The sequence below is a fragment of the Halomonas urumqiensis genome (assembly GCF_003028575.1).
Taxonomy (GTDB): Bacteria; Pseudomonadota; Gammaproteobacteria; order Pseudomonadales; family Halomonadaceae; genus Halomonas; species Halomonas urumqiensis.
In genome coordinates this window covers 1,438,468-1,496,138 of sequence record NZ_PYUD01000001.1, presented here as the reverse complement: position 1 = coordinate 1,496,138, position 57,671 = coordinate 1,438,468, and the positions used below count along the sequence as shown (strand labels likewise).

At 63.3% G+C, this 57,671-nt stretch carries 49 protein-coding genes, 1 tRNA gene and 1 pseudogene (2 of these 51 only partly in view); 28 read left to right on the top strand and 23 right to left on the bottom strand.

Features of this window, described 5'->3' with window-relative positions; all coding sequences use genetic code 11:
* The 4 genes from C6V82_RS06465 to C6V82_RS06450 form a co-directional block, all read right to left on the bottom strand.
* Positions 1-561: the 5' portion of a cytochrome c oxidase assembly protein gene (locus tag C6V82_RS06465; protein ID WP_102586580.1), read on the bottom strand. It extends 39 nt beyond the left edge of the window; 561 of the gene's 600 nt are visible here — the first part of the coding sequence; its start codon is at positions 559-561; its stop codon lies off the left edge, out of view.
* A gap of 29 nt (positions 562-590) precedes the next feature.
* Entirely contained in the window at positions 591-2,225 is a 1,635-nt protein-coding gene (gene ctaD, locus C6V82_RS06460; protein ID WP_102586581.1) for a cytochrome c oxidase subunit I, read from the bottom strand.
* 95 nt (positions 2,226-2,320) lie between these two features.
* Positions 2,321-3,439 (bottom strand): cytochrome c oxidase subunit II, encoded by a 1,119-nt coding sequence (gene coxB, locus C6V82_RS06455; protein ID WP_373297564.1) that lies wholly within the window; start codon positions 3,437-3,439, stop codon positions 2,321-2,323.
* A 191-nt stretch (positions 3,440-3,630) separates the two neighbouring features.
* On the bottom strand, positions 3,631-3,804 hold the full coding sequence (locus tag C6V82_RS06450; RefSeq protein ID WP_102586582.1) for a DUF2970 domain-containing protein: 174 nt from the start codon (positions 3,802-3,804) through the stop codon (positions 3,631-3,633).
* Positions 3,805-3,976: 172 nt separating this feature from the next.
* On the opposite strand from C6V82_RS06450, the gene C6V82_RS06445 reads away from it, so the two are divergent.
* On the top strand, positions 3,977-4,303 hold the full coding sequence (locus tag C6V82_RS06445; RefSeq protein WP_102586583.1) for a hypothetical protein: 327 nt from the start codon (positions 3,977-3,979) through the stop codon (positions 4,301-4,303).
* Positions 4,304-4,357: 54 nt separating this feature from the next.
* Here the strand turns inward: C6V82_RS06445 and C6V82_RS06440 are convergent, their stop codons facing one another.
* Both C6V82_RS06440 and C6V82_RS06435 read right to left on the bottom strand, forming a co-directional pair.
* Positions 4,358-5,089 (bottom strand): LrgB family protein, encoded by a 732-nt coding sequence (locus C6V82_RS06440; RefSeq protein WP_102586584.1) that lies wholly within the window; start codon positions 5,087-5,089, stop codon positions 4,358-4,360.
* Positions 5,086-5,442: a CidA/LrgA family protein gene (locus C6V82_RS06435; RefSeq protein WP_102586585.1), complete on the bottom strand. Its 357-nt coding sequence runs from the start codon at positions 5,440-5,442 to the stop codon at positions 5,086-5,088. Before C6V82_RS06435 ends, C6V82_RS06440 begins: the two co-directional genes overlap by 4 nt.
* Positions 5,443-5,659: 217 nt before the next feature.
* Here C6V82_RS06435 and C6V82_RS06430 point away from each other — a divergent pair.
* Positions 5,660-5,736: transfer RNA gene (locus tag C6V82_RS06430), tRNA-Pro, on the top strand.
* 122 nt (positions 5,737-5,858) lie between these two features.
* Here the strand turns inward: C6V82_RS06430 and C6V82_RS06425 are convergent.
* Positions 5,859-6,323: a hypothetical protein gene (locus C6V82_RS06425; RefSeq protein ID WP_102586586.1), complete on the bottom strand. Its 465-nt coding sequence runs from the start codon at positions 6,321-6,323 to the stop codon at positions 5,859-5,861.
* A 155-nt stretch (positions 6,324-6,478) separates the two neighbouring features.
* Here C6V82_RS06425 and C6V82_RS06420 point away from each other — a divergent pair, with 155 nt between their 5' ends.
* Both C6V82_RS06420 and C6V82_RS06415 read left to right on the top strand, forming a co-directional pair.
* Positions 6,479-6,967 carry a GNAT family N-acetyltransferase gene (locus C6V82_RS06420; RefSeq protein ID WP_102586587.1) on the top strand — a complete coding sequence of 163 codons (489 nt, stop codon included), beginning with the start codon at positions 6,479-6,481 and terminating at the stop codon, positions 6,965-6,967.
* Positions 6,968-7,054: 87 nt separating this feature from the next.
* Entirely contained in the window at positions 7,055-7,246 is a 192-nt protein-coding gene (locus C6V82_RS06415) for a hypothetical protein (protein ID WP_102586588.1), read from the top strand.
* Positions 7,247-7,266: 20 nt separating this feature from the next.
* Here the strand turns inward: C6V82_RS06415 and C6V82_RS06410 are convergent, their stop codons facing one another.
* Complete coding sequence (locus tag C6V82_RS06410) at positions 7,267-8,694, bottom strand: sigma-54 interaction domain-containing protein (RefSeq protein ID WP_102586589.1); 1,428 nt, start codon at positions 8,692-8,694, stop codon at positions 7,267-7,269.
* 206 nt (positions 8,695-8,900) lie between these two features.
* Here C6V82_RS06410 and speB point away from each other — a divergent pair, with 206 nt between their 5' ends.
* From speB to C6V82_RS06390, 4 genes are all read left to right on the top strand, one after another.
* Positions 8,901-9,851: an agmatinase gene (gene speB / locus C6V82_RS06405; protein WP_102586590.1), complete on the top strand. Its 951-nt coding sequence runs from the start codon at positions 8,901-8,903 to the stop codon at positions 9,849-9,851.
* 66 nt (positions 9,852-9,917) lie between these two features.
* On the top strand, positions 9,918-11,303 hold the full coding sequence (locus tag C6V82_RS06400; protein ID WP_102586591.1) for a YjiH family protein: 1,386 nt from the start codon (positions 9,918-9,920) through the stop codon (positions 11,301-11,303).
* Positions 11,304-11,364: 61 nt separating this feature from the next.
* Positions 11,365-12,999 carry a 5-guanidino-2-oxopentanoate decarboxylase gene (locus C6V82_RS06395; protein ID WP_229843001.1) on the top strand — a complete coding sequence of 545 codons (1,635 nt, stop codon included), beginning with the start codon at positions 11,365-11,367 and terminating at the stop codon, positions 12,997-12,999.
* Between the two features lie 80 nt (positions 13,000-13,079).
* On the top strand, positions 13,080-14,525 hold the full coding sequence (locus C6V82_RS06390) for an aldehyde dehydrogenase family protein (protein WP_102586592.1): 1,446 nt from the start codon (positions 13,080-13,082) through the stop codon (positions 14,523-14,525).
* A 130-nt stretch (positions 14,526-14,655) separates the two neighbouring features.
* Here C6V82_RS06390 and C6V82_RS06385 read toward each other — a convergent pair whose 3' ends face one another.
* Positions 14,656-15,297: a DUF938 domain-containing protein gene (locus C6V82_RS06385; RefSeq protein WP_229843004.1), complete on the bottom strand. Its 642-nt coding sequence runs from the start codon at positions 15,295-15,297 to the stop codon at positions 14,656-14,658.
* A gap of 57 nt (positions 15,298-15,354) precedes the next feature.
* Positions 15,355-16,416, bottom strand: coding sequence for a 23S rRNA pseudouridine(2604) synthase RluF (gene rluF / locus C6V82_RS06380; protein WP_102586594.1), 1,062 nt, complete (start codon positions 16,414-16,416; stop codon positions 15,355-15,357).
* Between the two features lie 118 nt (positions 16,417-16,534).
* On the opposite strand from rluF, the pseudogene C6V82_RS18275 reads away from it, so the two are divergent.
* Both C6V82_RS18275 and C6V82_RS06370 read left to right on the top strand, forming a co-directional pair.
* A pseudogene (locus C6V82_RS18275) lies at positions 16,535-16,645 on the top strand (Na+/H+ antiporter NhaC family protein); the annotation flags it as partial.
* 103 nt (positions 16,646-16,748) lie between these two features.
* Positions 16,749-19,520, top strand: coding sequence for an HAD-IC family P-type ATPase (locus C6V82_RS06370; RefSeq protein ID WP_102586595.1), 2,772 nt, complete (start codon positions 16,749-16,751; stop codon positions 19,518-19,520).
* Positions 19,521-19,532: 12 nt separating this feature from the next.
* On the opposite strand, the gene hrpB is transcribed toward C6V82_RS06370, so the two are convergent.
* Positions 19,533-21,995, bottom strand: coding sequence for an ATP-dependent helicase HrpB (gene hrpB, locus C6V82_RS06365; protein ID WP_229843006.1), 2,463 nt, complete (start codon positions 21,993-21,995; stop codon positions 19,533-19,535).
* Between the two features lie 129 nt (positions 21,996-22,124).
* Here hrpB and C6V82_RS06360 point away from each other — a divergent pair, with 129 nt between their 5' ends.
* Positions 22,125-23,153 carry an ArsJ-associated glyceraldehyde-3-phosphate dehydrogenase gene (locus C6V82_RS06360; protein WP_102586597.1) on the top strand — a complete coding sequence of 343 codons (1,029 nt, stop codon included), beginning with the start codon at positions 22,125-22,127 and terminating at the stop codon, positions 23,151-23,153.
* On the top strand, positions 23,146-24,375 hold the full coding sequence (gene arsJ, locus C6V82_RS06355) for an organoarsenical effux MFS transporter ArsJ (RefSeq protein ID WP_229843008.1): 1,230 nt from the start codon (positions 23,146-23,148) through the stop codon (positions 24,373-24,375). The genes C6V82_RS06360 and arsJ overlap by 8 nt, the downstream gene beginning before the upstream one ends.
* A gap of 14 nt (positions 24,376-24,389) precedes the next feature.
* Here arsJ and C6V82_RS06350 read toward each other — a convergent pair whose 3' ends face one another.
* Positions 24,390-25,094: a TetR/AcrR family transcriptional regulator gene (locus tag C6V82_RS06350; RefSeq protein WP_102586599.1), complete on the bottom strand. Its 705-nt coding sequence runs from the start codon at positions 25,092-25,094 to the stop codon at positions 24,390-24,392.
* A gap of 281 nt (positions 25,095-25,375) precedes the next feature.
* Here C6V82_RS06350 and xdhA point away from each other — a divergent pair, with 281 nt between their 5' ends.
* From xdhA to C6V82_RS06315, 7 genes are all read left to right on the top strand, one after another.
* Entirely contained in the window at positions 25,376-26,818 is a 1,443-nt protein-coding gene (gene xdhA, locus C6V82_RS06345; protein WP_102586600.1) for a xanthine dehydrogenase small subunit, read from the top strand.
* Complete coding sequence (xdhB, locus tag C6V82_RS06340) at positions 26,802-29,273, top strand: xanthine dehydrogenase molybdopterin binding subunit (protein ID WP_102586601.1); 2,472 nt, start codon at positions 26,802-26,804, stop codon at positions 29,271-29,273. Before xdhA ends, xdhB begins: the two co-directional genes overlap by 17 nt.
* Entirely contained in the window at positions 29,273-30,175 is a 903-nt protein-coding gene (gene xdhC, locus C6V82_RS06335; protein WP_102586602.1) for a xanthine dehydrogenase accessory protein XdhC, read from the top strand. The genes xdhB and xdhC overlap by 1 nt, the downstream gene beginning before the upstream one ends.
* A gap of 49 nt (positions 30,176-30,224) precedes the next feature.
* On the top strand, positions 30,225-31,553 hold the full coding sequence (gene guaD, locus C6V82_RS06330; RefSeq protein WP_102586603.1) for a guanine deaminase: 1,329 nt from the start codon (positions 30,225-30,227) through the stop codon (positions 31,551-31,553).
* Between the two features lie 305 nt (positions 31,554-31,858).
* Positions 31,859-33,229: an NCS2 family permease gene (locus C6V82_RS06325; RefSeq protein WP_102586673.1), complete on the top strand. Its 1,371-nt coding sequence runs from the start codon at positions 31,859-31,861 to the stop codon at positions 33,227-33,229.
* Positions 33,230-33,522: 293 nt separating this feature from the next.
* Positions 33,523-34,458, top strand: coding sequence for a pirin family protein (locus C6V82_RS06320; RefSeq protein ID WP_102586604.1), 936 nt, complete (start codon positions 33,523-33,525; stop codon positions 34,456-34,458).
* A gap of 99 nt (positions 34,459-34,557) precedes the next feature.
* Positions 34,558-35,805: a DUF5996 family protein gene (locus C6V82_RS06315; protein WP_102586605.1), complete on the top strand. Its 1,248-nt coding sequence runs from the start codon at positions 34,558-34,560 to the stop codon at positions 35,803-35,805.
* Between the two features lie 20 nt (positions 35,806-35,825).
* On the opposite strand, the gene C6V82_RS06310 is transcribed toward C6V82_RS06315, so the two are convergent.
* The 6 genes from C6V82_RS06310 to C6V82_RS06285 all read right to left on the bottom strand — a co-directional run bounded on the left by C6V82_RS06310 (position 35,826) and on the right by C6V82_RS06285 (position 43,974).
* Positions 35,826-36,824, bottom strand: a complete 999-nt coding sequence (locus C6V82_RS06310) for an adenosine deaminase (protein WP_102586606.1) — start codon at positions 36,822-36,824, stop codon at positions 35,826-35,828.
* A 58-nt stretch (positions 36,825-36,882) separates the two neighbouring features.
* The gene (cydC, locus tag C6V82_RS06305) at positions 36,883-38,643 is read right to left on the bottom strand and encodes a thiol reductant ABC exporter subunit CydC (protein ID WP_102586607.1); all 1,761 of its coding nucleotides are present in this window, start codon (positions 38,641-38,643) and stop codon (positions 36,883-36,885) included.
* Positions 38,636-40,351: a thiol reductant ABC exporter subunit CydD gene (gene cydD / locus C6V82_RS06300; protein ID WP_102586608.1), complete on the bottom strand. Its 1,716-nt coding sequence runs from the start codon at positions 40,349-40,351 to the stop codon at positions 38,636-38,638. Before cydD ends, cydC begins: the two co-directional genes overlap by 8 nt.
* 4 nt (positions 40,352-40,355) lie before the next feature.
* Positions 40,356-41,357, bottom strand: coding sequence for a cytochrome d ubiquinol oxidase subunit II (locus C6V82_RS06295; protein ID WP_102586609.1), 1,002 nt, complete (start codon positions 41,355-41,357; stop codon positions 40,356-40,358).
* Between the two features lie 3 nt (positions 41,358-41,360).
* Entirely contained in the window at positions 41,361-42,779 is a 1,419-nt protein-coding gene (locus tag C6V82_RS06290) for a cytochrome ubiquinol oxidase subunit I (RefSeq protein WP_102586610.1), read from the bottom strand.
* A 211-nt stretch (positions 42,780-42,990) separates the two neighbouring features.
* Positions 42,991-43,974, bottom strand: a complete 984-nt coding sequence (locus C6V82_RS06285; protein WP_102586611.1) for a calcium/sodium antiporter — start codon at positions 43,972-43,974, stop codon at positions 42,991-42,993.
* A 315-nt stretch (positions 43,975-44,289) separates the two neighbouring features.
* Here C6V82_RS06285 and C6V82_RS06280 point away from each other — a divergent pair, with 315 nt between their 5' ends.
* The 8 genes from C6V82_RS06280 (at position 44,290) to C6V82_RS06245 (ending at position 54,003) form a co-directional block, all read left to right on the top strand.
* On the top strand, positions 44,290-45,591 hold the full coding sequence (locus C6V82_RS06280) for a paraquat-inducible protein A (protein WP_102586612.1): 1,302 nt from the start codon (positions 44,290-44,292) through the stop codon (positions 45,589-45,591).
* Positions 45,588-47,270: an intermembrane transport protein PqiB gene (gene pqiB / locus C6V82_RS06275; RefSeq protein WP_102586613.1), complete on the top strand. Its 1,683-nt coding sequence runs from the start codon at positions 45,588-45,590 to the stop codon at positions 47,268-47,270. Before C6V82_RS06280 ends, pqiB begins: the two co-directional genes overlap by 4 nt.
* 73 nt (positions 47,271-47,343) lie before the next feature.
* Positions 47,344-47,919 carry a PqiC family protein gene (locus tag C6V82_RS06270; RefSeq protein WP_102586614.1) on the top strand — a complete coding sequence of 192 codons (576 nt, stop codon included), beginning with the start codon at positions 47,344-47,346 and terminating at the stop codon, positions 47,917-47,919.
* Between the two features lie 225 nt (positions 47,920-48,144).
* Positions 48,145-49,452 carry a DEAD/DEAH box helicase gene (locus C6V82_RS06265; protein WP_102586615.1) on the top strand — a complete coding sequence of 436 codons (1,308 nt, stop codon included), beginning with the start codon at positions 48,145-48,147 and terminating at the stop codon, positions 49,450-49,452.
* Positions 49,453-49,655: 203 nt separating this feature from the next.
* A complete protein-coding gene (locus C6V82_RS06260) occupies positions 49,656-50,873 on the top strand; it encodes an MFS transporter (RefSeq protein ID WP_229843010.1) in 1,218 nt (405 codons plus the stop codon).
* A gap of 20 nt (positions 50,874-50,893) precedes the next feature.
* Entirely contained in the window at positions 50,894-51,946 is a 1,053-nt protein-coding gene (locus C6V82_RS06255) for an asparaginase (RefSeq protein ID WP_102586616.1), read from the top strand.
* A gap of 115 nt (positions 51,947-52,061) precedes the next feature.
* Positions 52,062-52,298: a DUF2789 domain-containing protein gene (locus tag C6V82_RS06250; RefSeq protein WP_102586617.1), complete on the top strand. Its 237-nt coding sequence runs from the start codon at positions 52,062-52,064 to the stop codon at positions 52,296-52,298.
* Between the two features lie 145 nt (positions 52,299-52,443).
* Positions 52,444-54,003 (top strand): sensor domain-containing diguanylate cyclase, encoded by a 1,560-nt coding sequence (locus tag C6V82_RS06245; protein ID WP_102586618.1) that lies wholly within the window; start codon positions 52,444-52,446, stop codon positions 54,001-54,003.
* Between the two features lie 50 nt (positions 54,004-54,053).
* Here C6V82_RS06245 and C6V82_RS18005 read toward each other — a convergent pair whose 3' ends face one another.
* The 4 genes from C6V82_RS18005 to trhP all read right to left on the bottom strand — a co-directional run bounded on the left by C6V82_RS18005 (position 54,054) and on the right by trhP (position 56,820).
* Positions 54,054-54,239 carry a hypothetical protein gene (locus C6V82_RS18005; RefSeq protein WP_146009654.1) on the bottom strand — a complete coding sequence of 62 codons (186 nt, stop codon included), beginning with the start codon at positions 54,237-54,239 and terminating at the stop codon, positions 54,054-54,056.
* A 110-nt stretch (positions 54,240-54,349) separates the two neighbouring features.
* A complete protein-coding gene (locus C6V82_RS06240; protein ID WP_102586619.1) occupies positions 54,350-54,760 on the bottom strand; it encodes an SRPBCC family protein in 411 nt (136 codons plus the stop codon).
* A 123-nt stretch (positions 54,761-54,883) separates the two neighbouring features.
* On the bottom strand, positions 54,884-55,375 hold the full coding sequence (locus C6V82_RS06235) for a hypothetical protein (RefSeq protein ID WP_102586620.1): 492 nt from the start codon (positions 55,373-55,375) through the stop codon (positions 54,884-54,886).
* Between the two features lie 8 nt (positions 55,376-55,383).
* Positions 55,384-56,820, bottom strand: a complete 1,437-nt coding sequence (gene trhP / locus C6V82_RS06230; RefSeq protein WP_102586621.1) for a prephenate-dependent tRNA uridine(34) hydroxylase TrhP — start codon at positions 56,818-56,820, stop codon at positions 55,384-55,386.
* A 313-nt stretch (positions 56,821-57,133) separates the two neighbouring features.
* Between trhP and C6V82_RS06225 the strand changes: the two genes are divergently transcribed.
* A complete protein-coding gene (locus tag C6V82_RS06225; RefSeq protein ID WP_102586622.1) occupies positions 57,134-57,409 on the top strand; it encodes a YkgJ family cysteine cluster protein in 276 nt (91 codons plus the stop codon).
* Positions 57,410-57,489: 80 nt separating this feature from the next.
* Here C6V82_RS06225 and C6V82_RS06220 read toward each other — a convergent pair whose 3' ends face one another.
* Positions 57,490-57,671, bottom strand: partial view of a hypothetical protein gene (locus C6V82_RS06220; protein ID WP_102586623.1) — the 3' portion only. Its footprint extends 115 nt past the window's final position; only the last 182 of its 297 coding nucleotides appear in the window; its start codon lies off the right edge, out of view — the gene reads right to left on this strand; it ends in the stop codon at positions 57,490-57,492.

Below are 57,671 nucleotides of genomic sequence, written 5' to 3'. Positions count from 1 at the left end.
CAGCGGCGCCTCGTCGCGGGTGACCGGATACAGGGTATAGACCAGTGTTACGGTATTGATGTCGTCAGGTAGATCACGCGCAAGCTGGAAGACAAGCGGCAGTTCCAATCGCTCCCCCGCTTCCAGGTGCTGCTCATCGAAACAGAAGCAGTTGATCTTGCGCAGATGACGTGACGCATTGGAAGGCGAGACGCTGGGCACTGCCCTTCCCCAGTTGCCTTCGACGCTTTGGTTATGAAACGCGAAATTGACTTCGGCGCTCTGCCCCGGGTGAACACGGACCTGACGCGTCTCGACATCCATTCGCCAGGGCAGGCCGGAACTTCCCCGGGTAATGAACTGCACCGTGACCATCCGCGACTCGTCGACCTCTTCGTGGATGATTGACTGCGCTGAGTTGTTGACCTTGCCATTCAACCCAGTGACCTGGCAGAACACGTCGTAAAGTGGCACCAAAGCAAAAGCGAAGGCGAACATACCGACCAGGGCCGCCACTGTCCGAACCACTGTTCGGCGGACGCCTGGATTAGCCTTGTGTTGGGACTGTCCGCCCTGGGTCATGGAAGCCTCCTGGCGCCTATTGATAACACTCAGTGTTCATGTGGCCGGAAGTTCGGCGGAGTATCGAAGGTATGCAACGGCGCAGGGCTCGGCACACTCCATTCGAGATCCTCGGCCCCTTCCCAAGCCTTGGCTGGCGCCTTTTCCCCACCTCGCACACACAGGATCACGACAGCCACGAAGACGAGTTGCGAGGCACCGAACAACAAGGCACCAAGGCTTGATACCAGGTTGAAATCGGCGAACTGCAACGCGTAGTCGGGAATCCTGCGTGGCATGCCGGCAAGGCCGGAAAAATGCATTGGGAAGAACGTCAGATTGACCCCAATCACCGACAACCAGAAATGCCACTGAGACAGTTTCACGTTGGGGTAGTGACCTGTCCACTTGGGCAACCAGTAGTAGACGCCGGCCATGATCGCAAACACCGCACCTGGCACAAGCACATAGTGGAAGTGGGCAACGACGAAATAGGTGTCGTGATACTGGAAGTCAGCCGGAGCAATCGCCAGCATCAGACCCGAGAAGCCACCAATGGTGAACAGCACGACAAAAGCCAGCGCAAAGAGCATGGGTGGCTCGAAAGTGATCGACCCACGGAACAGCGTGGTAATCCAGTTGAACACCTTCACCCCAGTGGGAACGGCAATCAGCATGGTGGTGTACATGAAGAACAGCTCAGCCACCAACGGCAGCCCCACCACGAACATGTGGTGCGCCCAGACCAGAAACGACAGGACAGCGATCGATGCCGTAGCGTAGACCATCGATGCGTAGCCAAAAAGACGTTTGCGAGCGAAGGTCGGAATGATCGCCGATACAATACCAAACGCCGGCAGGATCATGATGTACACCTCTGGGTGCCCGAAGAACCAGAAAAGATGCTGGAAGAGCACCGGATCCCCACCACCAGCGGCATTGAAGAAGCTCGTTCCGAAGTTGATGTCCATCAGCATCATGGTGATCACCCCGGCGAGCACCGGCATCACCGCGATCAGCAGGAACGCGGTGATCAGCCAGGTCCACACGAACAGCGGCATGTCCATCAGACGCATGCCCGGCGCGCGCATGTTGAGGATGGTAGCGACGATGTTGATGGCACCGAGAATCGAACTGATACCCGCAATGTGCAGCGACAGAATGAAGAATGTCGTCGACGGTGGCGCGTACGTCGTCGACAATGGCGCGTAAAAGGTCCAGCCGAAGTTCGGGCCACCACCAGGCATCAGCATGGTCGACAACAGCAGCGCGAAGGCGACCGGCAACAGCCAGAAGCTGAAGTTATTGAGGCGCGGCAGTGCCATGTCCGGCGCCCCCACCTGCAGCGGAATCATCCAGTTGGCCAACCCGGTAAAGGCCGGCATGACCGCCCCGAACACCATGATCAACCCATGCATGGTGGTCATCTGGTTGAAAAACTCGGGTTGCACGAGCTGCAACCCGGGCTGGAACAGCTCCGCACGCACAACCAGGGCGAAGATACCGCCGATGAAGAACATCACCAGAGAGAAGATCAGGTAGAGGCTACCAATCTCCTTGTGATTGGTCGTCAGCAACCACCTCATGATGCCGCGAGGTGGTGAATGATGCGCAGAAGCCTGACCACCGGCCACAGCCGAGGTGCTTTGCTCCAGGGGGTGATGCGGTGGCAACTTGGGCGCCATCTTGTATCTCCCGAATCTGTCATTGTTCTTGATATCGAACGTGAGCGTCAGAACGATGTTGGCGAAAGGTTAACCGACTCGCTTCAACGAGGCTGTCAATCAGACAGCCGCTCGGCGATCTCAGCGGGCTGAACCGCATCGCCCGTGTCGTTGCCCCAGGCATTGCGAGTCCAGGTGGTCACCGCGGCGATCTCGACCGGGTTCAACGTGCCTCGGAAGGCAGGCATCGCGGAGCCGGACACACCATTCAGGATCTTGTCTAGATGCCAGTCGAGGTCATCGATCAACTGCTGGTTATCCGCCAATGCCGGGAATGCCGGTGGTGCACCCTGCCCCTCCGCTTGGTGGCAAGAGGCGCATATGCTGCCGTAAACGGCTTCGCCGCGCTCCATCAATTCCTCAAGCTCCCACTCGCGATCAACCCCCATAGCCTCCTGCTCGGCGGCTTCCTTGCGCTCGGCAAGCCAGGCATCGAACTCTTCCTCTTCCAGCGCCTCGACCACGATCGGCATAAAGCCGTGATCCATGCCACAGAGTTCAGTGCATTGGCCACGGTAGATGCCGGGCTCGTTGATACGCACCCAGTTCTCGTTGATAAAGCCGGGAATGGTATCCTGCTTTACGGCAAGATCCGGCACCCACCACGAGTGGATGACATCATCGGCGGTCATCAGGAAGCGAACCTTGCGGTTGACGGGCAAGACCAGCGGCTCATCGACTTCGAGAAGATAATGTTCGCCGCGCGGCTCATCACCCTGAATCTGGGCACGCGGAGTGGACATATTGGAGTTGAAGGCAACGTCTTCGCCGAGATATTCGTAACGCCAGCGCCACTGCTGGCCGGTGATCATGATATCCAGCTCGGCATCGGAGGCATCATACATCTTCTTGAGCGTGGCGGTTGCCGGTATCGCCATCCCCACCAGAATCAGCAACGGTACGGCCGTCCAGATCACTTCGACAGTGGTGTTCTCATGAAAATTGGAAGCCTTGGCACCCTGAGAGCGGCGAAAACGGAACAGGGAATAGAACATCACCCCAAACACCACCACGCCAATCACCACACAGATCCAGAAAATGATCATGTGCAGGGAATGGATCTCGCGACTGACATCCGTCACCCCGACCGGCATGTTCCAGGCGTTGGCCATGGCCAATGGGACCATCAGGGCGAAGCCCAGGCAACCCGTCATCCAAACGAGCGACTTGCGCATCGGCACCTCCTCTCGGTTTGTAGTTGTCTTGTCGCGCAAACCGACGTGCGTCAGAAGGTGGAGACACACTCGCCGATAGGATTTCTTGCGCACGCTGCTGGCACTGCAATATTAGCCACATCTGAGACACAGTCATAGTGACTGCTGTGCTATATCATCTCATTGATACCAGAATACTCAAACGCGAACTTTCAACGGGAAGCCTGGACAGCAACCAGTGCAACAACTACCACCAGCACGACGGCCAGCACGACTCCCACGATGATGAATGCCACAGGGCTGCCGTTTTCGAAGTCTTCCTGACGCTGCCGCTCGCGCTGAACGCCGAAGAAGGCAGCCAGCACAGACTTGATCACTCCCCACATTCACACCCCCAGCCATCGATCCCGTGACCACTAGATTGACCGGCATCACGTTCGAGCACAACAGCTTTTCGGTGCCAGCGCAAGACACCACCTGTCATCTATACTCAACTCACGTCGCAAGCCCCCTCATCGTCAGAAAACGCCATTGCAATCAACTGTACGAGGCCCTGTCATGACCACACCCATCACCAACCCGATGTTCGACTGGTGGCAAGAGCAATGGTTGAAGGGACCCAATCCGGTGGCTCGCATGCAACTCGCCTGGCTTGAGAGCATGGCGGATGCCATGCAATTCGAGGCCCAGTTCATCAAGGCCTTGGCAGAGAGCAGCGCCCGCATGTCCGAATGCTTCGAGGGCGACGCGCCCAGGACTCATGCAGAGCTCCAGGCGTGCTACCAGTCACTGGTCAAGGACATCACCGACGCTCATGTAAAACGTGTCGACTTCGCCAACCAGCTTACCAAGGAGTTTCGCCAACGGATCTGGGAAGAGCTTTGAAACGTGGAGCTTTGAAACGTGGAGCCTTGCTCCTCCGGGGATCGAGGCTCCATGTCAACCAAGACCAAACATACGCACCAACAGCGGCAGCAGGAACGCTGTCACAAGCCCCGTAAGCCCCATCGCCAGGCCGGAGAACGCCCCCGCCACCGCGCCGATCTTGGCGAAGGCGTGGGCGGTACCAAAACCGTGGGCTGTGAGCCCCAACGCGAAACCTTTCACTGCCGGGTCATCGATTTTCAGCAAGTGAAAGATACCCGGCGCCAACGCACAGCCGATGGAGCCAGTCAGCAGCACGAGACCTGCCGCCAGAGATGGAATTCCGCCGATCTGCTCGGCGATGCCCATGGCGATGGGAGAAGTCACCGAGCGCGGCGCAAGCGATAGCATTGTCTCGACCTGGGCACCCAGTAGCAACGCCAATCCGAGCGTCGAGCTGACTGCCGTGAGAATTCCCAGGATGCACGCCGCCAGCAACGGCCATAGCAGCCGACGCACTCGCTCGCGATGATCGTACAGCGGAATAGCCAATGCCACGGTAGCAGGCCCAAGCAGGAAGTGAATGAACTGCGCGCCTTCGAAGTAGGTCCCGTAGTCCATATCAACAAGCAGCAGAAAGCTAATCAACATGGCAATGGAAAGCGTCACCGGATGCACCAGAGCGGTGCCACCCAGCCCCTTGTTGATACGCACGGCAAGCATGAAGGCGAGCAAGGTCACCAGCAATGACAACAGCGGGTTTCCTGACAGGTAGACCCACAGCTGGTCGAATTCGGCGAGATTCATCGACCGTTCCCTCGCCGCCGATTCATCCGGTCCAGCGCCCACAAGGTCACGACCAGTGTCACAGCCGTGGACACCACCAGCGTCACCGCAATCGGCCACAGGTCATTGCCGATCAAGCTGAAGTGCACCATCAAACCAACCCCGGCGGGCACGAACAGCAGCGTCAGGTAACGCAACAACCCCTCACCTGCCAAGCGCAGGCTTTTCGGCACCTTGCCGAACACCAAGAGCCCTACCAGCAGCACCACCATGCCAATGACCGGACCCGGTATCGGCAGGGTCAACCCTCGCGCCACCAATTCCCCAATGAACTGGCAGGCCAGCAACACGCTCATCCCCAGGATCAATGGCATCACTCGTCACTCCCTCGCCAGGACTCAACGCAACACTGTACAGGCAGCCATCCCTGAACATATCCCTCGAGCATAGGCCAGTCAGCAAGCCGACGATGTACAACCCAAGCAATTGAAACGAAAGTCCAAAAGGGGCTTTTCATTTTATGTCCAACACGCTAGTATACGCCTCGTTCTCGGGGCTGAGATAAGTATCTCAAGCCACTGAAAACGCAGTCGGAGCGTGGCGCAGCTTGGTAGCGCGTTGCAATGGGGTTGCAAAGGTCGCAGGTTCGAATCCTGTCGCTCCGACCAAAAACACAGTAAAAACCGCCGCTAACGGATCATACCGTGCGGCGGTTTTTCGTTGGGCGATATGCAAGCCCCAAATTGAGTCAGTGCCACCCAACGCATGGCGGGCGGCAACGTCACCCTGGTTACTGCGCCGGCTGCTGCTGTTGCATCTGCTCCTGCATCTGGCGCATTTGCTCACGCTGCTGTTCCATCTGGCGCTCGAGTTCGTCGCGCTGCTCCTGGGTCAGCGTGGACTGGATACGTGCTTGCATCAGCACACTCTCGGCCGCCATGTCGCCGGTCAACTGGCCCAGCCGCTGAGCATCCTCGCGAATCGCGGCCTCGTCGACATCAGGCTGCACACGCTCGTAGAGCTGGGCTTGTACCTGCTCGGCTTCACTCTGCTTCTGCTCGATGATGGCTTGGGAATCGTTCAACAGGGCAACCAGCTCCTGCTGCTGACCCTCTTCCAGGCCGATCAGTTCGTCGAGCTGGCTTACCTGTTGTTCAGCGCTCGGTGGGGCACCCTGGGGCATCTGTTGGGCGGAGGCTTGGCTTGCCACCAGCAGGGACAGGGAAGCGGCGGCGAGAAGCTTCAGTGCAGTCATGTCATCTCCGATTTGGTCAATGGAGCCTTGACCCTAACGTTTCCGCTTGACGCTTGGCACCCCCAGAAGGGGAAAAAATTGCCCATGATATGACGCTGCCGCCAGACGAACGCTAGAATCTTGTCACCTGCGGCAGCACCCGAGGATGTTGACGGATGACCACCATACGCCCCTTTGAGACAGGCGACTGGCCGACACTGTGGCCGATCATCGAAGCGATATTCCGCGCCGGTGAAACCTATGCGGTGCCTCGCCACATCAGCGAGCAGGATGCCCATCGCATGTGGATCGAACTGCCTCGCGCGATCCGAGTGGTGGTGGATGCGCAAGGCGAGGCAATCGGCAGCTATTACCTCAAGGCCAATCAATCCGGCCCTGGCGATCATGTCGCGAACTGCGGCTATGTGGTAGCGGCGCATGCGCGTGGGCAGGGCATCGCCGGCGCGATGTGCAAGCACTCGTTGACGCTGGCCCGGGAACTGGGGTTCACGGCCATGCAGTACAACCTGGTGGTGGCGAGCAACACGGTGGCCATCGGGCTGTGGCAAAAGCATGGCTTCACGATCGCGGGTACCCTGCCGCTGGCTTTCCGGCACCCCGAGCAGGGCCTGGTCGATGCTCATGTCATGTATCGATTGCTGTAAGGGTGGAAGAGTCGCTACATTGATCCCGGCTACTACCCGCCCACTCGGCCAGCCAGGCCATTGCGATACCATGACCAAGGAATCCCCATGCGACACCTTCTGCCCTTCGCCACGTTCATGATCGCCGGTGCCCTGCTGGCTGGTTGTACCACCTATACGTTCCCTGATGGCAGTCGCGAAACCTTGTGGGGCGTACCCACCGAAGATGAAACCAAGACGCGAGAGGAGCGACAGGCGGACCACTTGAAATACCGGGTACCAGGCGAAATGCCCGAGTAACGTCCTGGGAAGGGCCATCTTCATCCAGGTCTCGAGATCCTGAGCCCATGGCGTTTCAGCTTGCGCACCACACTGGGTTGGCTAATGCCCAAGCGCTTGGCCAGCGCGTAAGTACTGGGTAGCCGTTGACACAATTCAACCAGTGCCGCTCGCTCGAGCCTTGCCAGATACTCCGGCAAGGTTTCCTGCTCGCCGAGCCGCTCGTCGGCAGGCGGATCTGCATGATCAAGCAGGGATTCGCTTGAGTCCTCCACCGGAATGCGCCTTGCCGGCGCATCGATGACATCACTGGTCGCGGACAACCAAGCCCGCTCCAGCCAGTTCTCGAGCTCCCGGACATTGCCTGGCCAGTCATTGCCCATCAATTCCGACCAGGCGCTTGCATGCAGCATCTTCTGACGGCCATACCGCTTGTTGAGCGATGCCAGGCATGACTCGACCAGCGACGGAATGTCTTCCGGTCGTTCACGCAGAGGCGGCAAGGTCACCGGGATGACGTTGAGCCGGTAATAGAGGTCAAGCCGAAAACTGCCCTCCTCTACACGTTCCGCCAGGGCCTGGTTGGTGGCCACCACCAGCCGGAAATCCACCCGCCTCGAACGGGTATCCCCCAGCCGAGTGACGGTCCCATCCTGGATGACCTTGAGCAGCTTGGTTTGCATCGGCATCGGGAGTTCGCCGATCTCGTCGAGAAACAGCGTGCCACCGTCGGCCTGCTCCAATAAGCCGGACTTGCCTTGGCGTGCCGCCCCACTGAAAGCACCCGGCTGGTAGCCAAACATCTCTGACTCGAACAGGTTCTCGGGAATCGCCGCGCAGTTGACTTCGACGAAAGGGCCGCTGCTTCGTCGGCTCCAGCGATGCAACTGCCGGGCGAACGCCGTCTTGCCCACGCCCGACTCCCCTAGCATCAACACGGTGGCATCCGCCGGGGCAACCCGCCTGAGCAACAGCGCCACCTCACGCATTACGCTGCTGCGCACCATCAGTGAGTCGAGCTCTTCCTCGAGTTCACCCTCCTCGCCACCGCCACCCTCCGCATGGCTGCGCTTCAAGTGCTCGCTGAAACGACGTTGCAGCAGGGCATATTCGTCCTGAAGCAGTTGAAGATCGGTGAGGTCCCGAGAGCGACTGACAATACGCTCGATACGCCCATCGACGAACACCGGGTGCGCCTCGGCGATCACCCGCCTGCCGGTTCCGGTCACTTGCATCATCTGTACCGGTTTGCCGGTGCGCAACACTTCCAGGCTGATCGACGGCTTGAGCACTCCCTGGCCTTCCAGCTCCTGCACCGTCGCCGCCTTGAGTACGTCTCTCGACACGCCGTACACGGCGGCGGCACCCGGGCTGACATCGAGTACACGGCCCCGGCCATCGACGATGAAGAAGTGGTCATTGGCCGTCTCGATGATCGTTTCGAGTACCCGGCTATCCACATGAACCATGATGGGTTCCTTCAATGTGATTCAGAGTTGCATCAATGATACACAATCGAATCACTCTTGCGTGGTGAAGCAATTCATATACGAATCAAACGCCATGCCGTCCTATTAAAATCAATGAGATAAACCTTGGCATGGTTCCTGCTTAATTCATATGGACATCCAACATCGCAAGGCACCCTGATGCTTCGCTAACACCAGGAGACACCATGAGCAGATTCAACCAGCCACTGAGCGGGAACGAGATGCCACGCTTCGCCGGCCCCGCCACCATGATGCGCCTGCCCACCCAGCCAACCGCTGAAGGCCTGGATGCGGCGTTCATCGGCGTACCGCTCGATATCGCCACCTCCAACCGCCCGGGGACACGGCTCGGTCCACGCCAGATCCGTGATGAATCGCGAATGTTGCGCCCCTACAACATGGCCACCCGTGCCGCGCCCTTCGACAGCCTGCAGGTGGCCGACATCGGTGACGTGCCGATCAACACCTTTCACCTGCCCAAGACGGTGGATATCATCACCGCCTTCTACGACGAGGTGCTCAAGCATGACTGCACCCCGCTGACCCTGGGTGGCGATCATGTGATCACCCTGCCCATCCTGCGCGCGATCGCCAGGAAGCATGGCCCCGTGGGCCTGATCCATATCGATGCTCATGCCGATGTCAACGAGCATATGTTCGGCGAGCCGATCGCCCATGGCACCCCCTTCCGGCGCGCCCAGGAAGAAGGTCTGCTCGCCAAGGACAAGGTGGTGCAGATCGGCCTGCGTGGCACCGGCTACGCGGCGGAGGACTTCGACTGGTGCCGCCAGCAGGGCTTCCGTGTGGTGACCGCCGAACAGTGCTGGTACCGCTCTCTCGAGCCGCTGATGGCCGAGGTGAGCGAGCAGATGGGCGATATCCCGGTCTACATCACCTTCGATATCGATGGCCTCGACCCTTCCGTGGCGCCCGGCACGGGCACCGTGGAAATGGGAGGCCTGACCTCGTCCCAGGGCCTTGAACTGGTGCGTGGCGCCGCCGGCCTGAACATCGTCGGTGGCGATCTCGTGGAAGTCTCCCCTCCCTACGATACCAGTGGCAATACCGCCCTGATGGGCGCCACCTTGCTCTACGAAATGCTCTGCGTATTGCCGGGCGTGATGCGCCGCGATTGACCCAGCGCCCAGTCAACACAACACCAAGACAACCACAATACATCCACAACATAGCGAGTAAGCCCTATGCCCTCCTCCCTGGACCCTGAATCCCGGATCGCCGAGACCGGCGCACCGCTTAGCCGACATGGCCTCATCAAGTTCCTCGTTCCCTCGTTGATCGGGGTACTGCTGTTCCTGGTGCCCTTCCAGGTTGGCGGCACCATCAACATCGGCATGGGCCTGATGGCTGATGGCCTCAAGGCGTTGCTGGACGGTTACCTGCCTGCAATTGCCGTGGTGATACTGTGCCTGTCTTTCCTGCTGACGCTGATGGTGAAGCTGGCAAAACCGACCTGGTCACGCCAGGGAATGCTCAACGAGCTGTTCGACGTAGACACGATCTGGGTAGTGATGCGCGGTCTCGGTGCGGCCTTTGCACTGATGACCTTCTTTCAGATGGGACCCGAGTTCGTCACTGCGTCATTCACTGGCGGAGTGATGCTCAACGACCTGGCACCGGTACTGCTGACCTTTTTCTTCTTCGCCGCCATCCTGCTGCCGTTTCTGGTCGAGTTCGGTTTCATGGAGTTCATCGGCAGCCTGGTGAGAACCCCGTTCCGCAAGATATTCGGCCTGCCCGGCCGCAGCGCCATCGACGCAACGGCCTCGTGGATGGGGTCAGGCACCGTGGGTGTGCTGATCACCAGCCAGCAATACGAGCAAGGCTTCTACAATTGCCGCGAGGCTTCGGCCATCGCCACCAACTTCTCCATCGTGTCGATCGCCTTCGCCTTGCTGGTAACGAGTTTCATCGGTATCAATCACCTGTTCGTGCCGTTCTACCTGACCGTGGTGGTGGCGGGCCTTGTCGCCGCCGTGATCGTGCCGCGCCTGCCGCCTCTGTCGCGCAAGCCCAATACATACTACGAGCCAGTGGGATGCCGCATCCAGGAAGAGAACACCAGTGACCAGAACCTGTTTCGCTACAGCCTCGGCATGGCCGTGGCGCGGGCCGAGAACGCACCTGGTCCGCGTCAACTGGCTCGTCACTCCCTGTTCAATGTCATCGACATCTTCTTCGGCCTGTTGCCGCTGGTGATTGCCATCGGCACCGTGGCATTGATCGTTGCTGAATTCACGCCGCTGTTCACCTGGCTGTCGTATCCGATGGTGCCGGTACTCGAATGGATGGGGCTACCCGAGGCCCGCGCCGCCGCCCCGGCAACCCTGGTAGGTTTCGCCGACATGTTCCTGCCGGCGGTGCTGGCCAGCGGCATCGAGAGTGAGCTGACCCGCTTCGTCATCGCCTGCCTGTCGCTGACGCAACTGGTCTACATGTCCGAGATCGGCGCATTGCTGCTGAAATCAAAGATTCCCATCAAGCTCTGGGAGCTGGCGGTAATCTTCCTGCTGCGCACCGCCATCACCCTGCCGATCATCGTGATCATGGCCCACTGGCTGGTGGGCTGAGACCGGCTCGATGCGGCCGGCCCTGGCCGTGCCGCATCATCGACCAGAGGAATGCAACCTGATGAGTACCGATCACGAAATACGCCCCTCCAGCATGACCTGCGCTGACCTTTTGATTCACCTGCTGCGCACTACCTATGGCGTCGATACGCTGTTCGGGATCCCCGGGGTGCATACCGTCGAGCTCTATCGCGGACTGACCGGTAGCGGCGTTCGCCATGTCACCCCGCGGCATGAGCAAGGGGCGGGCTTCATGGCCGATGGTTATGCACGGGCCTCCGGCAAGCCCGGGGTTTGCCTGATCATCACCGGCCCCGGGATGACCAACATCGCTACCGCCATGGGCCAGGCGCTGGCTGATTCCATCCCGATGCTGGTGATATCGAGCGTCAACCGGCGCGACACCCTGGGTCGCGGGCAGGGGCGCCTGCATGAACTGGCAAGCCAGCAACAGATGATGGCGGGGGTCTCGCGTTTCAGCCATACGCTGCTCGACCCCAACGGCCTGCCGGAAGTCCTGGCCCGCGCCTTCGCCGTCTTTCAGGGCGAACGCCCGGGCCCGGTACACATCGAGATTCCCATCGATCTGTTCGCAGCTCCCGTCAATGCCCCTGCCACCAGCCAGCCGCCTCGCCTGTACCGCCCGAGTCCGGACCCCGAGGGGCTGGCGCTTGCCGCCGAGTGGTTGCGTCACGCCGAGCGTCCTCTTCTACTGCTGGGCGGTGGCAGCGCGGATGCCCCGGCTGCCGCACGCGCACTGGTCGAACGCCTCGATGCACCCACGGTGATTACCATCAATGCCAAGGGCATCCTGGGGCGCGACCACCCCCTCGACCTGGGTGCCAACGCCGCTTTGCCCGCGGTTCGCAAGCTGGCCGCCGAGGCCGACGTCATCCTTGCCGTGGGTACCGAAATCGGCGAGACCGATTACGACGTGGTGTTCGATGACGGCTTCGCGCTCACCGGCAAGCTGATCCGCATCGACCTCGATGCCCAGCAACTGGTCCGCAACCAGTCGCTGTCGCTTGGATTGGTGGGTGATGCGCGACGTGGTCTGGAACGGCTGCTGGAACACTTCCCGCAACCGCTCGCCAAGGCCGGCGCCGAACGTACCGCCCGGACACTGGCTGAGCTCGCACTGCGGGACGACCCCGCCTTTGCCCCTTTCGTGCCCTTGTATGACGTGCTGCGCAAGGCACTGCCTGACGCGATCCTGGTGGGCGATTCCACCGCACCGGTGTATGCGGGCAACCATCTGGTGGCACAGCCCGAACCACGCCGCTATTTCAATGCGTCCACGGGCTACGGCACCCTCGGCTATGGGCTGCCGGCCGCCCTGGGTGCGAAGCTTGCCCGGCACGATTTGCCGGTGGTCGCGCTGGTGGGTGACGGAGGAGTGATGTTCACCCTTTCGGAGCTGGCGACGGCGGTGGAAGAACAGCTGCCGGTGGTGATCTTGCTGTGGCACAACGCTGGCTATGAGGAGATTCGTCGCTTCATGGATGCCAACGGCGTGGAACGCCTGGGCGTCGATATCAAGGCCCCTGACTTCCTCACCGTGGCACGCGGCTTCGGCTGCACGGCAGTACCCGTGGGCAGCCCCGCCGATCTCGCCCAGGCATTGGCCAGCCGGCCGCTGGATGGCCCACTGCTGATCGAAGTGGATGCCACCCGCTGGGAGCAATCCCTGGGCTGAATGTCGACCAGGGGCCAGGCCATGGCCAGTAGATAGCGCGCGGCCTTGCCGCACCATGCCACCACGACAAGAGACATACCATGCAACGACTTGACCATCAGTTCATCGACAACCAGTGGGTGAAATCACAGGGAGACCGCCTGCTACCGGTCACCAACCCCTACACCGAGCAACAGATCGCCGAGGTCACCGCCGGCGACCCGGCGGACGTCGATGCAGCGGTCGCCGCGGCCAGCCGGGCCTTGCCCGCCTGGCGGGCGCTCACCGGCTCACAGCGCGCGGTCTATCTGGATGGCTTCGCCGATGCCCTGACACAGCGGCGCTCGGCGCTGATCAGGCTTTCCTGCACCAACAATGGCAAGGTGCTGGAAGAAGCCGGCATCGACCTGGATGATGCCATCGCCTGCTATCGCTACTATGCGCAGCAGGCGCGCCAACTCGACGCCCGCCAAGGGCAGGCGGTGACGGTGGAGATGGAAGGCGTCGATGCGCGCTGCTATCACGACCCGGTAGGCGTGGTGGGCCTGATCACACCGTGGAACTTCCCGCTGGTGACCAGCGCCTGGAAACTCGCCCCCGCGCTTGCCGCCGGTTGCACTGCGGTATTGAAACCGTCGGAGGTCACGCCGCTTCCCGAGCAGGCACTCGCCGAGATCGCCCTCGAAGTGGGGCTGCCCGCTGGCGTCTTCAATCTTGTGCATGGTGATGGCGACGGCATCGGCGCCCCACTCAGCCGCCACCCAGGCGTCGACAAGCTCTCGTTCACCGGCAGCAACCGGGTCGGTGAAGCGGTGATGGCCGCGGCATCCGCGCGCACCGCCGGTGTTTCGCTGGAACTCGGTGGCAAGTCTCCCATCCTGGTCATGGAAGATGCCGACCCCGAGCTTGCCGCCAACTGGGTAATGGCGGGTATCTACTTCAATGCGGGCCAGATCTGCTCGGCCACATCACGCCTGCTGGTGCACGAGGCCGTGGCGGAGCCGCTCTTCGCGGCACTCGCCACACGCATCGACGCCCTGATGCTGGGCGACCCCCTGGCCGAAAGTACCGACATGGGACCGCTTGCCAGCGCGCGGCAGCGCAAGGCGGTAGAGGCGTATCTGGCCATCGCCGAGCAGGAAGGCCTCGTGGCCGTACGCGACGGACGCCACCGGGAACTGCCAGAGCGAGGCTATTTCCTGGCGCCCACCCTGTATCGCGATGTGCCGGTGACCAGCCGGCTGTGGCGCGAGGAGATTTTCGGGCCGGTACTCTGCGCACACACCATCGACAGCGAACGCCAGGCCATCGAGCTTGCCAACGACAGCGAGTTCGGCCTTGCCGGAACGGTCATCAGCGGTGACAGCGCGCGTGCCCAGCGGATCGGTCGTGAACTGCGTGCCGGCTGCATCTGGTTCAACAGCGAACAACTGGTGCTGCCCGAAACCGGTTGGGGTGGCTTCAAGCGCAGCGGTATCGGCCGCGAGCTCGGGCCCTGGGGCCTGGCCAGCTATCAGCAGGTCAAGCATGTGGTGGGCCCTGCCTGAAGGTACTGAGGGTGTTTACAAAAGTCACGAGCGATGGTCAGGCAAGGCGAAATCGGGTGAAAAAGCGGAGTTTACGTGTTTGTAAATGAGCATTTTGAAGCTGATTTCAACGCCGCATGACCGAGCGCAGTCATTTGTAGACGTCCTCAGAGGGCCTCTTGTGAAAAACCAGGCTCAGATTGTTGGCCGGCATCTCCACCACCCGGTCGAGCGTCAATCCCTGGCGCTCGGCCTGGGTCGTGAGGTCGCCAAGGTCACGAATCCCCCAGCGCTTGTCTCTGGCGCGGAGGTCGTCGTCGAAAGCCGCGTTGCTTGGCGCGGTATGGCGATTGTCGCGCATGAACGGGCCGTAGATCACCAGTCGACCGCCATCGACGAGATGCGCCGCCGCCTCAGCAATCAAGGCGGGGGTCACCTCCCACGGTGAAATGTGCAGGAGGTTGATGGCCACCACGGCATCGAAGGTTTCCTCAGGCCACTGCCCCGTGACATCGAGCATCATCGGCTCACGCAGATTCCCCATGCCACCATGTTCCCGCCATGCCGCAATGGACTGGCAAGCCCTGAGGGTGGGGTCGCTTGGCAGCCACTGCCAACCCGGCATGCTGGCCGTGAAATGGATGGCATGCTCTCCGCTGCCACTGGCCACCTCGAGCACCCGGGCTTGGGGCGGCAGATGCGCCTTGAGCACATCGAGAATCGGCCCGCGATTGCGCAAGGCCGAGGGGCTGAACAGTCGCTTGTCCTGGTCGTGCATATCAAATGGCGTCATGGGGGACCTATTGGATGACCAACGGAGATGACGTCAACGCGGACCGTGTGAGTCGCGCTATTTTCGTCCGCGCGGCTTGGAGGTACCACGTGAAGCGGGTCTGGCCGCCTTCGGGCCGCGTGTCTTGGGGGCCGCGTGGCGCCCCGGCTTGCCCTTGGCCTTGTCGCCTCGCGCTCCCTTGGCCGACGTCTTGTCCGCCGAGCTCTTTCCGCGCCCCTTGGCAGCAGCCCCGGATTTGCCGGCGCCGGGTTTCCCAACGCCAGGCTTTCCAGCCGCGGATTTTCCAGCCCTGGACTTTCCGGCACCGGCCTTGCCAGCCGAGGACTTACGCCCGGCCCTGTCGCCAGACGGCTTGCCCCTGGCCGGCTTGGGCTTGGGTTTGGCTTGGGGCGCATCGGAGACCGAATCCGCGGTCAGCGCCATCAGCGTATCGACCTCCTTGGCGGTCAGGTCACGCCAGTCACCCAGCGCCAGGCCCTTCACGCTGACGTTCATGATGCGAATGCGCTCGAGCCGCGTCACCGTATAGCCGAACACCTCGCACATGCGGCGGATCTGGCGATTCAGGCCCTGCACCAGCGTGATATTGAAGACATGCGAGGAGACCTTGACCACCTTGCACGGCTTGGTGGTTTCACCAAGGATGCGTACCCCGCTGCCCATGGAGGAGACAAAGTCATCGGTGATCGGCTTGTCTACCGTCACCACGTACTCCTTCTCGTGCTGGTTGGCCGAGCGCAAGATACGGTTGACCAGATCGCCATTATTGGTGAGAAAGATCAGGCCCTGAGAATCCTTGTCCAGCCGGCCGATGGGAAAGATACGCACACCGTGTTGAACGAAGTCGACGATATTGGCCTTTTCGCCGGGCTCGGTGGTGCTGACGATCCCCACCGGCTTGTTCAGCGCGATCAGCACCAGATCCTCCGGCTCCTGAGGCTCGATCAACTGACCGTTGACCTTGACCACATCACCGGGAAACACCTGGTCGCCCGTGGTGGCGCGCTTGCCGTTCAACTGGACGTTGCCCTGCTGCACATAGCGGTCAGCCTCGCGCCGCGAGCACATACCACTCTCGCTGATGTACTTGTTGATGCGCGTCGAGGTCTTGGAGGGCATGTCGAGGGGTCCAGGTTCGGCAATGGGTGAAGCCCTATGGTAGCCGACCCATCCCACCCCATGACAGTGTCGGGCATACGACTAGTGAATGGTTGTCTTCACACTGATCATCGCCACCCTGATCGGTGACAACAAGGGCCTGGCCGCGCTGATGATGCTGCTGATCGGTCTTTTCATCACCATGGGCATCGGCTCGTCGTTCTCGACCATCCTGATCATCGCATCGCTGAATCTGTCATGGAGACCAGCCCTGTCTTGCCCTGGATCACTGCAGTGCAGCATCGTTTGTGCTAAAGCTTTCATCTACGCCCTGGGCCACCAAGGAGCCCCGCATGGATGAACGCCAGCACGACACCCCGCCACCCTGGCACGCCATGGGGCCCGATGAGGCACTGCAGCGGCTCGATAGCGGCCCCGATGGGGTAAGTCACGAGCAGGCCCTGCAGCGGCTGGCTGCCCATGGCCCGAACCTGCTGCTGCAGGCGGAGGGGCGCCCCTGGTGGAAGCGCCTGCTCGAGCAGTTCAACAACATCCTGATGGTGATTCTGCTGGTGGCGTCGGTGGCGAGCCTGGGGCTCGGGCATGCCCTGGATGCAGCCGCCATTCTCGGCGTGGTGCTGATCATCGCTCTGATCGGCTTTGTGCAGGAAGGCAAGGCCGAACATGCTCTCGACAGCATCAGCGACATGCTATCGCCCAAGGCCAACGTGGTCAGAGATGGCAAGCGTCGCCTGATCGACGCCGAGACCCTGGTGCCGGGGGATATCGTGCTGGTGGAGAGCGGTGATCGCGTACCCGCCGACCTGCGGCTGATCGAGGCACACCGTCTGCGCACCGATGAGGCGGCACTGACCGGGGAATCGGAGCCCGTCGAAAAGTCCACCGCCCCTGTCGATGTGGGTGTCGAGCTCGGCGATCGCCACTGCATGGCCTATGCGGGCACCATCGTCGTGCACGGCATGGCCCACGGCCTGGTGGTTGCCACCGGCGCTCGCACCGAGATCGGTCGGATATCGGAGCTGCTGCGCGGGGTCGAGAAACTCAAGACTCCATTGCTGCGCCAGATCGATCGTGCCGGCCGGGTATTGGCGCTGTGCATACTGGCCGCCGCCGCCCTCACCGCTGCCTTCGGCGTCATCGTTCACGACCAACCTCTGGGCGAGATGTTCATGGCCGCTGTCGGGCTTGCCGTGGCCGCCATTCCCGAAGGCCTGCCCGCCATTGTCACCATCGGCCTGGCGATGGGCGTGCAGGCCATGGCAAGGCGCAATGCGATCATCCGTCGGCTGCCGGCCGTCGAGACCCTGGGAGCCATCTCGACGATCTTCTCCGACAAGACCGGCACCCTGACCCGCAATGAGATGACCGCCCAGGTCATCTGGCTACCCGAAGGACCCATCGCCATCGATGGCGTGGGCTACGAACCCCAAGGCGATTTTCATGCGCTGCGTGAGGGACAGCGCAACCCCACGCCTCTCGACCTGGATGCGCACCATGCCCTGCGCCACTTCCTCAAGGTCGGCGTGCTGTGCAACGACGCAGAACTGGCCGAAGAGCACGGGCGATACCGTATCCATGGCGACCCCACCGAGGGAGCGCTGGTGGTCGCCGCCGCCAAGGCCGGATTGTCGGCACCCGCGCTGCGCGGTGACCACAACCGCCAGGATGCCATTCCCTTCGAGTCCGAGCGCCAGTACATGGCGACCCTGCATGACGTCGATGGCATCCCGTGCCTGCTGGTGAAGGGCGCGCCGGACCGCCTGCTCACGATGTGCCACAGGGTGCGTGGTGACCAAGGCGACATGCCGCTGGAGCACGACGAATGGCAGTCTCATCTGCATGAACTCTCGTCACAGGGACTGCGCGTGCTGGCGCTGGCGGAACGCGCGCTCCCTGGGCTGGCCACACTGGAAGACGAACATGCCGAACAGGAACTGGTGCTGCTCGGGCTGGTGGGCCTGCTGGATCCGCCAAGGGAAGAAGCTATCGCCGCGGTGAAACAGTGCCAGAGCGCCGGGATTCGCCCGGTGATGATCACCGGAGATCATGCCGTCACCGCTCGGGCGATCGCCACACAGCTGGGTTTCGCTCAGACCGAACGGGCATTGAGCGGGCATGAAATCGAGGCGCTATCCAACGATGACCTCAAATCGGTGATTCTAGACGTGGATGTGTACGCCCGTGCGTCACCCGAGCACAAGTTGCGGCTGGTCATGGCCATGCAGGCGCACGGCGGCATCTGCGCGATGACCGGCGATGGCGTCAACGACGGCCCGGCGCTGAAGCGGGCGGATGTCGGCGTGGCAATGGGCATTCAAGGCACCGAAGCCGCCAAGCAGGCCGCGGAGATGGTGCTGGCCGACGATAACTTCGCCACCATCGTCGGTGCCATCCGCGAGGGCCGCACGGTCTACGACAATATCCGCAAGACCATCACCTTCCTGTTGCCCACCAACGGTGCCCAGGGCTTGGCGATCATGATCGCGGTGCTTGCAGGCGGACTGCTGCCCCTGACGCCATTGCAGGCGCTGTGGGTCAACATGGTGGTGGCGGTCACCCTCGGCCTGGCTCTCGCCTTCGAATCCGCCGAGCCGGATATCATGCAGCGCAAGCCCAGAGACCCGGATGCCGCCCTGCTCGATCTGTTCCTGCTGTGGCGGGTGGTGTTCGTCTCGCTGTTGCTGCTCGCGGGTGTCTTCAGCATGTTCACCTGGGTACTGGACACCAGCGCGGGCGAGATCGAGCTGGCGCGCAGCGCCGCGGTAAACATGCTGATCACCGGCAGTGCCGCCTACCTGATCAACAGCCGCTTCCTGACCGCCAGCAGCTTCTCGCTTGGCGGGCTGTTCGGCAGCCGGCCCGTGTGGATCGCCATCGGGGCGGTGATGGCCCTGCAACTGGCCTGGACCTACTTGCCCTTCATGCAGGTGATTTTCGGCAGCGCCGCTCTCGGACCCGCGCATTGGCTTGCCATCGCGATGGGCAGCGTGGCGATCTTCGTGGTGGTTGAACTGGAGAAATGGGCGCTGCGCCGGCTGCATGGCGGACGCGATGCCCACGGGCGCGGTTCGAAAGCGCGTCGCGACCACGCCGAGGCGCGTTGAGGTAGGCCGACCTCAACCGCGCCGCTTGGTACGGGCGGTGGCTTCGGCGACGAGTGGGTCTTCGGGCCATGGGTGTTTCGGGTAGCGACCGCGCATCTCCTTGCGCACTTGCGGGTATCCATTGGCCCAGAAGCTTGCCAGGTCGCCGGTGACCTGCAATGGCCGGCGGGCCGGAGACAACAGATGCAGCAATACCGGCACCCGTCCGGAAACGATGCGAGGCGACTCGTGCCAGCCGAACACCTCCTGCAACTTCACCGCCAGCACCGGTGGCTTGTCCTCCAGGCAAGGGGTGTAATCCAGCCGGATCTGGCTGCCGCTGGGTACCGCCAGCCGTTCCGGCGCCAGGGCGTCCAACCGCGAACGCAGCGGCCAATCGAGACTGTCGTGCAGCAAGCGCCCAAGCGGCAGGCGCAGCACATCCTCGAGCCGGGTGACCCCCTCCAGATGCGGCCCAAGCCAGGTCGCAAGCGATCCGAGCAGGTGCTGTGCTGACCAGTCGGGCCACGCTTCGCCCTCTTCCCGTCGCAGCAACGCCACACGTCCGCGCAACTGCTCGGCCTGATGATCGAAGGGCAGCGCACCGCGCCGCCGCAAAGCGTCGAGCAAGGCACGGCGCACGGCCTCGGTGGGCAACGCCTGAAGCGGCTTGCTGGCCAGCACCACGGCGCCGAGGCCGCGCACCTGCTCCCCCACCAGCCTGCCCTGCTCGTCAGACCACGCCAGTTGCGTTCGCCATTCGCGGCTCTCCGGATAGAGCCGCTCGAGGCGCGAGACCTCCAGCGCCACTGCGCGGAAGATGCGCGCACCGCTCGCCTGACCATCCAGTTCGGCGGCCACGATCAGTTCGGCATGGGCCAACGGATGCGACTCGGGCAGCGTCGCAAGCCCGCCACCGGCCAGCCGAAAGCGTCCCGGCGACCGCTCATCGTGACGTTGCGCGATGCGCTCGGGGTAGGCGAGCGCCAGCAGCTCACCAAGCGGGTCGAGGCTGTTTACCTCCAGCCCGCAGCGGGCAATTGCCGCCAGGCGCCTCGCTTCACCATGCCATTGCCGGTAGGCCCGGGCATCCGCCAGCCGCAGGCTCAGTGCTTGCGCCAGGTCTCGCTCGGCGTCCATGTCACGCCCTTCCAGCATTGCCACCAGTGCACAGGCAAGTGGCCGGGCATCCAGCTCAGCGGCACGTTCGAGCATCGCCGCCAGGCGCGGATGGGTTGGCCAGCGAGTTGCCGCTCGGCCGAGTGCCGTGAGATGAAACGCCGCGTCGAGCAGCCCGAGCCGTTGCAGCAGATCACGGGCGGCGGACAGGCTGGCCTCGGGAGGTGGAGTCACCCAGCGAAGCTGCGCGGGATCGCTGATGCCCCAGCGGGCCAGCTCGAACGCCAACGGGGCGAGGTCGGCCTGGCGAATCTCCGGCTCGCCATGGGGGATCAGCGGCTGTTCCTCGCTCCACAGCCGCAGACAGGTACCGGGGCCCTGGCGGCCGGCACGCCCCCGGCGCTGGTCGGCGCTGGCGCGATTGACCTGCCGGGTCTCCAGGCGTGTCATGCCGGTGCGCGGCTGGAACACCGGCACCCGTTCGCGTCCGGCATCGATGACGATGCGCACTCCCTCGACCGTGACGCTCGATTCGGCGATCGCGGTGGCCAGCACCACGCGCCGCCGGCCCTCGACATCCGGGCACAGTGCGCGGCGTTGCGCCTCGAGCGGCAGTCGGCCATGCAACTCCAGCAAAGCGAGGCCGGGTGCACGCGGGGCGAGTTCGCGGGCCAGGCGGCGAATTTCCACCACGCCGGGCAGAATGACCAGGGCATCGCCGACGTCATTCTCGAGGGATTCAAGCACGGCGCTGGCCTGCTGGCGGACCACATCCTCGCGCTGGTTGAGCGCACGATAATGGGTCGTCACCGGATAGCTGCGACCGGGACAGTCGATCACCGGGGTCTGGCGGCCCATGACGGCCAGCAGGCTCTCTACATCCAGGGTTGCCGACATCACCAGCAGCCTCAGATCCTCGCGCAGGCCCGCCTGGGCATCCAAGGCCAGCGCCAGGCCAAGATCCGCCTCCAGGCTACGCTCATGGAATTCATCGAAGATCACCCCGGCCACGCCCTCAAGCATCGGGTCGTCCTGAAGCAGGCGCGTCAACACCCCCTGGGTGATCACTTCCAGGCGCGTGTCCTGCCCAACCCTGGTCTCGCCGCGCATGCGCAGACCGACGGTCTGGCCCACCGACTCGCCAATGGTCTCGGCCATGAAGCCAGCCGCCAGGCGCGCGGCCACGCGGCGCGGCTCGAGCAACAGCCATTTGCCACCTCGCGACCACGGGGCCTTGAGCAAGGCCAGCGGCACACGGGTCGTCTTGCCGGCACCTGGTTCGGCGACCAGCAGCACCCGTGAAGACGGTTCCAGGGATGCGAGGATATCCGGCAGCCGTGCATCGATCGGCAGGGTCGCCGCGTCTAGGCTCTTCATGACGGGCATGTCATCACAGGCATGTCATCACACTGTCATCGCCAGGCATATACGCTGTACCATATATTCATTTTCCGTCCCAGTATCCTCTCTCTCGATATCCACGCTTTCAATAAACAGGACCTCCTCATGACCATCAGGATCGGCATCAATGGCTTCGGACGCATCGGTCGACTGGCGCTGCGTGCCGGTTGGGCCAATCCCGGCATCGAGTACGTGCGGATCAACGACCCCGGCGGGGGTGCCGCGACCTTCGCCCACCTGCTGCAGTTCGACTCCGTACATGGCCAGTGGACCGGCGGCGGCGATGATATCACGGCCGACGAACACGCCTTGAATGTGGCTGGCCGGCGCATCGCCTTCACCGAGAACCGCGATATCGCCGCCACCGATTGGTCGGGCTGCGATGTGGTGATCGAGGCTTCAGGAAAGATGAAGACCACCGAGCAACTCCAGGCCTATCTCGACCAGGGCGTCGAGCGCGTGGTGGTCAGTGCACCGGTCAAGGAAGACGGGGTGCTGAACGTGGTGATGGGCGTCAACGACCACCTCTATGATCCAGCCCGGCACCGCATCGTCACCGCCGCCAGTTGCACCACCAACTGCCTCGCCCCGGTGGTCAAGGTGATCCACGAATCTCTTGGCATTCGCCATGGATCGATGACCACCATCCACGACATCACCAACACCCAGACGATTCTCGATGCCCCCAGCTCTCCACAAAAGCCTGACCTCCGCCGCTCACGCGCCTGCGGGATGAGCCTGATCCCCACCACCACCGGCTCGGCCAAGGCCATCACCGCGATCTTTCCGGAACTCGAAGGCAAGCTCAACGGCCATGCGGTGCGGGTGCCGTTGGCCAACGCCTCACTGACCGACATGGTGTTCGAGGTGGCCCGCGAGACCAGCGTTGAAGAGGTCAATCGGCTGCTTCGGGAAGCCGCCGAGCATGAACTATCCGGTATTCTCGGCTATGAAGAGCGACCGCTGGTGTCCATCGATTACCGCAGCGACGCGCGCAGCTCCATCGTCGATGCTCTTTCGACCATGGTGGTGGCAGGCACCCAGGTAAAACTCTACGCCTGGTACGACAACGAATACGGCTATGCCTGCCGTACCGTGGAGCTGGCCGCCAAGGTGGGAGGCGAACGTGGCTGAAGGCCTGGGCCAGCGCCTCGCCGCCCTGCCCCGCGAGATCCGCCAGTACCTGTTGGTCACGGGCAACTACTGGGCCTTCACGCTCACCGATGGCGCGCTGCGCATGCTGGTGGTGCTGTACTTCTACGGCCTGGGTTACTCGGCCCTGGAAGTGGCACTGCTGTTTCTGTTCTACGAATTTTTCGGGGTGGTCACCAACCTGGTGGGCGGCTGGCTTGGCGCCAGGCTGGGGCTCAATCGCACCATGAACCTGGGGCTGGGCCTGCAGGTCGTGGCGCTCGGCATGCTGCTGGTGCCGGTAGCCTGGCTGTCGGTGCCATGGGTGATGGCCGCCCAGGCACTCTCGGGCATCGCAAAGGATCTCAACAAGATGAGCGCCAAGAGCGCCATCAAGACCCTGGTACCCGGCACACCGGACGGTCACCAGGCGCTCTACCGCTGGGTGGCGCTGCTCACCGGTTCGAAGAACGCCCTCAAGGGGGTCGGCTTCTTCATGGGCGGCCTGCTGCTGACGCTGATCGGCTTCCAGGGCGCCATCGCCGCCATGGCCATCATGTTGCTGGCGGTGCTTGGCCTGTCGCTTGCCCGGCTCGACAACGACCTCGGGCGTGCCAAAAGCAAGCCGAAATTCCGCGAGATTCTCTCCAAGAGTCGCGCCATCAACATCCTCTCGGCGGCGCGCATGTTCCTGTTCGGCGCGCGTGACGTCTGGTTCGTGGTGGCGCTGCCGGTATTCCTGGCCACCCAGTTCGGCTGGGACAGCTGGCGCGTGGGTGGCTTCCTGGCCCTCTGGGTGATCGGCTACGGAGGCGTGCAGGCGCTGGCGCCTCGCATCACCGGCAAGCATGCCGGCCGGGGGTCGGCCATTGCCTGGGCGGCGGGGTTGGCGGCCATTCCCGCGCTGATCGCGCTGGGGCTCGGGCAGCCGGGGCCAGAATGGCAGCCCTACGTCGTGCTGCTGGGGGGATTGCTGCTGTTCGGTGCGGTGTTCGCGGTCAACTCGAGCCTGCACAGCTTCCTGATCGTCAAGATGGCCAGGGGCGACGGTGTCTCGCTGGACGTCGGCTTCTACTACATGGCCAACGCCATGGGCCGGCTGATCGGTACCCTGCTCTCCGGCTGGCTCTACATGAGCGCTGGGCTACCCGCCACACTCTGGGTCTCCAGCGCCATGCTGCTGGCCACCGTCGTCATCAGTGTCTGCCTGCCCAGGCTCGACTGAGCGGACTTTCTGGCTCAGGCCTGGCGAGGCGTGACGCCACAGCCCTTCAGAATCACCTGGCTGAGGAAGCGGGTGATGTTTTCCACATCGGCATCGCTGAGCTCCTCGCGATCGGTGATGCCAAGCACCTGCGCCTCGAAGTCGGCGTAGTGCTGGGTGGCCGACCAGATAAGGAAGATCAGCCACACCGGATCGACCGGGTCCATCAGCCCTCGCTCGGCCCACTGCCTGAAGATCGCCGCTCGCGCCTCGACCCAGTCGCGCAATTCGCCACGCAGGTACTCCTGAAGGAATGGCGCGCCCCCCAGGATCTCGGCGGCAAACAACCGTGAGCCCTCGGGATGGCTGCGCGACAGGTCCATCTTGCTGCGAATGAACGCCTCCAGCACCTCGGCGGGGTCATCATCCACGCTGATGTCGTCAAGCAGGGCATTCCAGCGAGCCATCATGCGCTCGAGCAAACGAACGTACAGCCCACGCTTGTTACCCATGTAGTAGAGCACGTTGGACTTGGGCAGGCCGGCTTCCTCGGCGATGGCCTGCAGGCTCGCGCCCCGATAGCCATGACGGGCGAAGATACGTTCCGCGGCGGCAAGAATCTCACGCTCGTTGCGCTCGCGGGTCACACCATTGGCCTCACCACGCTCCCTGGTCGCCACCTTGCTGCTCACGACCTTGCTGCTCACGACCTTGGTCTGAACGCTGTTGCGCTGCGTCATCGATGTTCCTCTAGCCGAGTCACTCCATGCCTCGGGATGGCCTGGTGTGGGGAAGTTTGCCCCACGCTGGTGCGGGGTGCAAACGGGCTTGCCAAACGACAAATTGTAGACCATGCTTGGTACATCCTGACCAAATGGTCAATAATGCAATTCACCAGCCTGACGGCATCATTCAGCGAACGCATTCAACCAGCTCATTCAACAACCCATCCATACAACAATGTCATAGAACAATGTCATACAACGACGTCACACGACGAAATCAACAACAGGACACGGCGATGATCGACTTCCTGCTCAACGGGCAGCCACGCCACTTCGAGGCGACACCCGATACCAGCGTGCTCGAGCTCTTGCGCGAGAGCCTTGGCCAGACCGGCACCAAGGAGGGCTGCGCCTCCGGTGACTGCGGTGCCTGCACCGTGGCCATCGGTGAAACCGGCCCCGATGGCCAGGTTCGCTACCACAGTGCCAATGCCTGCATCACCCCCGCCCATCAGTTGCATGGCCGGCAGTTGGTCACCGTTGAGGGATTGGCCGAAGGCGAAACGCTACACCCCGCCCAGGCCGCCATGGTCGAGTGTCACGGCAGCCAGTGCGGATTCTGCACGCCGGGCATCGTGATGTCATTGTTCACTCTGCACGAGCAACAGCAGCGCTCCCCTTCTCCGCTGAGCCCCCAGCGCCTGGAAGCCGCCCTGGGCGGTAACCTGTGCCGCTGCACCGGTTATCGTCCGATCCGTGATGCCGCATTGAGCATGGAAGAACATCCGCACACGCGGCCATTATGGCTGGATGCCGCCGCACCCAAGCCGACCGAGGCCAAGGATGCGCCTTTCGCCCAGCCCGAGACCCTTGCACAGCTCGTGGAGATTCGCAGCCGTCATCCCGACGCGCGCCCGGTCGCCGGGGCCACCGACCTGTGGCTCGAAGTGACCCAGCGCCTGAGTCGTTTCGAACGCCTTGTCGACGTCACCCGAGTCGCCGAACTGAATACCATCGAGGAGGCCACTCTCGACGATGGCCGCAGCGGCTGGTGGGTCGGCGCGGCGGTGACCTATGCGCGTCTCGAACCGCTCCTGGAAGAGCACTACGAGCCATTTGCGCACCTGCTGCATCGACTTGGCTCGGCCCAGGTGCGCAACCGCGGCACCCTCGGCGGCAACGTCGCCAACGCCTCGCCCATCGGCGACACCCCACCGGTGCTGCTGGCACTGGGATCGCGGCTATGGCTGGCGGGCCCGCAGGGAGAGCGAGAACTCCCGCTCGAGGACTTCTTCATCGACTACAAGAAGACCGCGCTTGGCGAAGGCGAAGTCATTCGCGCCATCTTCCTGCCGCGCCCCGACCCGGCACGACACCTCAAGGTGTGGAAACTGTCCAAGCGCCGTGAGGATGACATTTCCGCGGTGCTTGGTGCCTTCACCTGGCGTATCGAGGACGCGGTGATGCGTGACGTGCGCCTGGCCTTCGGCGGCATGGCGGGCATCCCCAAACGCGCCAGTCACGCCGAGGCGGCGCTGGAGGGCAAGCCACCCGAAGCCGCCGCCTTCCAGGCCGCCCGCCTGGCGCTGGCCGAGGACTTCCAGCCGATGTCGGATGTCCGGGGCAGCGCCCATTACCGCGAGATTTCCGCCGCCAACCTGCTCGAACGCCTGCGACTGGTGATCGCGCAGCAAGACACCACCGACCGGGAGGTGATGCTCCATGCGTACGCTCACTGATATTTCCACACAGCCTGGCAATCATGCCGATACCACCGCCCGCGAGACACTCGACGGACAGATCAAGGGCGCAAGCCCGCTGGCCCGTGAAACGGGAGTCGCCAGGCCACGTGGAATCGCCGGCACCTCCCAGGCCCACGAGAGCGCGGTGAAGCATGTCACCGGGCGAGCCGCCTACATCGACGACCTCAAGGCCCCCGCCGATACCCTGCATGTGGCGCTGGGACTCTCCCCTGTCGCCCATGGCAACCTGAACCGCCTGGATCTCGCTGCCCTTCGCGCACAACCCGGCGTCGTGGATGTCATCGGATTCAATGATGTGCCCGGGCACACCGATATCGGCCCGGTATTTCCCGGCGACCCGATCTTCGTCGAGCGCGAGATCAGCTACCTGGGGCAGGTCATGTTCGCAGTGGCCGCCGACAGCCAGCGCGCCGCTCGCGAGGCCGTTGCAGCCGCCTGGCGTGAGGGTATCGTCGACATCGAGGAACTGGCGCCGAGCCTTGACCCAGTCGCGGCAGCCGAGCGCGGTGACTTCGTGCGGCCGACACACGTGCAGGAAAGCGGCGACTGGCAACAGGCCCTCGCCAATTCCCGGCATGTCGTCGAAGGTGAGCAGTTCGTCGGAGGCCAGGAGCACTTCTACCTCGAAGGCCAGGCGTGCCTGGTGCAGCCCACCGAGGATGAGGGTGTGATCGTCCACACCTCCAATCAGCATCCCAGCGAGACCCAGAAGCTGGTGGCCGAGGTGCTTGGCATCCCCTTCCATGCCGTCACCGTGGAGATGCGCCGCATGGGTGGCGGGTTCGGTGGCAAGGAGACCCAGGCCTCGCCCTGGGCCTGCATCGCCGCGCTGATCGCCCGTCGCACCGGCCGTGCCGCCCGCGTGAACCTGCCTCGTGCCGACGACATGCGTGCCACCGGCAAGCGCCACCCGTTCCACAACCGCTACCGCCTTGGCGTCGATGACCAGGGTGTCATCCAGGGCGGCGAGATCACCGTGATCGGTGATTGCGGCTACTCGCCGGACTTGTCGGATGCCATCGTCGATCGTGCGATGTTCCACTCCGACAACGCCTACTCGCTGGGCCTGGCACGGGTGACCGGGCATCGGGCACGCACCCATACCGCGTCCAATACTGCCTTCCGTGGCTTCGGTGGCCCCCAGGGCATGATGGTAATCGAGGCGGCCATGGATGACATTGCCAGGCAGATCGGCGAAGACCCGCTGACCGTTCGCAAGCGCAACCTCTATCGTGAAGGCCGCGAGATCACTCACTACGGCCAGACCGTCGACCAGCGCCAGCTGCTCCACGACCTGATCACTCAACTGGAAACCAGCAGCGAGTACTGGGCACGTCGTGAGGTGATCACCGAGTTCAATGCGCGCAACCCGATCATTCGCCGTGGCCTGGCACTGACCCCGGTGAAATTCGGCATCTCGTTCACCGCCAAGCACCTCAACCAGGCCGGTGCGCTGTTGCACGTCTACACCGACGGCAGCGTGATGATCAATCACGGCGGCACCGAGATGGGCCAGGGCCTGCACACCAAGATCTGCCAGGTCGTGGCGCGCGAGCTGTCGCTGGATGTGGAAGGTGTGCGTATCACCGCCACGCGTACCGACAAGGTACCCAACACCTCGCCCACCGCCGCCTCGAGCGGTGCCGACCTCAACGGCCAGGCGGCACGCGATGCCTGCGTGAAGCTCAAGGCCCGCCTGTTCGATTTCGCAAGCGAAGAGTACGCCCTCGACCGTGAAGGCATGCGCATGGAAGCCGGCTACCTGGTGGCGGGCGAAGGCGAAAGCGAACGTCGTATCCCCTGGGGTGAGCTGGTACAAGCGGCCTACATCGGGCGTATCTCGCTCTCCGAGAAGGGCTTCTACGCCACGCCGCTGATTCATTATGACCGCAACACCGGTCAGGGGCGTCCGTTCTACTACTACGCCTTCGGCGCCGCCGTGGCCGAGGTCAGCGTGGATACCCTGAGCGGCGAGTATCAGGTCGACCGCGTCGATATCCTGCATGACGTGGGCGATTCGCTGAACCCGGCCATCGACCTTGGCCAGGTCGAAGGCGGCTTCATTCAGGGCATGGGCTGGATGACCAGCGAGGAGTTGAAATGGAACGAGGCGGGTCGTCTGATCTCCGATGGCCCGGCCACCTACAAGATTCCGACCTACGGTGACCTGCCGCCGGTGTTCAACGTCAACCTGATGGAGGGGCACCCCAACTCGATGGCGAGCATCTATCGCTCGAAGGCGGTGGGCGAGCCTCCGTTCATGCTCGGCATGGCGGTTTGGTCGGCCCTGCGCGATGCGCTGGCAAGCCTTGCCGACTACCGCGAAGCGCCACGGCTGGACACGCCGGCCACCCCGGAACGCGTGCTGATGGCCGCCGAAGTACTGCGCGAGGCTCGCGAGCTCCGTCATCCGGGCAAGGATGGTGAGTGATGAGCCCGAACGACCGCCACACCGAGCGACCGGAAACCTGGCACGCGGCACTGCATCGCCTGCAACGCGACGGTGTCCCCCATGCGCTGGCGACCCAGGTCACCAGCGCCGGGTCGACGCCCCGTGAGCCCGGCGCACGGATGGTGATCACCGCGGAGGGTGTCCATGACACCCTGGGTGGCGGCACTTTCGAATGGCAGACCATCGAGGCGGCTCGCCAGCGTCTCGAAGCGGGCCAGGCCGGAATGACACTCGAGGCCTTTTCTCTGGGCGGACGCAGCGGCCAGTGTTGCGGCGGCTTCGTCAACGTGCTGATCGAGGTGTTCCCGGGCAGCCAGACGACCCTTGCGATCTTCGGTGCCGGCCATGTCGGCACCGAACTGGTTCGCCTGGCGGCACCACTGCCCTGGCGGGTGCTGTGGCACGACAGCCGCGACGACATCTTTCCCGACTGGGCTGATGCCACGCCGCGGCTGGAGTGTCGCCCAAGCCCTGAGCCGGGCGCCGCCGTGAGCCGCCTGCCGGCCGGGTCCCACGTGCTGGTACTCACCCACGACCACGCCGAGGACCGCGAACTGATGGATGCCTTGCTGGCGCGCGGCGACATGGGGTCCATCGGCCTGATCGGCTCGCGCAGCAAATGGGCAAGCTTTCGTTCGCGCCTGTCCGCCGCCGGCCACTCAGAGGCGGCGCTGGCCAAGGTTCGCTGCCCGATCGGCACCGCCCACGGCCCCGCCGCATCGAGGAACGCTTTATCAAGGACCAAGGGCAGCGACAAGACCCCCTACGCCATCGCACTCGCCACCCTGGCCGAACTGCTGGCGCTGGTCGACCAGGCCGCCGCTCCCCCTGGCGAAGCGCAGCGCGGCCTTGACCCTGCCGAGCTGCGCGCCCTGTTCTAGGGGCCTCGTCCCCGACCCGACAAGCCAAACAACGATGAGCACTGAGACCATGACCACCAATGACTCGCGCGTGCTGCGCGCCGAACTCATGAGCTTCGACTCCGACCCCGGTGATGCCGACACCCCGGCATCCGGCAGCTTGTGCCACATCGAGGATGGCGCCCTATGGCTCGAGAATGGCCGCATCCGAGCCATCGACACCTTCTCACGCATCGAGCCCCAGTTGCCGCCGGGGATCGAGGTGATCGATCATCGTGGCAAGTTGATCATGCCAGGCTTCATCGACAGCCACGTGCACTATGTTCAGCTGGAGATCATGGCCTCCTACGGGCGCCAGTTGCTTGACTGGCTGAACGAATACACCTTTCCTGAAGAGTGCCGGTTCGCCAACCGCGAGCATGCCGAGGCACTCTCCAACGCCTTTCTCGACGAGATGCTCAAGGTCGGCACCACCACCGCCCAGGTGTTCTGCTCGAGCCACCCCAACTCGGTGGATGCGTTCTTCAGCGCCAGCCAGAAGCGTGGGCTTTGCATGCTGGCCGGAAAGGTACTGATGGACCGCCACGCCCCCGAGGCGCTCACCGATGATGCCATCGGAGGCATTGGCGATTGCGAACGGCTGATTGGCGACTGGCACAACAATGGGCGGCTTGGCTACAGCTTGACGCCGCGCTTCGCCCCGACCTCGACCCGCGACCAGATGGATGCCACCGGAGGCCTGCTGCGTACTGACCCAAGCCTCTGGTTGCAGACCCACCTGGCAGAGAATACCGGCGAGCTGGACTGGGTGGCAGAACTGTTTCCGGGCAGCCGCGACTACCTCGCCGTCTACGAGGAGTCCGGGCTTGTCGGCCCTCGCAGCACCTTCGCCCATGGCATTCACCTGGATCAGGAAATGCGGGCTCGCCTGGCCGACCGGGGCGCCAACCTGGCCTTCTGCCCCAGTTCCAACCTGTTTCTCGGCAGCGGGCTGTTCGACCGCCAGGCGGCGCGCGAGATGAACCTCAACATCACCTACGCCAGTGACGTCGGTGGCGGCACCGACTTGTCCGGCCTTGCCACCCTCAAGGCCGGGTACCAGGTCGGGCAACTGCGTGGCCAGCCCTTGACGGCCTGGCAAGGTTTCTACGGATTGACCCTCGGTAACGCCAAGGCACTCTCCCTGGATGATCGTATCGGGCGGCTGGCCCCCGGCATGGACGCCGACTTCGTGGTACTGGACCCCGCCGGCACCTCGCTGATGGCCAGGCGCACGGCGCGCAGCCAGAGCCTATCGGAGACGCTCTTCGCCCTGATGATGATGGGTGATGACCGTGCGGTGTCAGAGACCTGGGCCAATGGCCAATGCCAGCACCGGCGAGATAATTTCGCCGCCTGACAGGCGTCCTTATCACTCCATTGCGAGCATTTTGAGCACCCCATTCAACGAGTGGGGATGCTCTTTGCGCGTGCCTGATCGGGTGGACTCGACATGTGATGTGTCTCACACATGCATCTCACCAATGCGTCTCCGAATTCATGGCATTTCAGGGCCATCTACCCCATTGGTCGTAGACACTTGCCCAATCGGTCAAGTCATGTCTATGCTGACACGACCTTGAGTTGACCATTTGGTCAGATTCGAGAATGCACAGGCATTTCGCCTGGTTGAATACACAGATCAACAACAACGGAACCGCACCCATGGAACCGACTTCCACCTCTCTGGATGAACAGGCAGCCGTCCGCCGAGACGACACCGACACTCCCTGGCTCGATCAGTATTTCGGCGTCTCGCGCAGAGGCTCCACGCTGCGAACCGAAATCCTTGCCGGTATCGCCACCTTCCTGGCGTCGATGTACATCATCGTGGTCAACCCGGCCATTCTCAGTGATGCCGGTATCCCCTTCTCCGCCGCGCTCTCGGCCACCGTGCTGATCAGTTTCATGAGCAGCCTGGCCATGGGCCTGTATGCCCGTAACCCGATCCTGGTGGCCCCCGGCATGGGCATGAACGCCCTGTTCACCTACACGCTAGTGATGGGCGCGGGGCTCTCATGGGAAGTGGCACTGGGCTGTGTATTCTGGTCCGGCGTGATGTTCGCGGTGCTGGCCATGTTCAATGTGCGCCGCGCCATCATCGAAGCGATTCCCCCGTCGCTGCGCTATGCCATTACCTGTGGTATCGGCCTTTTCATCACCTTCATCGGCTTCAAGAATGCCGGCTTCATCGTCGGCAGCGATGCCACCCTGGTGACACTGGGCAGCATGGACCCGTCGCTGATCACCTTCTTCATCGGCATGATGGCCACCGCCATCCTGGTGATCCTTCGCTTCAACGGCGCCCTGATCCTGGGCATCGCCTTGACCACCCTGCTGGCCACCCCGATGGGGCGTCTGTGGGGCGGTGACGTGGTGGTCGAGTGGAGCGGCCTGGCCGCGTGGCCCGATTTCAGTGCGGTGATGCAGGTGGACATCCTGGGTGCGCTCAAGGTGGCCTACCTGCCGTTCATCTTCGTGATGCTGTTCACCAATTTCTTCGATGCGCTGTCATGCTTCATGGCGCTTTCCGAATCCGCCAACCTCAAGGACAAGGACGGCAATCCGCGCAACCTCAAGCGCTCGATGACCGTCGATGCCTTCGCCTCGATGATTGCCGCACCACTGGGCACCAGCGCGGCGCAGACCTTCATCGAATCCGGTGCCGGGGTCGCCCAGGGCGGTCGCACGGGCCTGGTCGCCGTGACCATCGCCCTGCTGTTCCTGCCCTTCCTGTTCCTCTCGCCGCTACTGTCGCTGGTGCCGGGCATCGCCACCGCCCCGGCGCTGGTGCTGGTGGGGCTATTCATGCTCGCGCCGATCAGCAAGATCGAGTGGACTCGTTTCGAGCAGGCGTTCCCGGCATTCCTGGCCATCATCCTGATGCCGCTGACCTACTCGATCACGCTGGGGATCGCCTTTGGTTTCCTGAGCTTCGTGCTGATCAAGCTGTTCACCGGCAAGCTGCAGGACATCAAGCCCGCCATGTGGGTCTCGGCGGCACTGAGCATCGTGATGCTGGTGACCACCCACTGAGACTATGCTGAACGTGCCGGGCGGTTCAGCCCCCGGCACCCACCCCTCTGCATGTCCTTCGAGACACTTGGACACTACGCTCTGTGGCCGGCCTTCGAAACCGCCGGCGGGTTCCGCTTTCCGAGGCACAGCTCGATGCGCACCATGACTAGCCGCCGAGGCGCTGCTCGTCCAAACTAAGGTCGGGACGCACCAGGTCCGCCCGCTCGTTCGGACAGTCCGGATGTGTCGAGATCAGGCCCTTGCATCGGCAGGCACGACGCCTGCCGCAAGCATACAAGAGGATGACGCGCATGAGCTGGAACCCCACACTCGACCCCGGCTGCCCCGATGAGCTCGGCGTCGACGCGATCGAGACGCTCATCGTCCCGCGGTCCCGCGATCTGGGCGACTTCGAGGTCCGGCGCGCCCTGCCGGCGCCCAGGCGGCAGATGGTCGGGCCGTTCATCTTCTTCGATCAGGCCGGGCCGGCGGAATTTCTGACCGGACAAGGCGTCGATGTACGGCCGCATCCGCATATCGGGCTGGGGACCGTGACCTATCTTTTTCGCGGCGACTTCCATCACCGGGACAGCACCGGCGCCGATCAGATCATCACCCCCGGGGCGCTGAACTGGATGGTGGCTGGGCGCGGCGTGACCCATTCGGAACGCACCTCCGCGGCGGCCCGCAGCGGGCCGAACAGCCTGTTCGGGATACAGACCTGGCTGGCCCTGCCCGACGACCATGAAGACACGGCACCCAGTTTCGAACATCACGGCAAGGAGGCGCTGCCGATGATCGAGGATCATGGCGTTTCCGTCCGTTTGATCCTTGGCAGCGCCTATGGAATGACCGCACCCGCGACGATGCTTTCGGAAACCTTCTATGCGGACGTGACGCTCGAACCTGGACGCCACCTGCCGATGCCGGACGATCACGAGGATCGGGGCATTTACATCGTCGCAGGCGCCATCTCGGTTGCGGGGCAGGATTTCGACGCCGGTCGGATGATGGTCTTCCGCCCGGGCGACAGGATCACCGTCGCCGCGGGCGATCGGGGCGCGCGGCTCATGATCCTTGGCGGCGCCACCTTTCCTGGCCCCCGTTACATCTGGTGGAACTTCGTCGCCTCTTCGCAGGAGCGCATCGAAACGGCCAAGGCCGAATGGCGCGCCGCGAACTGGGGCAAGGGGCGTTTCGATCTTCCGGCCGATGACCGCGACGAGCATATCCCCGCGCCTGACTAACCGGTGCCGATGACATGACTGGCGGGGCGCCATGCGGGTGACCCGTGACCCAATGCCCCATCCCCACAAGCGACAGATGCCGAATGGAGACGCCAAGTTATGACCACCCATTGGCCCCAACTCGACTACCTTGGATGGCGCGAGACCTGTTCCGCCCTACATCTGTATCTGCAGATCGTCGGCAAATACAGGCTGGCGCATACGCCATGGCTCAACCATTCCTGGAACGCGACATTCTATGTCACGCCGACAGGCCTCGCATCCTCGCCGATTCCGGACGGTCCAGGTATCGAGATCCGGTTCGATTTCCTCGAGCACACGGTCGTGGGAACCTCCGGTAACGGCCGCGTGGCAACATTCGCTCTGGGGGCGACCACGGTCGCGGCGTTTCGCGCGAAATTCGTGCAGCTGATTACCGACCTAGGGGGCACGCCGACCCTCAACGACACGCCAAACGAGGTGCCCAGCCCCGTGCCGTTCAGCGTGGATCATCGCGACCGGCCCTATGACCGCGACGCCGTGCAGCGCTACCACCAGGCGCTGGTGGCGATCGACAGGGTAATGGGCAGGTTCCGGACCTCCTTTCTCGGCAAGTCCAGCCCGGTTCACCTGTTCTGGGGGGCCATGGATCTCGCGGTCACCCGGTTTTCTGGGCGCCGTGCGCCGCTTCATCCAGCCGGAATTCCTACCCTGCCGGATGACGTGGCGCAGGAAGCCTATGACCGCGAGGTGTCCTCGGCGGGATTCTGGCCGGGTGGCAACGGCATCGATTATCCCGCCTTCTATGCCTACGCCTATCCGTCGCCCCGGGGCTTTCAGGCCGCATCGGTCCGGCCCGATGCGGCGTTCTGGCATGACGGCCTGTCGGAATTCCTGCTGCCCTTTGATGCCGTACAGAGTGCAGCTGATCCCGACGAGGCACTGATGGAGTTCCTGGTCTCGACTTACGAGGCCACCGCTGACCTCGGAAACTGGGACCGCGATCTTCTGGAATGCGCGCAGGGGCAACCACGCCAGGTTCGGCGGCCTAGTGCGGAGCTGACGAATACCCAACCCTCACCGACAGACATGCCGGTCGAGAGGGAGGATGGCACGTCGAAGGGGCGCTACCGCGTGGTCATCGATGGTAACGAGGCCGAGATGACCTATAGCCGCGCCGGGAACGGGTTGATCATCATTGACCACACCGAAGTTCCCTCGACCTTGCGTGGCCTCAAGGTCGGAGAAAGGTTGGTGCGACAGGCGGTGGAAGACGCGCGGCGGGAAAAGGTCGCCATCATACCACTCTGCCCGTTTGCCAAGGCACAATTCAGCCGACATCCGGATTGGCAGGACGTACTGCAGTAGAACGCCCTGGAGGGTGTCTATCAATGACGGCTCGCGGCAAGCTGCCGACGCAATTCCTCACGCCGCTCATCGCTGACGAAGGCCGCCTCGATGGCGCTGGAGGCGAGCGTGACGAAGACCTCCTCGGACCATCCAAACGCCTCATGGCAGGCCAGGAAGTTGTCGAGCATGCCACCGCCGAAATAGGCGGGATCATCGGAGTTGATGGTCAACATGAGGCCGGCGTCGAGCAACTGCGGAAACGGGTGCTCGGCCATGGTCTCCACCACCTTGAGGCGCACATTGGAGAGCGGACAGACCGTCAGCACCACTGCCTCGTCACGCAGCCGCGCCACGAGGTCGGAGTCTTCCAGACAACGCACGCCGTGGTCGATACGGCACACATCGAGCTGGTCGAGGGCCTCGCGGATGTACTCGGGTGGCCCCTCTTCGCCGGCATGGGCGACGCGAGGAATGCCAAGTCGGCGTGCACGCTCGAACACCTCGACGAACTTCGACGGGGGATTGCCCCGCTCGGCGCTGTCCAGGCCCACGGCGTCAAGCAGCTCCCAGTAAGGGGCGGCGCTCTCGAGAACGGCCATGGCCTCCTCTGCGGGCCGGTCGCGCAGAAAAGCCAGAATCAACGCCGTGGACATGCCCAGCTCCCGTTCGGCACGTCGCCTGGCCCGGCCAAGACCTTCCATCACCGCCGCCAGCTCGACCCCTCGTGCGATATGCGCCTGGGGGTCGACATGCATCTCGATATGCACCACCCCCTCGGCATGAGCACGGGTGAAGTAGTCCATCGCCAGATCATGAAAATCCTCGGCGGTGCGCAGCACGCTCATGCCCTGGAAATAGAGGTCGAGAAACGACTGCAGGTCACTGAAATCGTAGGCGGCACGCACCTCTTCCACCGAAGCGTAGGGCAATGCCACGCCATTGCGTTCGGCCAACGCAAACATCAGTTCGGGCTCGAGCGACCCCTCGATATGCAGATGCAATTCGGCCTTGGGCAGGCGCTTCAGGAAATCACGCATGGCTTGTCTCTCCATTTCAATCACAAGATCCCATGTCATTCATCAGATCCCGTTTCGTTCACCCCATCCTGAAATAATCTGACCGATTGCACAACTCTCCATCGTCAAGGGTCACCATGTCGGTCACCCCGGGCGGGTCGAAGGGCCCGTCACGCAGGGCATGAACGAAGAACAGCACCGTTCTCCCCTCGAGCCACCGATCGAGCGAGCTGGCGACTCGCTGGGCGGTGTCGGCATCCAACCCGGCGAAGGGCTCATCGAGCAGCACCAGGTCAGGATCACGCAGCATCAGGCGTGCCAGCGCCAGCCGGCGGGCTTGTCCGCCGGAGAGTTGCCGTCCGCCCTCGCCCACCCGTGTCGCTAGCCCCGCCGGCAGCGCATCGGCCCAGTCGGCCAGCGCCACTGCCTCGAGCGACCGCCACAGTTGCGCGTCGCTGGCCTGCGGATCCGCCAGCCGCAGGTTATCGGCGAGGCTTGCATCGAACAGATCGACCCGCTGGGTCAGCAGCGCCACGCGCTCGGCCAACACTTCCGGTTCGAGGTCTCGAGGTGCCACACCTCCCACCTGCACCCGGCCGTCGGTGGGCGACAGCCTGCCTGCCAGCAGGGCCGCGACGCTCGACTTTCCTGCCCCCGAGGCACCACACACCGCGAGGCGGCGGCCCGCCGCCAGTCGGAAACTGACCTGGCGCAGCACAGGTTCAAGCGAACCGGGATAGCACAGGCTGACCCGCTCCAGCGACACCGCAAGCGCTCCCGGCGGTGGCTGGCGTAGCGCCTCGCTGCGTGCCCCCTGACGCGGTGACTGATCCTCCAGATCGTTGAGGCGCTCTGCGGCAGCCCGGCTGGCGCCCACTCGAGTGAAGGCCGCAGGCAATACCGCCAGTGCCTCGTTGAGCGCCAGCACCGCCACCGGCATCATTACCATCAATGGGCCGCTCAGAAGGTCGGCGGCATGGGCCCGCGCGCCCAACCACAGCACGCCTGCGAGCAAAACCCCGATCACTGCCCCCACCAGGGCATTGCCAAGCGCCGCCTGCCGACCGAGCCGGCGCTGATCGCACTGGATCCGCGACTCCAGACGCTCGAGGGTGGCCCGATGGCCGGCCAGCGTGCCATAGGCCTCGAGCTCGGCGAGCCCCTGGAGCTGTTCGATCACACCGCCACGCAATGCGTCGAGCTGAGCGACCTGGCGGCGACTGGCGGCCATGCCGAGCCGCGCCTGGCCGACCGTGAACCAACCTAGCGCCACGCCCGTCACCACCAGCACCAGCCACCCCGCGGAGGGCAACCACACGCCAAGCAGCACGCTCGTGGCGATGATAGCCAGTAGCGCCACCACGGGAGGCGCCAGCAGGCGCAGGAAGAGCGCATCGAGCACATCGATATCGGCAGTCAACCGGTTCAGCCATTCACTGGCGCGCCGCTGCGAGAGTGCATGGTCATCGAGTCTGGCGAGCGTGGCGAACATGCGCACCCGCAGGTCCGCCAGCAGGCGCAGAATGGTGTCATGGTTGTAGAGCCGTTCGACATAGCGAGACACCGTGCGGGTGACCGCAAACAGCCGGATGGCGCCCCCGGGCACATAGACATCCAGTGTGGCGGCCACGCCCGCGGCTAGCGCCAGCCCCGTCACGGCGCTGGCGGTGATGAACCAGCCCGACACGGCCAGCAGACCCAGCGCCGACAGTACCGTCAGCGCCATCAACGCGGCCCCGGCAAGCAGGCGACGCCGCCGCCGTGCCAGCAACATGAGCCACGGCGCCAGGCTGGCGATCAACCCAACCTCGCGGGTGCCTTTGCGGGATGCTTCAGCCATGTTCACCTCGTGGTGTGGCGTAGGCCGCCGCGCGCCCTGTCTGCGGTTCAAGGGATAGCCGCCGATGAGCCATCGCCATCAGCGCTGGATGGTGAGTGGCGATGACCAGTGCCCGACCCTCTTCGGCAAGCCTTTCAAGCGCCTCGATCACATTCGCCCCGCTTGCGGTATCGAGGCTGGCCGTAGGTTCGTCGAGCAGCACCAATGGCGCATCGCTGAGAAATATCCGCGCCAGCGCCAGACGCTGGGCCTGCCCACCGGAAAGCCCGACGCCGCGCTCACCCAAGGGTGTGGCAAGCCCTTCAGGAAGCGCCTCGAAGAGCTCACCCAGCCCCGCCTTGGCGAGTGAGCGCACAAGCATCGCATCATCCGCCTCGGGAGAGGCCAGCCGCAGGTTGTCGGCAAGGCTGCCATGCACCAGTAAAGGACGCTGGTCGAGCCAGGCAAAGGAGAGCTCCGCTGCACGGTGGCAAGTGCCCGAGTCAGGACCGACGAAGCCCGCCAGTAACTGCAGAAGCGTCGACTTGCCGGTCCCCGAAGGCCCCGTCACCACCAGCACCTCGCCTTTCACCACATCGAGGTCCAGGGGGCCGAGCACCTGGCCACGTCCGGCATGGGCAACGGTTGCCTCACGCAGCGATACCAGCATGCCCGGCGCGGGTGGCGATCCCGGGCCGGCATCGGCGCCTCGCCCGGCGGTCGGCGTTTCGTTGAGCAGCGCCACGAGCCCCTCAGCAGCCCCCAGCGCTGCGGCACGATCATGATAGTGCTGGGACAGTGCGCGCAAAGGTTGGAAGAACTCGGGGGCCAACAACAGCACGTAGAGGCCGCTGAACAAGGTCAGCGCGGGTGATGGACCATAGGTGATGTACCCCAGCAGTCCAAAACCTACGTAGATCGCCAGCACGGCGATGGCGATGGAGGCAAAGAACTCCAGCACCGCTGAGGACAAGAAAGCCAGGCGCAGCGTGCGCATGCTGCGCCGTCGGTAGTCGTCGGCGGCGACGTGCACCTCACTCGTCGCCTGCCGGGTTCGCCCGAACAGTTGCAGGGTGGTAATCCCCCGCACCCGATCGATGAAATGACCGGAGAGCCGCGCGACTGCGGCGAACTGGTCACGATTGAGACGCTCGGCGCCCATGCCCACCAGCGCCATGAACAGCGGAATGAAGGGTGCCGCCAGCAGCAGGAACAGCGCCGCCAGCCAATCGAGCCACACCACGATGCCAAGGCAGGCAAGGGGCAGCAACAGCGCCAGCGTCAGCTGTGGCTGGAAGCGCGCCACATACCCCTCCAGTGCCTCAACCTGCTCCACCAGTTGATTGGCAAGCGACGCACTATGGCGCCCGGCGAGCCATACCGGCCCGAGCCTTGCCAGGTGGTCGAGCAGCTCGGCCCGAGCGCGGCGGCGTACGCGCAGGCTGGCTTCAAGCCCTGCCGCCTCCTGCCCCCATTGGGCCAGCGCACGCAGCGGCAGCACCGCCAGCAAGCCGGCAAAGGCTGGCCACAAGGCGGATGGCGCCGACGCCTCGGGCGCCAGCAACGTGGCCACCAGCCATGCCAGCAGGCCAAGCTGCGCGAAGGTCAGCACGCCGGCGAGCAGGCCACACGCAACGGCCAGGCCAACCAGGCGACGCTCTTGGGCGATCAGCCCGGCCAGCCACCGCCGGGCGGTCAGGCCATCGTCGGTGTGTCGGGGCGTCGCCATGGGGTCAGTGATAGCCCTCGCCGACCTTGACCTTGCCGCGGAACACCCAGTAGCTCCAGGCGGTGTAGGCCAGCACGATGGGGATCACGAACAGTACCCCAATCAGCAGGAACAGCTGGGATTCCGGCGCCGAGGCGGCGTCCCAGATGGTGTAGTTGGGTGGCACGATGACCGGCCACTTGCTGGCCACGAGCCCCAGGTAGGTAAAGATGTACAGTCCCAGGGTGGCGATGAATGGCTGGCCTTCCTGACGCTGGCGCACCGCCCTCCACAGCCAGAATGCACAAGCCAGCGCCAGCACGGGAAATACCCAGATAAGCTGGATACGATCGAACCAGCGCGACCACACATCAGGATTCACGAATGGCGTCCACAGGCTGATGATGCCAAACACCGCCAGTACCCCAAGCAGCAGCGCGGGCACCACCTTGTAGGCCCAGGCTTGTACGTAACCTTCCGACTTGAGAATCAGCCAGGTGGCGCCGAGCAGTGCGTAGCCGATCATCAACCCGATGCCGGTCAACACGCTGAACGGGGTCAACCAGTCGAGTGGACCACCCACGTAGACGAAATCCTCGACGGCGAAGCCCTGGATATAGGCACCGACCACCGCGCCCTGGGAGAAGGAAGCGATCGCCGAGCCCCAGCAGAAGGCGCGGTTCCACCAATGCCGGCTGCGCCGCGACTTGAAGCGAAACTCGAAGGCAATGCCGCGGAAAATCAACCCGGCGAGCATCAGGAACACACCGATGTAGAGCGCCGGCAGAAAGACCGAATAGACCAGCGGGAAGGCCCCGAGCAACCCCGCGCCGCCCAGTACCAGCCAGGTCTCGTTACCGTCCCATACCGGTGCCACCGAGTTCATCATCACGTCCCGAGCGGCCTCGTCCGGGGCGAAGGGATAGAGAATGCCGAGCCCCAGGTCGAACCCGTCCATCAGCACGTACATGATGACCCCGAAACCGATGATTACCGCCCAGATCAATGACAGATCGAACATTTCCATGGCTCAACTCCTCCAGGTCGGGGCGGAATCCTGCTCGAAGGTTGCGTGTGCGGCCGACATCGGCCGCATGGGCCTATGCACCGCACGCTCGACGGTGTCACGGTCTTCCTCGGGCAGCATGCCCTGGCGAACCACACGTGTCAGGTAGTAGATCCCCGACCAGAACACCACGGCATAGACCAGCACGTACCCCACCAGCGTGAACAGTGCCATCCCCCCAGTCAGCGACGGAGTGACGCCCTCGGCATGGGTCATCATCCCGTAGACCAGCCAAGGCGCACGGCCTGTCTCGGTCACCACCCAGCCAGCCAGCACCGCGATGAACGGCGTGATGGTCATCACCCGCAATACCTGCAAAAAGCCACGTTGGTGGTAAAGCCGGCCGCCACGACGTAGCCACAGTCCGACCAGGGACACGGCGATCATCACAAGCCCGAGCCCCACCATCACGCGAAAGGCCCAGAACACCAGCCACACCGGCGGCTGTTCAGCAATCGGTACCTCTTTGACACCCGGCACCTCACCTGCTGCCTCATGGGTGAGAATGATGCTGGCAAGGCTGGGAATGCCGATCTCGAAGCGGTTCTCCTGGGCCTGTTGATCCGGCCAGGCAAACAGCAACAGCGGGACATTCGACTGGGTATCCCAGTTGCCTTCCATGGCCGCCACCTTGGTGGGCTGATGCTCGAGGGTGTTGATCCCATGGAAATCGCCGATCACTGCCTGCGACGGCGCCAGCACCAGCAGCAACCACAGGCACATCGAGAGTGCCCGGCGGTTGGCATCGACATCGCGACCGATCAGCAGGTACCAGGCGCTCACCCCGGCTACCACGAAACCACCGGTGAGGAACGAGGCCATGACCATGTGCCAGAAGCGCCAGGGGAAAGAGGGATTGAAGATCGCATCCATCCACGACGTCACATGGAAGCGGTTGTCGATCAGCTCGACCCCCGCTGGCGTCTGCATCCAGCTGTTGGCGGCAAGAATCCAGAACGACGACAGGAAGGTGCCGAACGCCACCATGATCGCGGCGAACAGGTGGACGCCCTGGGGCACCTTGCCGCGCCCGAACAGCAGCACGCCGAGGAAGGCCGCCTCGAGGAAGAACGCCGTGACCACCTCATAGCTGAGCACCGGCCCAAGAAAATTCGAGGCGGCAAGCGAAAAGTTGCTCCAGTTGGTGCCGAACTGGAAGGACATCACGATGCCAGAGACCACTCCCATGCCGAACACCACGGCGAACACCCGGGTCCAGAAGTTGGCCAGACGCTCCCAGGCGGGGTTCTCGGTCTTGTAGAACAGACCGTTGAGCAAGGCGATATAGGACGCCAGACCAATCGTGAATACCGGAAAGATGGCGTGGAAAGAGACCACGAACGCGAACTGCATTCGTGACAGCAACAGGGGATCGAGTTCCATGACGTGCTTGCCTCGTGACAGCGATGAGATCGAGTGCGTCGCGCAGCATCAGCCTAGCAGGGAGCCAGGCAACGCGATGCCCAGCGGACCAAGGTTCACCAAGTGAAGAATCCGACTGGGCCTGTCCTCGCCACTTCAGCTTATCGATATAAACCTGTCAGAGGGAGAAAAGTTGCCCCGAAAGACTGTGTCGCAATGTCGCAGGATGGCGTCAGGTCCCACCACCACTGACGACCAGGTAGATCATCCAACTGGTATAGGCAGCGAACATCGCCAGCAGCGCTGCCCCCTCAAGACGATTGATACGACCCGGACGGCCCTTCCAGCCCAGTGCGAAGACCGCCATCATGACCGTCATCGCCGTCATCAGGCTCCAGTCACGCAGCAATACCTCAGTGCCTACCTCGACCGGGGTGATCACCGCGGCAAGCCCAACCACGCCGAGGGTGTTGAAGAGGTTCGAGCCCACCACGTTGCCAACCACCAGGTCGTGTTCATTGCGACGCAACGCACTGATCGAGGAAGCGAGCTCCGGCAGCGACGTGCCCACCGCCACCACTGTCAATCCGATGATCAGGTCGCTGACGCCAAACCCGAGCGCGATCTCCACCGCTCCCCACACCAGGATCCGCGAGCTCACCACCAGCAGCAATAGCCCCACCACCGTCCACACAATACCTCTGGCAAGCGGTATCGGGTGAGACGCAAGACTCTCCGCGGTATCGGTCCCCAGCGCATCGCCACCATCGTTTCGCGCTCGATAGATGCTCACGGCGATGAACGTCGCCAGCAGCACCAGCAGCAACACGCCCTCGAGGCGGCCGATCACTCCCCCCCACATCAAGGCTGCCGAGAGCAGTGTGACAGCACCGAGCACCGGCAGCTCACGGCGCACCACCGAAGAGTGCACGGCAAGCGGCGAGATGATCGCCACCAGGCCCAGAATCAGGCCGATATTGGCGATATTCGAGCCGTAGGCATTGCCCAATGCCAATCCCGGGTTGCCTTGTCCGGCGGCCAGCGCCGATACCACGAGCTCAGGCGCGGACGTGCCGAAGCCGATCACCAGCATGCCGATCAGCAGCGGCGACAAGCCCAGGTGGGATGACGTCGCCGCGGCACCATCGACGAAGCGCTCGGCGCTCCACACCAGCAGGATCAGCCCCGCCAGAACCGCAACCGCAGGAAGTATCATGTAACGTCCTCAGGAACATTCAGGAGTGCATGTTTGACTATGGTATGGGCGGCGCCAACGTGTCACACTTTCGCCAACGGGCCTGACAAGCAGGCCGCCGCGCTGGAGTGTAAGGCCGTCACCCTCGCCAAGTGAAGTAATGAAGTCGTTAAGTAAAGAGACGTGAAGTGAATATCTCGTGAAGGCCCCGAACCTGGAAGACCTGAACCAGCAGGCTCCGATCCTGTAAGTGGTGACCCCACATTGCAAAGACCTTCCCTACGCATTCTCGAGCGATTGCCCACGCTGCCTGCCGGTAGCCCCCTGGTCGACCGCATGCCCCCCGAGTCCCGGCCACAACGACGGCTGAGGGCCTGCCAGGAGTGCGATCTTCTGGTAGCGCTGCCACCCTTGCGTCCCGGAGAGAAGGCCGATTGTCCGCGCTGCGGGCACACCCTGGTCAAGCGCCACTTCCGCCCAGCGCAGCGCAGCATGTCGCTGGCACTTGCCTCGTTGGTAGCGCTTGGCATGGCACTGGCGTTTCCATTCGTCAGCTTCAGCGTCGGCGGAGTCGGCAACCGCATCGAGTTGTCGCAGACCGCCACCACACTGATCGGCTTTCACCAGCCCCTGGTCGCCGTGGCCGTGCTGCTGACCATCATCGTGTTGCCGGCGGTCTACCTGCTAGGCGTGATCTGGCTGCAACTCGGCCTGTTGCGCGACGCCCCGCTACCGGCCAGCCGCACCATTGCGCGTTCGCTTGCGCAGTTGCATCCGTGGATGATGACCGACGTGTTCATCATTGGCGCGCTGGTCAGCCTGATCAAGGTGGCGGGGCTTGCGCAGATCGAGCTTGGCGCATCCTTCTGGGCCTTCTGCGCCTTCGCCTTGCTGCTGTTGCTGACCACCCAATCCATCGATGCCGACTGGATGTGGTTTTCGCTGGCTGGAGAACCGCGAGCCCCCGCCAGGGCACGTACTGGTGAAATCGCCGCGCCGCAAGGTCTCTCAGGCTGCACGACCTGTGGGCTGGTCAATCGCCTCGGCGCCAACGACAAAGGGCGATGTCGACGCTGCGGCGAACGCCTGCGAGCGCGCAGGACGCACAGTGTCCAGCGTACATGGGCCTTGCTGGCAGCAGCCTCGGTGATGTACATACCGGCCAATGTGTATCCGATCATGGTGACCACCAGCCTTGGCCAGAGCACGCCATCGACCATCATCGGCGGGGTGGTCGAACTGATCCAGATGGGCTCCTGGCCAGTGGCGACGGTGATCTTCGTGGCAAGCGTCATCGTCCCGGTCGGCAAGCTCGTTGCCCTGGCCTGGCTGTGCCTGGTGGTCAAGCGCAGCAACGAACTCAACGGCGCGACGCGTACCCGTCTCTACCGGATGACCGAGTTCATTGGCCGCTGGTCGATGATTGATGTCTTCGTGGTGGCCATTCTGGTGGCGCTGATTCGTGCTGGCTCGCTGATGTCGATCACACCAGGGCCGGCCGCCCTGGCGTTTGGAGCGGTCGTGGTGATCACCATGCTGGCTGCCATGACCTTCGACCCGCGACTGATCTGGGACGAACCACTACCACGCCGTTCTCGACCGACCAATGACCGCCCCCCAGAAGGAACTCCCGGATGAGCGCTGAAACGCCCCGCGACGATGCGTCTGAACGCGATCTGAATCGAGCCAAGGCGTCGCCGCAGACCCGTATCTCGCCGATCTGGATCGTGCCTATCGTGGCGATCCTGATCGGGGTGTGGCTGGTCTATGACAACTACAGCAGCCGCGGGCCGCAGATCACCCTGATCATGACCAATGCCGAGGGTATAGAAGCTGGCAGCACGCTGATCAAGACCCGCAATGTCGAGGTTGGCCGGGTCGAGCGCGTCAACCTCTCCGACGATCTCTCGACCGCCGTGATCACCGCGCGGATGAGTCCTGATACCGATGACATGCTGGTCGAGGACAGCCGTTTCTGGGTGGTCAAGCCACGCATCGGCCGTGAAGGCATCAGCGGACTGGGCACAGTGCTGTCAGGTGCCTACCTGCAGCTTGAACCAGGTTCCAGCGAACAGGACTCACGCGAATTCCAGGTCAGCGACCAGCCTCCAGTGGCCCTGGCGGGCGCCGAAGGCGTGCGTATCAACTTGATCAGTCAGCTCGGCAATTCGCTGAGCATCGGCGACCCGGTCACCTACCAGGGCTTCACGGTGGGACGGGTCGAGGACGCCACCTTCGACGCCGATACACGCCGCATGCGTCATCGTGTGTTCATCGAATCGCCCTACGACATCCTGGTCACCGACGCCACTCGTTTCTGGTCGGCCAGCGGCATTGACCTGCGGCTCGACTCCGAAGGCTTCCGGGTCAACGTGGAATCCATGGAGACGCTGCTAGGCGGTGGCGTGACCTTCGGCGTGCCGGAGGACCTGCCGCATGGCACCAAGGTGGAAGCCGACAGCACGTTCACCCTCTACCCTGACGAAGACAGCGCCCGCCAGGGCACCTTCAATCGCTATCTGGAGTACGTGCTGCTGGTGGATGACTCGGTACGTGGGCTTGCGCGTGGCGCGCCGGTGGAGTTTCGCGGTGTCAGGCTTGGTACCGTTGCCGCGGTACCCTGGAACTTCACCGCCGACCAGCCAGCCGGGCGCAATGGGTTCGCCATTCCGGTACTGATCCGGATCGAGCCTCAGCGGCTGGGCATCGAGAACATGGAACTCGATCTCGAAGAGTGGCGTGAGCGCTTCGATCGACTGTTCGGCGTGGGCCTGCGGGCGTCGCTGAAGAACGGTAACCTGCTGACCGGCGCGCTGTTCGTCGATCTCAATTTCCAGCGTGAACTGGCGGATGAGTACCAGGAAGAAAGCTTCGCCGATCGCCAGGTATTCCCCACCACCTCGGGAGGCTTCGCGCTGATTGAAGGACAGATCACCGACCTGCTGCGCAAGCTCAATGAGCTGGAGATCGAGCCTCTGCTGGCGGGGCTCGACCGTAACCTGGCGGCATCCGAGGCAATGCTTGGCGAAGTACGTGAACTCTCGGCCTCGCTGCAAGGTCTCGTGGATGACCCCAACATGCGCCAGGTACCGACGAACCTGAATGCCACCCTGGAGGAGCTGCGTCAGACGCTTCAGGGGCTGTCGCCTGAGTCTTCCGCTTACCGGGAACTGACTGGCGCTGTGGACCGGCTCGATCGGCTCATGCGCGACCTGCAGCCGGCGGCGCGCACCTTGAGTGATAATCCGCGCGCCCTGCTGTTCGAAAGTATCGAGACCAACGACGACCCGATGCCGCGGGCACCGCAACGTGATTGACCTGGGCTTGCCAGGCGAAACCTGGATCAGGCAGCCGAGCTGCCGCCGCCCCCATGGAAGAGGAGCCAACACCATGACCCGATGGATCATCACGGCCCTGGTGGCCCTAATGCTGGCTGGCTGCGCAAGCTCGAGCCCGGCACCGCAGCGCTATACCTTGCCACTCGAGCAGACCCAAGCCGGCGCCGGCGCCGACGCCGATCATCTTCTGCTGATGCGCCAACCAAGGCTTGCCAACTACCTGGATGTCGATGGGATAGTGATGCAACTAGACGACATCACCCTGGTCGAGGCACGTGGTCACCAATGGGCCGAGGCACTGGGGCGGCAACTTGAACGCGGGCTTCGTGCCCGACTCACCACCCGCCTGCCCGACACACGTGTCATGCTCGATGAAGGCGGTAGCCGCGACCCCGGCATGAGCCTGCGGCTCGAGGTGGACCGCTTCCAGGGTCGCCATGACGGTCTGGCGATTGTCGGCGGACAATGGCAGTTGCGTGATGCCGATGGCGTACTGCTGGACCTGGAGCGCTTCGAGGTCGCTGTCGAGCTTGAAGCCGACGGCTACCCGGCACTCGTGCGGGCCCTGGGCACGGGCTGGGATCGCGTCGCCGACCAACTCGCCGACACCATCCAGCGCCTACGATGACGTGCGGATCCTTCCGCGCGCGGTGGAACATGAAACACCATCGACTGTCGCGGAAGATGGCATTGCAGCAATCTGCTGCGCTGCGGCGATCAATCTGGCATAATACCCTCCGCGGCACTTCAGCGAGTCCCTCCTGCCGCGCCCTGATACCCGAATTTTCACGCCACGGCCCGGGACTGGCCATCGCACCGTATGGCGCGGCCGTGGCGACTCTGCGGAGACCGCATGACCTTTTCCGAACTCGGCCTGCGTGCCGAACTGCTCCGTGCCGTCGAGGCACAAGGCTATACCATCCCGACCCCGATCCAGCGCCAGGCCATTCCCGCCGTTCTCAACGGTGGTGATCTGCTGGCCAGCGCCCAGACCGGTACCGGCAAGACCGCCGGCTTCACATTGCCGATGCTGCAACGACTGGCCAAGGGTCAACGTCCGGGCAAGCGCCAGGTACGCGCCCTGGTGCTCACTCCCACCCGCGAGCTTGCCGCCCAGGTCGGCGAAAGCGTGTCCGATTACGGCAAGCACCTGACTCTGAAGTCCCACGTGATCTTCGGCGGCGTTGGCCAGCAGCCCCAGGTGGATGCGCTGCGCTCGGGTCTTGACGTTCTGGTGGCCACCCCCGGGCGGCTACTCGACCTGCACCAGCAGAAGCATGTCGATCTCTCGAAGGTCGAGATTCTGGTGCTGGACGAAGCCGACCGCATGCTCGACATGGGTTTCATCCATGACATCAAGAAGATCCTGCGCGTGTTGCCCGAAAAGCGGCAGAACCTGCTGTTCTCGGCGACCTTCTCCAACGAGATCCAGGCACTTGCCAACAAGCTGCTCGACAACCCGGCCATGATCGAAGTGGCGCGTCGCAACACCACCGCCGAGACCGTCGACCAGGCCATCTACCGTGTTGATCGCGAGAAGAAACGCGACTTGCTGGCACACCTGATCAGCCGCCACGGCTGGCATCAGGTACTGGTCTTCACTCGCACCAAACACGGCGCCAACCGCCTGGCGGAGCAACTGTCCAAGCAGGACATTCCGTCCATGGCGATCCATGGCAACAAGAGCCAATCGGCGCGTACTCGCGCTCTTTCGGCATTCAAGACCGGTGACCTGCAGGTACTGGTGGCGACCGATATCGCGGCGCGTGGCCTCGACATCAACGAACTGCCCCATGTGGTCAACTTCGAACTGCCCAACGTCGCGGAAGATTATGTCCACCGTATCGGGCGCACCGGGCGTGCCGGCAGCGAAGGCCAGGCCGTGTCTCTGGTCTGCGTCGATGAACATGGCCTGCTCAAGGGCATCGAGCGGTTGATCAAGCGCGATCTCGAAAAACGCATCGAGCCGGGCTTCGAGCCCGACCCCAACGCCAAGCCGGAACCCATCGAGAACGGCCGCCGTGGCGGTGGTCGTGGCCGCAATGGCGGTGGTGGCGGCCAGGGCCGCAACACCAGTGGCGGCAACTCACAGCGCGGCGCCGATGATACGCGTGCACCGCGTCGCCGCAGCCGGCGCAGCCAGGGCAGCCGCCAGGCGTGAGTCGTGAGTCGTGAGTCGTGAAGCGTGAGCGGCGCAGGGGACAGGGTGAAGCGAGGGTCTTTTGCCAGGGATGGCAAAAGTAGCGTACAGGGAGGTATTCACAGCGCCCTCGCCTAGCCCTGTCTCCGTCGCCGTCGCGCCGCAGGGTTAGGACGCGTGTTGATTGGTGGGTGGTGAGTCATGAGCAAGGGAGTGCTGAGGTAATGTCGTCCAGGACAACGGCGTCCGAGCGTCGCACCATGCTGGTGTTCATTGCACTGATGGTGCTGGTGGGGTTGAACCTGCGCCCGGCACTCTCTTCCTTGGCACCGTTGCTCACCCGCATTCAGCAGGAGACTGGCCTGTCGGCGTTGTCCATTGGCGCGCTGACCACCCTGCCGGTGCTATGTCTTGGCCTGTTCGCGCCCCTGGCGCCCTGGCTTTCCCGCCGGATAGGGCCAGAGCGCACTCTGTCCGCCGCCCTGCTGTTGCTGGGCGGCGGCTTGCTCGTGCGCAGTCTTGCCGCCACCCAGGCGCTTTTTCTTGGCACCCTGATGGTCGGTGCCGCGATCGGTGTGGCCGGCACCCTGCTGCCGGCGCTGGTCAAGCGTGAACTACCACGATCAGCGGACTTGATGACCGGCGTCTACACCATGGCGCTGTGCCTGGGTGGCGCTCTGGGTGCCGGCCTGAGCATTCCACTGGCCAATTGGCTGGGCAGCTGGCAGGCAAGTCTCGCCAGCTGGTCGGCGCTGGCGGCGCTTGCCCTGGCGATGTGGATCATCCTCATGCCAAGCCGCCAGACGCCAGCCCAGCTTCCGGGCGCCGCTGGCTCGATGCGTGACCTGCTCAGCCAGCCACTGGCCTGGCAGGTCATGCTGTTCATGGGTTCTCAGTCGTCGCTTGCCTACATCGTCTTCGGCTGGTTGCCGACACTGTTGATCGAACGCGGCTACAGCGAGGCCCAGGCCGGCTGGATGATGGGCGCATCGGTGATGGTTCAGCTGATATCCGCGCTTTCCGCACCCTGGCTTGCCCGGCTCGGTCGTGATCAGCGGCCCGCCTTGCTTATCGTGCTCGGCCTGATCGCCTCGGGTTTCTGGTTGCTGCTGCAGGGGCCACTAGCCCTGCGCTGGCTTGGCATCGTGCTGCTGGGCCTTGGTCAGGGCGGCGGGTTCAGCCTGGCATTGACGCTGATCGTACTGCGCACCGGTAATTCCAGACTCGCCGGAAAGCTGTCGGGCCTCGCCCAGGGCGGCGGCTATACCATTGCGGCGATGGGACCACTCGGCATTGGCGTAATGCTGCAGTTCGAAGTGGGCCTTGGCATGGTGACAGTGGCGCTGCTGCTGATTACGCTAACGGCAGCGTTGTTCGCCTGCCTCGCCGGGCGCAATCTGCGCCTGGAGATCGATGACGCCGGACAACTGGTCACACGCTGACAAGCTCGCCAGGAGTGCCCATGCCTCCCTTGAATTCCACAGACCGCCCACTGCTGGTGCTCTACACGGGCGGCACGCTTGGCATGTTGCAGACAACCCGTGGCCTGAGTCCCGGCGGCGACATCGGCGTACGCCTCGAGCGCGCTCTGACAACGCTGCCCCCAAGCCGGCAAGCCAGCCTGCCGCCCTACCGGCTGATCAGCGTTACCACACCCATCGATTCCAGTGCCGCCACACCGCTGGACTGGCAGCGTCTGGGACGGGAAATCGCCGATCGCTTGCCTGATCACGCCGGTGTGGTGGTGCTGCACGGCACCGACACCCTCGCCTGGAGCGCCGCAAGCCTGGCCTACCAGCTGCAGGGGGTGGACCGCCCCGTGGTGCTGACCGGCGCCATGCAACCGCTGGAAGCCGAAGGCAGCGACGCGCTTGCGAATGTCGAACTGGCCTTGCGCTTCGCCGCCAACCCGTCACTCAAGGAAGTCGCGATTGCCTTTGGCGGAAGGCTGCTGCGCGGCGTGCGCGCTCGCAAGTGGCACACTCGCAAGAACAGCGCCTTTGAAAGTCCCAATTATCCCTTGCTTGGTGAGCGGGTAGACGAAGATGCCGTGCTCTACCCGACCCGTGGGCTGGCACACCAACAGCGCGGCGCGCCACGCTTCGAACTACCGGATTACACCTCGCTCGCCGATGGCGGGGTTGCCCGCATCGCCCTGTGGCCGGGCATCTCGGCGCGCCAAGTCGCCGCGTGGCTCTCCGACCCGCATCTGCGTGGCGCGTTGCTCGAGGTATGGGGCGGTGGTAACTCGCCGGATGATCCGGCATTGCTGGAAACCTTGGCGCGCGCCAGTGGCGAGGGCAAGCTCCTGGCTGCCATCAGCCAGTGCCCCCATGGGGGCATCACCCTTGGCCACTATGCCGCTGGCCAGGGCCTGGTGGATGCTGGCGTGTTGTCGGGCGATGACATGACGCCGGAAGCCGCGCTGACCAAGCTCATCCACCTGCTGGCCCAGCCACTGAGTGAGCAGGAGCAGCGTCAACGCTTCCTGACGTCGCTTTCGGGAGAACGCTGAAGGCCGTTGGCGGAACAGGCCCGCAAGCGTTGACGCGGCCTCGGCAAACGCTGTGACTAGGCGCTATTGTGATGAGTCTCGACGTTGATTCGTGCCATTCGCCAGGAGAGCCATCATGGAACACCCCGACCACCCATTCACCGAACTCTTCGAACAATTGGGACTTGCCTCTGACCCGGCTTCCATCAAGCGCTTCATCGACCGCCATGCCCCGCTATCCGATGAGATAGCCCTTCCGGACGCCGACTGCTGGAACGAGGGCCAGGCGGAATTCCTCCGCGAAGCCCTCGAAGAGGATGCCGACTGGGCAGAAGTGGTCGATCATCTCAACACATCGTTGCGTAAATCATGATCTGACACCAATCAACTGGCTAATTTGCCTTGACCCTTGATCGCCATCCGGTTAAAAAAAGTAACAGAATATGAACCTCTCGCTGGTCAAGGTGCCTTCGTGTCGCCGCACCTGACCGGCACATCCAGCAGGGATTCGGCCAGACATGATCTCCCAACGCGACACACGCTCATCCGCCGACCTCCCCCCCCTTCCCGAGGGTCTGCGCAAACAGCTTGCTGACTGCCAGACGCTACCCTCACTGCCTGCCGCGGTGGCGCGCGTGTTGATGGTCGCCCGATTCAGCGAGGCGAGCCTGTTCGACTACGCTCGCGCCATCGAGGAAGACCCGGCACTCACCCTGCGGCTGTTGTCATTGGCCAACAGCGTGTTCTACAGCCGCCACCGCTCCGAGGTGCACACCTGCCAGGAAGCCGTGTCGCGAATTGGCCTGGATGCCACCCTCGCCGCGGTGATGAGCTTCGGCCTGGCCCGCGTCAGCAGCGCGGTTTCCGACCAGTGCCTCGATCGCTTGTGGCAACGCGCCATCGTCGCCGCCCTCACCGCACGTCATCTCGCCCAGCACCTCTGCCCCGACAAGGCCGGCGTGCTGTTCACCGTGGCGCTGCTCCAGGATATCGGCGTACTAGCCGTGCAGTCGCTGGATCAGCAGCTGTATCACGACTTGTGCCAACATGCCGATGACCCGCTGGACGAGCTGTGCGGCGAGCATGACCGGCTTGCGCGTCACGAATACCAGGCATACGGGTGTGACCATGCCAGCATCGGGGCGTGGCTTGCCGCCAGTTGGGGCATGCCGATGCACCTGGCGCGGGGCATCGCCGATAGCCACGGCGAGTTCGAGGTGGCGCGCATCGACATGCTGTGCCTGCGCCTGTCGGGGCCGGTGGCCGATGCGTGGTTGTCAGACAACCCCACTCGCGCCTTCGTCCATCTGCTCAAGCGCCTGGAGCGCCTCGAGCAACCCGATACCTTGCCGCTGGCCGGTGTTCTCGACGAGGTTAAACAGCAACTGCCAAGCATGGCCGAGCTGCTGGAGATCACATCGCCACCGCAGTTCGACAACCAGACGCTGCTGGCCGAGGCGCAACAACACCTCTTCCGTCAGACCCTGATGCTGGCGGCACGCCTCGACGCTCATCAGGCGGAGCTCGAATCGCTACGCCAGCGTCAATCGGAACTCGAGCGACGCAGCCGCATCGACGCGCTCACCGGGCTTGCCAACCGCGCGTGGCTCGAAGAACAGCTTCAGGAGCGCTTCACTCTCTGCCAGGACCAGGCGCGTGACCTGTCGTTGGTGTTCATCGACCTCGATCATTTCAAGCGACTCAACGACACCCATGGTCACCAGCTCGGTGATCAGGTACTGGAAAACTTCGCGACCACCCTGCAGGAATCGATTCGCGAGGGTGACCTGGCCGGTCGCTATGGTGGAGAGGAATTTCTAGTGATCCTGCCCGATGAGCACACCACCGGGGCCACCATCATGGCCGCACGCTTGACCGAACGCCTTGGCGGGCAACCGATGGCCCATGCCGATGGCAAGCCGCTATATGTCTCGGTCTCGATTGGCATCGCCAGCCTGCGCGAGGGTAACTTCGCCACGCCGCGCGATATGATCGATGCCGCAGATCACAGCATGTACCGCGTCAAGCGCAGCGGCCGTGGTGGCGTCGCCACGTCCCATGACAGCGACGACGCCTGACGGCCGGCGTCATCAGCTCCGCAAGGTTCCAGTGCAGGCGCGTGCCTCGCTCAGACACCGAGCCTGTCATCGGCCAGCTCATCCTGGGAAAGCACGCTGGCCGGCTCCTCGAGAGGAACCATGGTAGCCACGCGCAGATCAATGTAATGCAGGACGACAAGCTGCACGGCGAGCACCGCAAGGCACAACAACAGGCCCATGATCATGGTGAAATCCTCGACAGGTGCCGGTGGCACCCACCTCCCCATGATAGAGCCCAGTCATACGCCTGGACAGATAGGCCGCTAATAGAATTTTCCGATCCATTCGACCTGCCTGATAGCGCGTGCTCCTTCACCGAGTACCGTCAAAGACGCGCTTCCACGCGTTCGAGGATCTGCCGACTGACCTTTCCCACCAATGGACTGGCGGCCTTGTTCACGGCCTTTTCGACGAACTTGTTGCCCAATGCATAGGTTAGCGTAAGCGCCACTCGAGTGCCTTCGGCCACTGGGGTCAACCGGTAGCAGCCCCGGTTCTCTACCCCATTCAGCGATTCCCATGCCAGCACCTCCGGGGCGCGCGACTCGGTGATCTCAACGTCGAAACTCCAGTCGCGACCCACGGCATGCACGTGCCAGCGATAGCGATCCTCGCCAAGCGGCTCAATGGCGTGGATAAGATCCGAATAGTCGACGAAATCCTCGACCCGCTCGAGCAGCGCGAACACACGCTCGGGCGGAGCGTTGAGGATGGCGCTATGTTCTATCGTTGCCATGTGACGTCCTGTAGTGATTGGCTTTCCGTGAACGAGCTATCCCATAAACGAACTATCCTTGAACGAGCTAGCCGCTGACGAAACGCGTGGCACAGCGCACGGGCCATCCTGTTGGGCAAGACGCTAGCGTGGTCGACAACGCCACCTCGCCAACAGATTGACCAGGGCTACCGCCAGCAGTACAGCGGCAATCCAGCCGAGAACCGCCACCAGCGCGTGGTACGGGGCTGGCGCGTCATGGGATCGCTGGGTGATGCCGAATTCCGCGAGCCTGGCCAGGCCATACAGCAATGTTGCCAGAAACGACAGCGGTAGCGCCGACCGACGCCTGGATAGCCAGCGTGTAAGCCCCCAGGGCTCGCCGCTGGCCTTCACTGTAGCAGCCGCGGGCTTGCCGGCCGCCTTGGTGGAATCCCGGGAGCGCGCCGCCGCCTTGCGCTGCGGTGGCGTTCGCGGCCTGGGCTGGACCTTGGCCGCCGGCTTGCGAGTTCCATCCGCTTTCTTCGAACTACCTGGGCGACGCTGCCACAGCCACTGGCTTGTGCGTAGCAGCATCCAACCAAATGTGAAGAATACGGATAGGGCCAAACCGCCCATGACCAGTACATATGCCATCGAGCGTCTCAGCCTTTGAGGTCACGCATCAACAAGGCAAACTCGATGCGCTCTGGCGCAATGGCATCGCCTGGTACAGGGATTCTCACCACATGGCCTGAGCCAGGTGCGGCCCCCACCGACTCGCCTCGCTTGTTCTCGATATGCTCGAGGGTGAACCGGCGATTACCACCCGGCAGCATCAGCTCCATGCCATCACCGACCTCGAAGCGATTCTTGACGTCTACCTCGAGTACGCCACGATCCGGGTGGTAGCCGATCACCTCGCCGACGAACTGCTGGTGAACACCCACGGAGTTACCCTGCTGGTAATTCTGGTATTCATCATGCACGTGGCGGCGATAGAAGCCTTCGGTGTAACCGCGGTTGGCGAGATTGTCGAGCTCGTCCATCAGGCGCATGTCGAAAGGCCGCCCGGCCACGGCATCGTCGATCGCTCGGCGATAGACCTGCGCGGTGCGCGCGACATAATAGTGCGACTTGGTGCGCCCCTCGATCTTCAACGAAGAGACGCCCATCTCGGCAAGCGTCGGCACATGCTGAACGGCACGCAGGTCCTTGGAGTTCATGATGTAGGTACCATGCTCGTCCTCGAACACCGGCATCATTTCGCCGGGGCGCGTGCGATCCTCGATCAATGCGGAGAGTTCATCCTGGCCTTCCACACCACCGGCGGTAGCGGTGCTGGGCTCACTGATCTCGGCACTGCCGCCACCGGAGGCGATCAAGCCCGCTTGCTGGGCACCCTGGTCCGGCGTCCACACCCCACTGGCGGCATGCGCACGCGCCGAATTGGCCGGCACCAGGTCACCGGTTTCGTCATGGGCGGCGGCCACGGTGTTGTATTTCCAGCGGCAGGCGTTGGTGCAGGTGCCCTGGTTGGGGTCGCGGTGGTTGAAGTAACCGGAAAGCAGGCAGCGCCCGGAATAGGCGATGCAAAGCGCGCCATGCACGAAAGTCTCGATCTCGAGGTCGGGACACTCGGCGCGGATCTCGCCGATCTCGGCAAGCGACAACTCACGCGACAGGATGATGCGGCTGATGCCCTGCTGCTGCCAGAACCGCGCCGCGGCGTAATTGACCACATTGGACTGCACCGAGAGGTGGATGACCTGCTCAGGCCAGCGCTCACGAATCATCATGATCAGCCCCGGATCGGACATGATCAAGGCATCCGGGCCAGCCTCGATGACCGGCTCCATGTCGCGCAGATAGGTCTTGAGCTTGCTGTTGTGCGGCGCGATATTCGAGGCCACGTAGAATTGCTTGCCGCGCTCGTGTGCGTAGGCAATGCCACGATGAAGATTGTCGATCTTGAAATCATTATTGCGCACACGCAACGAATAACGCGGTTGGCCTGCATAGACCGCATCCGCGCCATAGGCGAAGGCGTAACGCATGTTCTTGAATGTGCCGGCGGGCGACAGCAGTTCCGGGGCTTTCATGGAGATTCACCGTTGTCAGGACGATGGCGCGCGGGGCGCAGGAGGAAAGGAGCGACAGTATAACAGCACCAGCGCCGCCCGCCGAACACCCCGCAACGCTCACGACTCACGACTCACGACTCACGACTCACCAGCATCATTCGCACCAACCATTCGGGTCCAGTAGAATACCTGCCGCCGGACCGCACCCCGGCTCATCCACAGTGGCGGCTCTCGTTGCAGACCCACGAGATCGCGGGGCGTGGAGCATGGAGGTACGCGGGCCGCGCCAAACCTTCGAAGATATCGACAAGGGGGCCATTGCGGAAGTGAGATGAGCGACGATATCCACGCTGGGTGCCGCCCGGGATGCGGCGCCTGTTGCATCGCCCCTTCGATCAGTTCGCCGATTCCCGGCATGCCCCATGGCAAGCCGGCAGGAGCTCGGTGCGTGCAACTCGATGAGCACAACTTGTGCAAGCTATTTGGCGATCCAAGCCGCCCGGAAGTGTGCGCACGTTTCGAATTTGATGCCACGCTTTGCGGTGACCACCGGGATCAAGCGCTGACGCTGATCAGCGCATTGGAAATCGATACCGGCGCGGCATGACGCATCACGAGCGATCACAGGGAGAGATAATCAAGATAACGGTATAAAACGCAACACGACAAGTATCCGCGGCGAAGCCCTCAGGCAATACGGGCCAATGACTTGAGTGTCTGCAAGAGTTGGCAAACGTTCTCGGCAGGCTGCCCATACTCCTGCATCAGTGTATGCAGACGCGATTCAAAGGCCTGCTGGGCGGCGGCTTCTCGGTTGCGTTCCTGCTCTTCCAGAGATCTCACCGGCGGTCCGGTCGGGATATCCAGTT

Excerpts from the sequence above, each read along its gene's own strand:
- cydD (WP_102586608.1), bottom strand. The coding sequence starts at position 40,351 with ATGGCGACGCCCCGACACACCGACGATGGCCTGACCGCCCGGCGGTGG.
- hrpB (WP_229843006.1), bottom strand. The coding sequence starts at position 21,995 with ATGAAGAGCCTAGACGCGGCGACCCTGCCGATCGATGCACGGCTGCCG.
- C6V82_RS06225 (WP_102586622.1), top strand. The coding sequence starts at position 57,134 with ATGAGCGACGATATCCACGCTGGGTGCCGCCCGGGATGCGGCGCCTGT.
- C6V82_RS06370 (WP_102586595.1), top strand. The coding sequence starts at position 16,749 with ATGGATGAACGCCAGCACGACACCCCGCCACCCTGGCACGCCATGGGG.
- C6V82_RS06410 (WP_102586589.1), bottom strand. The coding sequence starts at position 8,694 with ATGGTTCATGTGGATAGCCGGGTACTCGAAACGATCATCGAGACGGCC.
- xdhB (WP_102586601.1), top strand. The coding sequence starts at position 26,802 with ATGCGTACGCTCACTGATATTTCCACACAGCCTGGCAATCATGCCGAT.
- rluF (WP_102586594.1), bottom strand. The coding sequence starts at position 16,416 with ATGCCCTCCAAGACCTCGACGCGCATCAACAAGTACATCAGCGAGAGT.
- C6V82_RS06235 (WP_102586620.1), bottom strand. The coding sequence starts at position 55,375 with ATGGCATATGTACTGGTCATGGGCGGTTTGGCCCTATCCGTATTCTTC.
- guaD (WP_102586603.1), top strand. The coding sequence starts at position 30,225 with ATGACCACCAATGACTCGCGCGTGCTGCGCGCCGAACTCATGAGCTTC.
- C6V82_RS06450 (WP_102586582.1), bottom strand. The coding sequence starts at position 3,804 with ATGTGGGGAGTGATCAAGTCTGTGCTGGCTGCCTTCTTCGGCGTTCAG.
- pqiB (WP_102586613.1), top strand. The coding sequence starts at position 45,588 with ATGAGCGCTGAAACGCCCCGCGACGATGCGTCTGAACGCGATCTGAAT.
- C6V82_RS06325 (WP_102586673.1), top strand. The coding sequence starts at position 31,859 with ATGGAACCGACTTCCACCTCTCTGGATGAACAGGCAGCCGTCCGCCGA.
- trhP (WP_102586621.1), bottom strand. The coding sequence starts at position 56,820 with ATGAAAGCCCCGGAACTGCTGTCGCCCGCCGGCACATTCAAGAACATG.
- C6V82_RS06280 (WP_102586612.1), top strand. The coding sequence starts at position 44,290 with ATGCCCCCCGAGTCCCGGCCACAACGACGGCTGAGGGCCTGCCAGGAG.
- C6V82_RS06425 (WP_102586586.1), bottom strand. The coding sequence starts at position 6,323 with ATGACTGCACTGAAGCTTCTCGCCGCCGCTTCCCTGTCCCTGCTGGTG.
- C6V82_RS06285 (WP_102586611.1), bottom strand. The coding sequence starts at position 43,974 with ATGATACTTCCTGCGGTTGCGGTTCTGGCGGGGCTGATCCTGCTGGTG.
- C6V82_RS06245 (WP_102586618.1), top strand. The coding sequence starts at position 52,444 with ATGATCTCCCAACGCGACACACGCTCATCCGCCGACCTCCCCCCCCTT.
- C6V82_RS06310 (WP_102586606.1), bottom strand. The coding sequence starts at position 36,824 with ATGCGTGATTTCCTGAAGCGCCTGCCCAAGGCCGAATTGCATCTGCAT.
- C6V82_RS06385 (WP_229843004.1), bottom strand. The coding sequence starts at position 15,297 with ATGACGCCATTTGATATGCACGACCAGGACAAGCGACTGTTCAGCCCC.
- speB (WP_102586590.1), top strand. The coding sequence starts at position 8,901 with ATGAGCAGATTCAACCAGCCACTGAGCGGGAACGAGATGCCACGCTTC.
- C6V82_RS06260 (WP_229843010.1), top strand. The coding sequence starts at position 49,656 with ATGTCGTCCAGGACAACGGCGTCCGAGCGTCGCACCATGCTGGTGTTC.
- C6V82_RS06390 (WP_102586592.1), top strand. The coding sequence starts at position 13,080 with ATGCAACGACTTGACCATCAGTTCATCGACAACCAGTGGGTGAAATCA.
- C6V82_RS06435 (WP_102586585.1), bottom strand. The coding sequence starts at position 5,442 with ATGCCATTGATCCTGGGGATGAGCGTGTTGCTGGCCTGCCAGTTCATT.
- C6V82_RS06295 (WP_102586609.1), bottom strand. The coding sequence starts at position 41,357 with ATGGAAATGTTCGATCTGTCATTGATCTGGGCGGTAATCATCGGTTTC.
- C6V82_RS06350 (WP_102586599.1), bottom strand. The coding sequence starts at position 25,094 with ATGACGCAGCGCAACAGCGTTCAGACCAAGGTCGTGAGCAGCAAGGTC.
- C6V82_RS06400 (WP_102586591.1), top strand. The coding sequence starts at position 9,918 with ATGCCCTCCTCCCTGGACCCTGAATCCCGGATCGCCGAGACCGGCGCA.
- C6V82_RS06265 (WP_102586615.1), top strand. The coding sequence starts at position 48,145 with ATGACCTTTTCCGAACTCGGCCTGCGTGCCGAACTGCTCCGTGCCGTC.
- coxB (WP_373297564.1), bottom strand. The coding sequence starts at position 3,439 with ATGCGCAAGTCGCTCGTTTGGATGACGGGTTGCCTGGGCTTCGCCCTG.
- xdhA (WP_102586600.1), top strand. The coding sequence starts at position 25,376 with ATGATCGACTTCCTGCTCAACGGGCAGCCACGCCACTTCGAGGCGACA.
- C6V82_RS06290 (WP_102586610.1), bottom strand. The coding sequence starts at position 42,779 with ATGGAACTCGATCCCCTGTTGCTGTCACGAATGCAGTTCGCGTTCGTG.
- C6V82_RS06250 (WP_102586617.1), top strand. The coding sequence starts at position 52,062 with ATGGAACACCCCGACCACCCATTCACCGAACTCTTCGAACAATTGGGA.
- C6V82_RS06315 (WP_102586605.1), top strand. The coding sequence starts at position 34,558 with ATGACCACCCATTGGCCCCAACTCGACTACCTTGGATGGCGCGAGACC.
- C6V82_RS06360 (WP_102586597.1), top strand. The coding sequence starts at position 22,125 with ATGACCATCAGGATCGGCATCAATGGCTTCGGACGCATCGGTCGACTG.
- ctaD (WP_102586581.1), bottom strand. The coding sequence starts at position 2,225 with ATGGCGCCCAAGTTGCCACCGCATCACCCCCTGGAGCAAAGCACCTCG.
- xdhC (WP_102586602.1), top strand. The coding sequence starts at position 29,273 with ATGAGCCCGAACGACCGCCACACCGAGCGACCGGAAACCTGGCACGCG.
- C6V82_RS06395 (WP_229843001.1), top strand. The coding sequence starts at position 11,365 with ATGAGTACCGATCACGAAATACGCCCCTCCAGCATGACCTGCGCTGAC.
- C6V82_RS06320 (WP_102586604.1), top strand. The coding sequence starts at position 33,523 with ATGAGCTGGAACCCCACACTCGACCCCGGCTGCCCCGATGAGCTCGGC.
- C6V82_RS06240 (WP_102586619.1), bottom strand. The coding sequence starts at position 54,760 with ATGGCAACGATAGAACATAGCGCCATCCTCAACGCTCCGCCCGAGCGT.
- cydC (WP_102586607.1), bottom strand. The coding sequence starts at position 38,643 with ATGGCTGAAGCATCCCGCAAAGGCACCCGCGAGGTTGGGTTGATCGCC.
- C6V82_RS06445 (WP_102586583.1), top strand. The coding sequence starts at position 3,977 with ATGACCACACCCATCACCAACCCGATGTTCGACTGGTGGCAAGAGCAA.
- C6V82_RS06255 (WP_102586616.1), top strand. The coding sequence starts at position 50,894 with ATGCCTCCCTTGAATTCCACAGACCGCCCACTGCTGGTGCTCTACACG.
- C6V82_RS06420 (WP_102586587.1), top strand. The coding sequence starts at position 6,479 with ATGACCACCATACGCCCCTTTGAGACAGGCGACTGGCCGACACTGTGG.
- C6V82_RS06415 (WP_102586588.1), top strand. The coding sequence starts at position 7,055 with ATGCGACACCTTCTGCCCTTCGCCACGTTCATGATCGCCGGTGCCCTG.
- C6V82_RS06270 (WP_102586614.1), top strand. The coding sequence starts at position 47,344 with ATGACCCGATGGATCATCACGGCCCTGGTGGCCCTAATGCTGGCTGGC.
- C6V82_RS06440 (WP_102586584.1), bottom strand. The coding sequence starts at position 5,089 with ATGAATCTCGCCGAATTCGACCAGCTGTGGGTCTACCTGTCAGGAAAC.